The 57,671-nt window shown below is 41.3% G+C and carries 43 protein-coding genes and 1 riboswitch (1 of these 44 running past the window's edge); of the genes, 19 read left to right on the top strand and 24 right to left on the bottom strand.

Going from position 1 to position 57,671, the window contains the following annotated elements:
- Positions 1-275, bottom strand: the beginning of a protein-coding gene (locus IEY67_RS15485) for a FecR family protein (RefSeq protein ID WP_183668573.1). 670 nt of this gene lie to the left of the window's left edge; 275 of the gene's 945 nt are visible here — the first part of the coding sequence; it begins with the start codon at positions 273-275; its stop codon lies off the left edge, out of view.
- Between the two features lie 361 nt (positions 276-636).
- Here IEY67_RS15485 and IEY67_RS15480 point away from each other — a divergent pair, with 361 nt between their 5' ends.
- The 10 genes from IEY67_RS15480 (at position 637) to IEY67_RS15435 (ending at position 18,366) form a co-directional block, all read left to right on the top strand.
- A complete protein-coding gene (locus tag IEY67_RS15480; RefSeq protein WP_229801088.1) occupies positions 637-1,365 on the top strand; it encodes a FecR family protein in 729 nt (242 codons plus the stop codon).
- Between the two features lie 214 nt (positions 1,366-1,579).
- Complete coding sequence (locus IEY67_RS15475) at positions 1,580-4,963, top strand: TonB-dependent receptor (protein WP_183668571.1); 3,384 nt, start codon at positions 1,580-1,582, stop codon at positions 4,961-4,963.
- 37 nt (positions 4,964-5,000) lie between these two features.
- Positions 5,001-6,629 (top strand): RagB/SusD family nutrient uptake outer membrane protein, encoded by a 1,629-nt coding sequence (locus IEY67_RS15470; protein WP_183668569.1) that lies wholly within the window; start codon positions 5,001-5,003, stop codon positions 6,627-6,629.
- Between the two features lie 83 nt (positions 6,630-6,712).
- Positions 6,713-8,077: an alpha-L-fucosidase gene (locus IEY67_RS15465; protein WP_183668567.1), complete on the top strand. Its 1,365-nt coding sequence runs from the start codon at positions 6,713-6,715 to the stop codon at positions 8,075-8,077.
- Between the two features lie 222 nt (positions 8,078-8,299).
- Positions 8,300-8,884: an RNA polymerase sigma factor gene (locus IEY67_RS15460; protein WP_122356904.1), complete on the top strand. Its 585-nt coding sequence runs from the start codon at positions 8,300-8,302 to the stop codon at positions 8,882-8,884.
- 82 nt (positions 8,885-8,966) lie between these two features.
- Complete coding sequence (locus IEY67_RS15455) at positions 8,967-10,175, top strand: FecR family protein (protein WP_183668564.1); 1,209 nt, start codon at positions 8,967-8,969, stop codon at positions 10,173-10,175.
- A gap of 97 nt (positions 10,176-10,272) precedes the next feature.
- The gene (locus tag IEY67_RS15450) at positions 10,273-13,680 is read left to right on the top strand and encodes a TonB-dependent receptor (RefSeq protein ID WP_183668562.1); all 3,408 of its coding nucleotides are present in this window, start codon (positions 10,273-10,275) and stop codon (positions 13,678-13,680) included.
- A 14-nt stretch (positions 13,681-13,694) separates the two neighbouring features.
- On the top strand, positions 13,695-15,179 hold the full coding sequence (locus IEY67_RS15445) for a RagB/SusD family nutrient uptake outer membrane protein (RefSeq protein WP_183668560.1): 1,485 nt from the start codon (positions 13,695-13,697) through the stop codon (positions 15,177-15,179).
- 214 nt (positions 15,180-15,393) lie between these two features.
- Positions 15,394-17,643 (top strand): GH92 family glycosyl hydrolase, encoded by a 2,250-nt coding sequence (locus IEY67_RS15440; protein ID WP_183668558.1) that lies wholly within the window; start codon positions 15,394-15,396, stop codon positions 17,641-17,643.
- Positions 17,644-17,799: 156 nt separating this feature from the next.
- Positions 17,800-18,366, top strand: a complete 567-nt coding sequence (locus IEY67_RS15435; protein ID WP_183668556.1) for an RNA polymerase sigma-70 factor — start codon at positions 17,800-17,802, stop codon at positions 18,364-18,366.
- Positions 18,367-18,369: 3 nt separating this feature from the next.
- On the opposite strand, the gene IEY67_RS15430 is transcribed toward IEY67_RS15435, so the two are convergent.
- The 9 genes from IEY67_RS15430 to rimP all read right to left on the bottom strand — a co-directional run bounded on the left by IEY67_RS15430 (position 18,370) and on the right by rimP (position 28,283).
- Positions 18,370-18,822, bottom strand: coding sequence for a GNAT family N-acetyltransferase (locus IEY67_RS15430; protein WP_183668554.1), 453 nt, complete (start codon positions 18,820-18,822; stop codon positions 18,370-18,372).
- Between the two features lies 1 nt (position 18,823).
- Positions 18,824-19,204, bottom strand: coding sequence for a VOC family protein (locus tag IEY67_RS15425; RefSeq protein ID WP_183668552.1), 381 nt, complete (start codon positions 19,202-19,204; stop codon positions 18,824-18,826).
- Between the two features lie 94 nt (positions 19,205-19,298).
- Positions 19,299-20,651, bottom strand: coding sequence for a Fe-S cluster assembly protein SufD (sufD, locus tag IEY67_RS15420; protein WP_183668550.1), 1,353 nt, complete (start codon positions 20,649-20,651; stop codon positions 19,299-19,301).
- A complete protein-coding gene (gene sufC, locus IEY67_RS15415) occupies positions 20,644-21,399 on the bottom strand; it encodes a Fe-S cluster assembly ATPase SufC (protein ID WP_122373687.1) in 756 nt (251 codons plus the stop codon). Before sufC ends, sufD begins: the two co-directional genes overlap by 8 nt.
- Positions 21,400-21,423: 24 nt before the next feature.
- On the bottom strand, positions 21,424-22,869 hold the full coding sequence (gene sufB, locus IEY67_RS15410; RefSeq protein ID WP_122373688.1) for a Fe-S cluster assembly protein SufB: 1,446 nt from the start codon (positions 22,867-22,869) through the stop codon (positions 21,424-21,426).
- Between the two features lie 96 nt (positions 22,870-22,965).
- A complete protein-coding gene (locus IEY67_RS15405; RefSeq protein ID WP_122356874.1) occupies positions 22,966-23,457 on the bottom strand; it encodes a CvpA family protein in 492 nt (163 codons plus the stop codon).
- A gap of 2 nt (positions 23,458-23,459) precedes the next feature.
- Entirely contained in the window at positions 23,460-26,516 is a 3,057-nt protein-coding gene (infB, locus tag IEY67_RS15400) for a translation initiation factor IF-2 (protein WP_183668548.1), read from the bottom strand.
- Between the two features lie 24 nt (positions 26,517-26,540).
- A complete protein-coding gene (gene nusA, locus IEY67_RS15395; RefSeq protein WP_122356870.1) occupies positions 26,541-27,806 on the bottom strand; it encodes a transcription termination factor NusA in 1,266 nt (421 codons plus the stop codon).
- Positions 27,807-27,815: 9 nt separating this feature from the next.
- On the bottom strand, positions 27,816-28,283 hold the full coding sequence (gene rimP / locus IEY67_RS15390) for a ribosome assembly cofactor RimP (protein ID WP_183668546.1): 468 nt from the start codon (positions 28,281-28,283) through the stop codon (positions 27,816-27,818).
- A gap of 996 nt (positions 28,284-29,279) precedes the next feature.
- On the opposite strand from rimP, the gene IEY67_RS15385 reads away from it, so the two are divergent.
- The 6 genes from IEY67_RS15385 (at position 29,280) to IEY67_RS15360 (ending at position 39,213) form a co-directional block, all read left to right on the top strand.
- Positions 29,280-32,675 carry a SusC/RagA family TonB-linked outer membrane protein gene (locus tag IEY67_RS15385; RefSeq protein ID WP_122356867.1) on the top strand — a complete coding sequence of 1,132 codons (3,396 nt, stop codon included), beginning with the start codon at positions 29,280-29,282 and terminating at the stop codon, positions 32,673-32,675.
- Positions 32,676-32,714: 39 nt separating this feature from the next.
- A complete protein-coding gene (locus tag IEY67_RS15380; RefSeq protein WP_183668544.1) occupies positions 32,715-34,322 on the top strand; it encodes a SusD/RagB family nutrient-binding outer membrane lipoprotein in 1,608 nt (535 codons plus the stop codon).
- A gap of 131 nt (positions 34,323-34,453) precedes the next feature.
- Positions 34,454-34,570: riboswitch (TPP riboswitch) on the top strand.
- Positions 34,571-34,632: 62 nt separating this feature from the next.
- The gene (locus IEY67_RS15375) at positions 34,633-36,831 is read left to right on the top strand and encodes a TonB-dependent receptor (protein ID WP_183668543.1); all 2,199 of its coding nucleotides are present in this window, start codon (positions 34,633-34,635) and stop codon (positions 36,829-36,831) included.
- Between the two features lie 4 nt (positions 36,832-36,835).
- On the top strand, positions 36,836-37,429 hold the full coding sequence (gene pnuC, locus IEY67_RS15370) for a nicotinamide riboside transporter PnuC (RefSeq protein ID WP_183668541.1): 594 nt from the start codon (positions 36,836-36,838) through the stop codon (positions 37,427-37,429).
- A 61-nt stretch (positions 37,430-37,490) separates the two neighbouring features.
- A complete protein-coding gene (locus tag IEY67_RS15365) occupies positions 37,491-38,552 on the top strand; it encodes a PDDEXK nuclease domain-containing protein (protein ID WP_183668539.1) in 1,062 nt (353 codons plus the stop codon).
- Between the two features lie 25 nt (positions 38,553-38,577).
- Positions 38,578-39,213 carry a thiamine diphosphokinase gene (locus tag IEY67_RS15360; protein WP_183668534.1) on the top strand — a complete coding sequence of 212 codons (636 nt, stop codon included), beginning with the start codon at positions 38,578-38,580 and terminating at the stop codon, positions 39,211-39,213.
- Between the two features lie 111 nt (positions 39,214-39,324).
- Here the strand turns inward: IEY67_RS15360 and IEY67_RS15355 are convergent, their stop codons facing one another.
- The 3 genes from IEY67_RS15355 to IEY67_RS15345 are packed head-to-tail and all read right to left on the bottom strand — an operon-like array spanning position 39,325 to position 41,813.
- Positions 39,325-39,693, bottom strand: a complete 369-nt coding sequence (locus IEY67_RS15355) for a hypothetical protein (protein WP_229801087.1) — start codon at positions 39,691-39,693, stop codon at positions 39,325-39,327.
- A gap of 57 nt (positions 39,694-39,750) precedes the next feature.
- Complete coding sequence (locus tag IEY67_RS15350; protein WP_183668532.1) at positions 39,751-41,247, bottom strand: DUF3868 domain-containing protein; 1,497 nt, start codon at positions 41,245-41,247, stop codon at positions 39,751-39,753.
- Positions 41,248-41,255: 8 nt separating this feature from the next.
- The gene (locus IEY67_RS15345) at positions 41,256-41,813 is read right to left on the bottom strand and encodes a DUF3575 domain-containing protein (RefSeq protein ID WP_122356914.1); all 558 of its coding nucleotides are present in this window, start codon (positions 41,811-41,813) and stop codon (positions 41,256-41,258) included.
- A 364-nt stretch (positions 41,814-42,177) separates the two neighbouring features.
- Here IEY67_RS15345 and IEY67_RS15340 point away from each other — a divergent pair, with 364 nt between their 5' ends.
- Positions 42,178-43,131 carry an Rpn family recombination-promoting nuclease/putative transposase gene (locus IEY67_RS15340; RefSeq protein ID WP_183668530.1) on the top strand — a complete coding sequence of 318 codons (954 nt, stop codon included), beginning with the start codon at positions 42,178-42,180 and terminating at the stop codon, positions 43,129-43,131.
- Positions 43,132-43,209: 78 nt separating this feature from the next.
- Here the strand turns inward: IEY67_RS15340 and IEY67_RS15335 are convergent, their stop codons facing one another.
- The 10 genes from IEY67_RS15335 to IEY67_RS15295 form a co-directional block, all read right to left on the bottom strand.
- Positions 43,210-43,662 carry an HU family DNA-binding protein gene (locus IEY67_RS15335; protein WP_122373696.1) on the bottom strand — a complete coding sequence of 151 codons (453 nt, stop codon included), beginning with the start codon at positions 43,660-43,662 and terminating at the stop codon, positions 43,210-43,212.
- 248 nt (positions 43,663-43,910) lie between these two features.
- Entirely contained in the window at positions 43,911-44,375 is a 465-nt protein-coding gene (locus tag IEY67_RS15330) for an HU family DNA-binding protein (RefSeq protein WP_183668528.1), read from the bottom strand.
- 599 nt (positions 44,376-44,974) lie between these two features.
- Positions 44,975-47,767, bottom strand: a complete 2,793-nt coding sequence (locus tag IEY67_RS15325; protein ID WP_183668526.1) for a fimbrial protein — start codon at positions 47,765-47,767, stop codon at positions 44,975-44,977.
- A 39-nt stretch (positions 47,768-47,806) separates the two neighbouring features.
- Entirely contained in the window at positions 47,807-48,733 is a 927-nt protein-coding gene (locus IEY67_RS15320) for a hypothetical protein (RefSeq protein WP_183668523.1), read from the bottom strand.
- 306 nt (positions 48,734-49,039) lie between these two features.
- Positions 49,040-49,204 (bottom strand): DUF6261 family protein, encoded by a 165-nt coding sequence (locus IEY67_RS15315; RefSeq protein ID WP_183668521.1) that lies wholly within the window; start codon positions 49,202-49,204, stop codon positions 49,040-49,042.
- Complete coding sequence (locus IEY67_RS25335; RefSeq protein ID WP_258914640.1) at positions 49,201-49,329, bottom strand: hypothetical protein; 129 nt, start codon at positions 49,327-49,329, stop codon at positions 49,201-49,203. The genes IEY67_RS15315 and IEY67_RS25335 overlap by 4 nt, the downstream gene beginning before the upstream one ends.
- Positions 49,326-49,472, bottom strand: coding sequence for a hypothetical protein (locus IEY67_RS15310; RefSeq protein ID WP_183669130.1), 147 nt, complete (start codon positions 49,470-49,472; stop codon positions 49,326-49,328). Before IEY67_RS15310 ends, IEY67_RS25335 begins: the two co-directional genes overlap by 4 nt.
- A gap of 217 nt (positions 49,473-49,689) precedes the next feature.
- Positions 49,690-50,709, bottom strand: coding sequence for a hypothetical protein (locus IEY67_RS15305; RefSeq protein WP_183668520.1), 1,020 nt, complete (start codon positions 50,707-50,709; stop codon positions 49,690-49,692).
- Positions 50,710-50,925: 216 nt separating this feature from the next.
- Positions 50,926-52,035, bottom strand: a complete 1,110-nt coding sequence (locus IEY67_RS15300) for a fimbrial protein (protein WP_183668518.1) — start codon at positions 52,033-52,035, stop codon at positions 50,926-50,928.
- A 6-nt stretch (positions 52,036-52,041) separates the two neighbouring features.
- Positions 52,042-52,983 carry a FimB/Mfa2 family fimbrial subunit gene (locus IEY67_RS15295; protein ID WP_183668515.1) on the bottom strand — a complete coding sequence of 314 codons (942 nt, stop codon included), beginning with the start codon at positions 52,981-52,983 and terminating at the stop codon, positions 52,042-52,044.
- Positions 52,984-53,321: 338 nt separating this feature from the next.
- On the opposite strand from IEY67_RS15295, the gene IEY67_RS15290 reads away from it, so the two are divergent.
- Complete coding sequence (locus IEY67_RS15290) at positions 53,322-53,609, top strand: HU family DNA-binding protein (protein WP_183668513.1); 288 nt, start codon at positions 53,322-53,324, stop codon at positions 53,607-53,609.
- A gap of 678 nt (positions 53,610-54,287) precedes the next feature.
- Here IEY67_RS15290 and IEY67_RS15285 read toward each other — a convergent pair.
- Positions 54,288-56,354: a response regulator gene (locus IEY67_RS15285; RefSeq protein WP_183668511.1), complete on the bottom strand. Its 2,067-nt coding sequence runs from the start codon at positions 56,352-56,354 to the stop codon at positions 54,288-54,290.
- 549 nt (positions 56,355-56,903) lie between these two features.
- Between IEY67_RS15285 and IEY67_RS15280 the strand changes: the two genes are divergently transcribed.
- Positions 56,904-57,671 (top strand): FimB/Mfa2 family fimbrial subunit (locus tag IEY67_RS15280; RefSeq protein WP_189086827.1); only part of this gene is annotated, 768 nt, incomplete at its 3' end.

The following is a 57,671-nucleotide window of genomic DNA, read 5'->3' as shown; positions in this document are numbered from 1 at the left end:
TGATGGTAAAGATAGCTTCCCCCCAAAGTGATCGCTATAACGGCTGCGATTTTGATCAACTCAGTTCTAAGAGAACTAAGGTTTATTGAATATCTTTTCTTCCCGGCTTTTATAACTTTCTCGTTTCCTAAAAGCAACATTGCATCAAAGAGTTTTCGCTCTTTCAAAAAGCTCTGACGGTTCTCAATGGATTCTTCCATCCACTGTTTTACAGCCACTTCCTCTTCAAAAGATGCGTTGCCTTCAAAAAATTTATATAATGTTTCTTTGTTCATTTCTGTTGTTTAGGATTACCCTTCTATATTAATAGCAGTTCACAACTGAATATCCCTAGTAAAATAATGAAAAAAATAATATAAAATCAATTTCCTTTTTCAAACGCTCTATTCTTCTTTAGCAGAGTGACATAAAAAAAGCCCTTTTAACAAAATTCTGATACGTTAAAAAATATTACCCGCGATACTAATTCCATTTACACGGGGTAGAAATCCAATTTTCCCGGTACAGTAATAGCAAAAAGATATTTTACATTTTATGTCTTTTTTTATTCTATCGAGAGCTTTTTCAGTTTCTTCCGAATGAAAATTAAATTTCTTTCGGAAGAAACTGAATGACCTTAGTTCTCTTAGAACTGAGTTGATCAAAATCGCAGCCATCATTGCCCTTACGCTTGGCGGGAGTTTTATCTACCAGGAAATGCAAAGGGAAGAAACCCCTATAGCATTACAAACGATCACGGTCCCGGCAGGACAGCGGATCAATATCACTTTGGCGGACGGAACGAATGTTTGGCTGAATGCACGTACCACAATCCAATATCCCATTACCTTCAATTCAAAAGAACGCTTGGTCAAACTGGATGGAGAAGCCTACTTCGATGTAGCGAAAGACAAAACCAAACCTTTCATCGTGCAAACGAATAAATACAATGTAGAAGTACTGGGAACCCAATTCGATGTCGATTCTTATTCGGGTACCGAAATATTTGAAACAACATTGATGGAAGGTAGTGTCAGGATCTCATCCCTGACGGATGATACAGAAAGCCTGACACTCACCCCTCATAATAAAGCCTATCTGCATAATGGGAAATTACGGGTAAAGCCTGTCGACGATTATTCTTCTTACCGCTGGAGGGAGGGGCTGATCTGTTTCAAGAAAGAAACATTCGCTTCAATCATGAAAGATTTTGAAAAATACTATGGGATAAACATCTATATCACAAACATACAGGTACAGAAATACCTGTATACCGGCAAGTTCAGGCAAACAGACGGCGTCGATTATGCCCTGAGAGTGTTGCAGAAGGATATAAAGTTTACCTACGAACGCGATGACGACAATCACATGATTTATATCAAATAATTTAAACACTATGTTTCACCAAAAATTAAATGCTTATGGGATAAAAACTTGTTAACCGTAATGCCGGTGAAAGCTGGGGGGCAATAGCCGGCAGACATCAATTGACACAAACGAATTATTAATTTATTAATTTCAAATCAAAGAAAGTATGAAAAGAAACACTTTGTCGAGGTGCAAATATCGGGCACCGCGACCCTTAAAAATTTTCAGAATTATGAGAATCACGACGTTCCTGCTTTTGGTCTGCATACTCAACAGTTATGCGGATAATATCTTTTCACAAAATGCAAGAGTCAGTATCAACCAAAAAAATGTTCAACTGGAAAAGGTCCTGAACGAGATAGAACATCAGACAGATTATCTGTTCATCTATAACAATCAGGTAAATGTAAACAAAAAGGTATCTTTAAAAGCCAAAAATCAACCAGTTGCAAAAGTTCTGAAAGAGTTGTTAGCTGATTCGGGTATTACATATTCTGTAGAAGGGAACCATATCGTACTCGGTAAACAGAATATGGCCGCTGCTCCGCAACAAAACAGTACTATCAAAGGTAAAGTTATCGATACGAATGGAGATGCCGTTATCGGTGCCAACATCGTTGAGAAAGGAACAACCAATGGTACTACGACTGATGTGGACGGACTCTTCTCGATCAATGCCCGATCAGGCTCCACACTGGTTATCACTTTTATCGGTTATGTCAAACAGGAGGTAAAGGCGAACCCTAGCAAGAGAATGGAAATCATCCTTCAGGAAGATGCAGAAACACTGGAAGAAGTAGTTGTTGTAGGATACGGTACAATGAAAAAAGCCGACTTGACAGGTTCTGTCGCAACGGTCGGTTCGGAAGTTATCGAAGACCGTCCGCTGACCAACCTGGGAGCCGGATTGCAGGGGACCATTGCCAACCTGAACATTACCTCTTCCAATGGTGCGCCGGGAACAGGCTCCAAATTTAACATCCGTGGTACAACCAACCTATCCGGTGGTGAACCTCTTATTCTGGTAGACGGTATCGAAATGGACCCGAACCTGCTTAATCCACAGGATGTAAAAGATGTTACTGTTTTGAAAGATGCTGCATCGGCTTCTATTTACGGAGCACGTGCTGCGTTCGGTGTAATCTTAATCACGACTAAAACAGGTTTCGTCTCACAAAAGCCGGTTGTTTCTTTAAGCGCCAACTATTCTATCAATGTTCCAACCGTTCATGCTAATTATATGAACTCAATGGAATATACCCAGTGGATGAATGATGCCAATACGACAAGTAACGGTAGCAATTATTTTGACGACATCACAATGGAGCATGTCAAAAAATATTATAATGATCCGAATAACAATCTTCCGGTGTTTCATCATCCGGACGACGCAGCCAGCAAATACCGTTATTGCGGAAATACAGACTGGTATGAGGCATTGAATAAGAAAAGCTATCCGATGCAACAGTACAACATCAGTGTACAGGGAGGTAGCGAAACAGCTAAATACATGACCTCAGCCGGTATGTTCCAGCAGGACGGTATCTCCAAATGGACGGATGAAGATTACAAACGTTTCAACGTACTGCAACATGTAAACTACAAAGTAAACAACTGGTTACAGGTGGGATTGAGAGCTACTTTATCAATGGTAAAAATGAACACCGGTCCTCAGAATAAATATGGAAATAACTCTTTGGGAGCTACGATTCCGGGCGACAGCCGCCCGTTAATGCCGGTTTATCATCCGGACGGACATTTTGCCGGTTACTGCGGTGACGGTTATTTCACTAACCAGGCAGCCTGGCTGTCTCAGGGTGGTAATGCCGAAATGAGAAATAATAATATGTATGCTACGGCATTTGCCAAATTAACCCCACTGGAAGGTTTGGAAATCAATGTGGATTATACATATAATTATTATAACTATTCTTTCAAAAACCATGTTCGCGAATATATCGATTATGATGCGGATGGAAATCAGGGCTCGATCTTCCCGCATACTTCTCCGAATCAGGTATCATATACAAAAAATGAATCACAATATGATGTATTCAATGCGTATGCTACTTATAAGAAAAAATTCAATAAAGTACATGCTTTCGAAGGAATGGTCGGTTTTAACCAGGAAAACCAAACCTATAAAGGAGTCGGTCTGAGCAGAAACAACCTAATCGCAAATGATATTCCATTCTTGAATCTGGCAACCGGCGATCGTACAACAACCGACTACATGAACCAGTGGGCTATCCGTGGTGCATTTTTCCGCTTGTTCTATGCATACGACGACAAGTATCTGGTACAAGTAAACGGACGTTACGACGGTTCTTCACGCTTCCCGAAAGACGATCGTTTCGCATTTTTCCCGACATTCTCATTAGGTTGGAGACTTTCACAGGAGAAATTCTGGAAACCGATCTCTCATATCGTGAATGATTTCAAGATCAGAGGTTCTTACGGTGCTTTAGGAAACCAGGTATTAAGCCAGGGCGGTTATGCTTCTTATTATCCCTATATTTCTACCTATTCTACAGGTGAAGTAGGTTATTTGTTCAACGGAGAGAAACAAATGGGCGTATATGCTCCGGGGTTAGTTAGCGACCAGTTGACATGGGAAACTGTGAAACAGTGGGACTTAGGTTTTAATTTTTCTATGTTTGATAGTAAGTTGACCGGTGAATTCGACTACTATGTTCGTACAACAGAAGATATGCTGACCAAATCGAAAACATTGCCATCCATCCTCGGTACCAGTGAACCGCAAATGAACGCAGCCGATTTAAGAACGAGTGGCTGGGAAGTGGCTTTGACATGGAAATCGTCCTTACAAAACGGTCTGGCTTATAGTGCAACACTATCTTTATCCGACTACCAGGCCGAAATCACCAAATATGATAATCCGACAAAAAACTTATCTGACAATTATTATGAAGGTAAGAAACTGGGAGAAATCTGGGGATTTGTCACAGATGGTTTATTTCAGTCTGACGAAGAAGCATCTTCATGGAACCAGTCAAAAATAGTAGGTTACACGCAATATGCGGGTGATATTAAATTTGCTGACCTGAATGGCGATGGAGAGGTTACAAGAGGTGAAAACACAGCCAACAACTCAGGTGACCTGAAGATCATTGGTAATGAAACACCGCGTTATAACTTCGGTATCCGTGGTACAGCCGAATATAAGGGCTTCGATTTCACGTTATTCTTCCAGGGTACTATGAAACGTGATATTATGCCGTCGAAGACATTCTATCTGTCTCATTATACATCTGAATGGTCTGTTCCCCAAAAGATCAATTATGACTATTGGAGAGAAGACAACCGCGATGCATTCTTTCCACGTGCCCGCTTGAATGGTTCTGCCGTAAATGAAAACCAGACACGCTTCATGCTGAATGGTGCTTATATCCGTTGTAAACAGTTAGCGCTGGGTTATACTATTCCTAAATACATCACGGAAAAGGCTAAAATCTCCAAATTGAGAGTTTATTTCAATGCAGACAACTTGTTTGAATTCTCAGGAATGCCCGACACTTTCGATCCTGAATTGGCAACAGTAAATGCTTATCCATTTATCAGGTCATTCTCTTTTGGTGCAAACCTGACATTCTAAAATGGAACATTGTAGAATAATTAAATCAAAAAACAGAATGAAAAAAGTATATTATATAGCAAGCTTGTCTTTATTACTTGGATTTTCCGGATGTAATAATGACTTTATGGACTTGTACCCGGAAGATAAGATCAACGACGAGACCTATTGGAAGACAGAAAATGACTTGAAAAACTTTGCAAATCAGTTCTACACCACGCTGGATAATACCGGTGCTTATGGCAACGACAATGCTTCCGATAACCAGGCACATCAGACAAAAGATGCTTTTATCTGGAGTGATTATACGATCCCTACAGCCGGAGGAGGCTGGGCTAAAGGCGATTGGGCAAATATCCGGAGTTGTAATTATTTCCTGTCTCGTTATCATACAGTGGAAGGGAATGCAGAAAAGATCAATCAGTATGTCGGTGAAATTTACTTCTTTAAAGCCAAATTTTATTACGAAAAGGTTCTTCGATTCGGTGATGTACCTTGGTTAACAACTGATCTTACGACTTCTTCGGAAGAACTGTATAACCCACGAAATGACCGCGGAGCTGTTATCGATTCAATCTGTGCTTGCTTAGATAAAGCTGCAGCTTGGCTACCGGAAACAATGATCGACACACGGCTTAGCAAATACGCAGCCTTATTACTCAAATCCAGAGTTTGTCTATTTGAAGGTACATGGAGAAAGTACAGAAATCTTGATAATGCAGATAAGTATCTTCGTTCCAGCATAGAAGCTGCAGAAAAGATTATGAATAGCGGTAAATACGACATCTATTCAACAGGGAATATCGAAGACGACTACCATGCTCTATTTAATCAGCAGGATTATACGAATAATAAAGAAGCAATCTTTTTTGCAGCTTATGTGACAGACAAGCGTATGAACAATCGTCCCCGTACTGTACGTGAGGCAGGTACAGGTATGACTAAAGATTTCGTCGAATCATTCTTATGTGATGATGGCAAACCTATTGCATTAAGCGATCGTTACAAAGGAGATGCCAAATTCACTGATGAATTCGAAAATCGTGACCCACGTCTGAAACAATGTGTTTACACTCCTGAACGCCCTATCGCCATATTGGCTGACGGTTCGGAGGAATACGAAAATTCTCCGGTCTTCAACAGTCTGTCATTTACCGGTTACCGTTTGTATAAGATGTACTCTCCGTTAGCAGAAGATAACGAATATATCAAATGTACACTGGACGACCTGATCTATCGGTATGGTGAAGTTCTCCTGAACTATGCAGAAGCAAAAGCCGAACTGGGAGAATGCGACCAGACTGTTTTGGACAAAACGATCAATAAACTGCGTGACCGTGTAGGTATGAAGCATCTGACGGTAAATGTAGGATTCACTGATCCGAACTGGCCAAAATGGGAAGTAGCCATCTCTCCGCTGCTGAATGAAATACGTCGCGAACGCCGTGTAGAATTAGCATGTGAAGGTCTTCGCTGGAATGACTTATGCAGATGGAAAGCCGGTAAGTTACTGGAAAACCTGAAGACCTATTTAGGTCCGCGTGATCCGGCAACAGGCGAATACCGCGTTCTTTATCCAGGTATGACACGCACATGGTACGATCGTTTGTATCTGTATCCGATACCAACTGACGAGTTTACTTACAACCCGAACTTATTACCTCAAAATCCGGGTTGGGCAAATTAAAATGACCTCATTTGTAGGAGCGGGAAAAATTTCGCTCCTACATCTTTTTTTATTATACTTGCATCGTAAAATATAAGTTCATCATGAAAAAGACATTTGCAGGATTACTGGCAGCCTTGTCGGTACTTATATCCTGCTCTTCAAACGAAACAACAACTGTCGTTACCCCTAATGCCCGCCAGCTAGCCTGGGCAGATGCAGAAATGGGTGTATTGATCCATTTTGACATGCCGGTCTACCAACCGGACTATAATTTCAGGAATTGGGGCACACATCCGGATGCTTCCGTCTTCAATCCTACTGAATTAAATACCGACCAATGGCTGGAAACAGCTCATAAACTGGGAGCCAAATATGCTGTCCTCGTAGCGAAGCACTGTAGTGGATTCAGCCTGTGGCCTACAGAAGCGCATGACTACAGCATCAAACAATCTCCCTGGAAAAACGGTGAAGGAGATATCGTTGCCGATTTCATCGCTTCCTGTAAAAAATATAATATCAAACCGGGCATTTATGCCAGTACAACCGCAAACGGTTACCTGTATGTAGATAATCCGGGAGTTGTTCAGGAAGGAGGTCCGGTCAGTCAGGAAGAATACAATAAAATTGTAACGCAGCAATTGACCGAATTATGGAGTAACTACGGTGAACTGTTCGAAATATGGTTCGATGGCGGTGTACTGTCCAAAGAACAAGGGGGTGCGGATGTATTATCGCTTGTACAGAAACTGCAGCCGAATGCAATTGCTTTTCAAGGTCCGTACGGACATCCTAACTTGGTCAGATGGGTAGGGAATGAAGAAGGTGTCGCACCTTATCCCTGCTGGTCAACAGCCGACTCGACCACCAATGCCGACGGAACACGTGTGATAAATGGTTTGAACGGCGATCCTTTTGCCCCGTTCTGGTGCCCGGGAGAATCTGATTTCACTTTGCGTTGGAACCGCTCTTTCCAGGGCGGATGGTTCTGGACAGCCGGACAAGATAGCATGATGTTCAATATTCCTGAACTGCTTACCAAATACGAAACCAGTGTAGGAAGGAATACCAATATGTTGTTAGGCCTTGTTATCAACGATAAAGGACTTATACCTGATGCTGATGTCCGCCAGATAGAAACGTTAGGTAAAGAAATAGTTCGCCAATACGGAATTCCTCTTCAGCAAACATCCGGAACCGGCTCGGAGTATATCCTGTCGTTTGACAAACCGACCAGCATAAACCGTGTCATCCTACAGGAAGACATCGCCAAAGGAGAACGGGTCTTAAAATATTCCCTGAAAGGAAAAAAGAATAACGAATGGATCGACCTCGCTTCAGGATCATGCATCGGACATAAACATATAGACCGTTTCGAACCTCAAACACTCGATGCGATCAAATTAGTTGTAGACGAATCAAAGGCCGATCCCCAAATCATGAACTTTTCAGTTTTTGAAACCATCTAAATGATATATCCGGAAAACGTAAGACATTTAGATGATACCTAGAAATGTCTTTTCCTAAAGAGGTAGGTGTAAATCAATTTACATCTACCTCTAAATTTATTTATATCATACCCTCTCAGACATAAGTATTGAACGCTTTTTATAAAAGAACTACAGCAATCCATAACATCAGCGCTTTGATTTTACTTTATTTGTTTTATATTTGCGAATCAAATCACCTATATGCAAGAAGATGAAAGTAAAATAAAATGGGGTCAGTTTATCGCTGGTGATAAAGATGCTTACGGCTGGATATATAAAGTACATATACAAACACTTTTCCAGTATGGTAAACGTTTCACATCGGATACAGAACTAATAAAGGACTGTATCCAAGAAGTCTTTACCAAATTGTACAACAATAGAAAACGGCTTATTATTCCTGACAATATCAAATTATACTTGCTTATTGCATTAAAGAATTGTCTGATCAATGCACTCTATCAAGAGTCTCACTATGAACGTTATAATAGTGAAACTATCTCTTTTTCATTAGAGTTAACCGTTGAAGAGCAATACGTAAACAATGAACTCTACCAAAATCAAATAAAAAGGATACAAGAAATTCTAACTCTATTAACCCCACGTCAGAAGGAAATCATCTATTACCGATATATTCAGGAACTCAGTTTTGATGAAATCTGCGTTATTATGGACATGAACTATCAATCTGCCCAAAATCTTATCCAGCGTTCTCTGAAAAAGATCAGGGATACGTATGGTTCTGTTGAAATATTTATTCTTCTTTTATCTATTTCAGTCCAATAAAAACAATTCATATAAAAAAACTCTTTTATAGTGAGTATAAAAAAAGAGGCAGCTTGTCCTTTTCATAAAATATACTCATTAAATGGATAAAGATTATACCAAATATACAGCTGATCAACTACTGAATGATGATTTTTTTCTAAAGTCCGAATCATCTCCGACTGCAGAAAGCCTGTTGTTTTGGCAAAAGCAGATGGCAGAGAATAAATCATTGGCAGCAGAGATAGAGGTTGCTCGTCTTTTTTTGAACGCTATCCGGACCAATGTCAATAAAACGGCATTACCAAACAGCGAAAGCGAAGCTTTATGGCAGTGCATTGAACAAAAAAACAATTCGACTGATCGAAAAAGCAGACAAAGATATCTGCTTCTATCAGTTATAGGAATCGCTGCGTCCATCTGTATTTTACTGTCATTGGGAAAATACATAACGCTACAATCGGACAAACAGGAAACAAACTATCTATCAATAATAGAAGCTATCCCACAATCAGACAGTACCTCTTCAAAAGTACAACTCATCTTATCAAACAATGAAAAAATGACTATTGACGGAGAAGACAGCCAGCTTGAATATAAGCAGGAAGGATCAATCAATATAAACTCCCAAAAAATAGAACAGATAAAAAAAGAAAAGCAGAAAACAACATTCAACCAACTGATTGTACCGGTTGGCAAACGTTCTACAGTAACATTTTCTGATGGGACTAAAATATGGGTAAATTCTGATTCCAAAGTAATTTACCCTGTAGTCTTTTCTGAAAAGGAAAGAGAAATATTTGTAGAAGGTGAAATTTATCTGGAAGTCAGCAAAGATGAAAAAAAGCCATTCATTGTCAAAACCAGACAAATGGACATCAAAGTATTAGGAACTCAATTCAATGTAACGGCATATGATAATGAAAAGGATATGCAGGTCGTTCTTGTTAGTGGCAAAGTCGAAATAAAATCAGGAAATAAGCATAAAGATATTCTGTCACCGAACGAAATGTTCCGTTACGATAAAGAAATAAATCAAGGAACGGTTAGTCGTGTGGATATAGACGATTATGTTGCGTGGAAAGATGGATATTATCAATTCAAGCAACAATCATTAGAAGTGATATTAAAAAAACTATCCCGCTATTACGGAGTATTACTCTACTGCGGAGAAGACATAAACGAAGTCAGTTGCAGTGGCAAACTGGATTTGAAAGAAGACCTGGAAGACGTGTTAAGTTCTTTGAAAAAAGCGATACCTATTGAAATTGAGAAAAAAAATGAGAGCATAGAAATTAAAGTCAAACATTAAAATCATTGTATTATGGATCCTTAAATCATATAAAATCAAAAAAACTACAATTCTAAAAAAGTTCATCACTATTTACTAACTTAAATCATTACAGAAAATGAAAAAAAGCATCAGATTTAGTCAATGTCTGTTTTTCTTGTTCATGGGGATAAAAATATGCTTTGCTTCCGAAATCTATTCGCAACGAACATTCCTCACTATTGAGTCGAATAACCAGACAATCAAAGAAGTACTCAGCAAAATCGAAAAAGAAAGTGAATACATTTTCTTTTATATGGATAAGTCCATCGATTTGAACCGTAAAGTATCTGTAAAAGCAAAAGAAGAAAATGTGGAAAAGATACTTGAACAAATTTTTACAGGGACCAATATTCGTTATTATGTATCTGACCGACAGATCATTCTTTCAAAAGAAAAATTAGCCTCATTTCCGAAAAGTCCGCAACAAGAAAGACGGACAATCAGTGGCATAGTACAAGATGCTATGGGACCTATTGTGGGTGCAAATATAATTGTAAAGGGCACGACCAACGGTAATATAACAGACATGGACGGGAAGTTTACAATCGAAAATGTGTCCGCCAACGCAATCATTGTCGTCTCATATATTGGATACACACCCCAGGAAATAGCTGTTGGAAATCAAAGTATAATCAATATAACCTTAAAAGAAGACTCCGAATCATTGGATGAAGTTGTTGTAGTCGGATATGGAGTGATGAAAAAAAAGGATCTGACCGGTGCTGTATCACAGGTAGGAAGCAACTCCTTAAAAGACTTAAAGGTATCGCATCCCACGGAAGCCATGGCTGGAAAACTGGCTGGAGTACAGGTTCAGCAGGTTGGCGGTCAACCAGGACAAGCAGCCACTATCCGTGTACGTGGTTCAGGTTCTATTACAGCATCGAGTGCCCCGTTATATGTAGTAGACGGATATCCGTTAGGTGAACAAAACCTGAATGCTATCAATCCTAACGATATTGAATCGATCGAAGTTTTAAAAGATGCTTCTGCGGCGGCCATCTATGGTTCACGTGCAGCTAACGGTGTTGTATTGGTAACCACCAAATCAGGAAAAACAGGTAAAGTCAGCGTCAATTTGGACATCTATGCCGGCTTCCAGAATGTAACCAAAAAATTGGATTTAATGAATGCCCAGGAGTTTGTCGAGTTTAGCAGGGAAGCCTTTAATAATCACTATTTAGACAAAGTACCCGGGGCAACGATCAATGATCCGGTAAGTTCAAGACCTTCCGGAAACCGCTATCGTTATCCTGCATTCTATGACGATGCGGCCTATGTAGCATCTTTAGGAGAAGGGACAAACTGGCAGGATGAAATATTCCGGACTTCACCTGTGCAAAACTACCAACTGACCGTAACCGGTGGTGATGAACGGACAAAATATATGTTCTCTGCCGGCTATTTTAATCAACAGGGAGTTGTAGTCAACAGTGATTACGAGCGCTTCTCTGCCAGAGCTAAGATCGATAGCGAATTAAACCCCTGGTTAAAAATGGGAGTAAACCTGGCTCCTACTTACATGAATGCAAACAGAACAACTCAAGGACATTGGGCCAGTGACGGTGTAATCAATTCTGCTTTAGCCACAGCTCCGGTCACTCCCGTTTACAATGAGGATGGAACATGGGCATCACAGTCAATGTATGCTGTAGCCAGCGATGGTTTAACAGGTGTGCCAAATGCTTTAGCCTGTACATATATCCATAATTATGATACAGACTTACGTTTGTTCAGTAATGGTTATATCGAATTATCTCCATTAAAAAATCTGAAAATTAAATCAACGATCGGAGCAGATATCAGAGAATACAGAAATGAATATTTCCGTCCATCCACGATTCCGAACAATGGGAATGTAGCCCCTCTACCTTCTACAGAAAGAAAAGCGACAGAAAAGTCTGCAGAAACAGTTAACTGGCTGAATGAAAACACTGTCACTTATTTTAATTCATGGAATAAACATGAAATAGACGCTGTCGCCGGTTTCACAGCCCAAAAGAATATTTATCGTTATACGGAAGCCAGTGGCTCCGATTTTCCCAATGACAAAATCCAGACTCTAAATAATGCTACCGTAAAAAGTAGTAAATCCGAACGGAAATCATGGACTTTATTATCTTATCTGGCCCGTGTGAATTACCGTTACAACAATAAATATTACCTCACTGCATCTATTCGTGCTGACGGTTCCTCCCGCTTTGGAAAAAATAACCGATACGGCTATTTTCCCTCAGGATCTATTGCCTGGCGTTTATCACAGGAAGATTTCCTGAAAGATATCAAATGGTTATCAGACATGAAAGTACGTGCCAGCTATGGTATCACTGGTAATAATAATATTGGGGACTATGCAGCCATCGGTATTATGGAAAATGCCAACTACGTATTAGGCACAGGTACAGGTAATATCATTAACGGGGCCGCACAAAAAAGCTTCTCTAATGCAGACCTGACCTGGGAAAAAACACGTCAAACAGACTTGGGAATTGAGATCTCTGTCCTGGACAGCCGCCTGTCCTTATCATTAGATTTATATTATCGCAAGACTACAGATTTATTAATGAATGTAGATATACCGACAATTACCGGTTTCAGTAACGCGATGCAGAATATAGGTAAGATGCGCAATAAAGGACTTGAAATTACAGTTACCGGCATACCATTCAAAAAGAAAGATTTCTCATGGGAAGCAACAGGCAATATTTCAGTTAACCGCAACAAAGTCCTGGCATTAGGTCCTACAGGCGATCCTATTTTTAGTGATGGAGGTGCAGGTACTACTCATATTACAATGATTGGCGAACCTATCGGTTCTTTCTATGGATACAAAATGAAAGGTATTTTCAAGACAGAAGAAGAACTGAAGAACTACCCACATTTTGCTGATACGCAAGTCGGAGATGTTATGTTTGAAGATGTAAACGGTGATAAAGTAATAGACGCGGATGATCGTACGATCATTGGCAACAATATGCCGGATTTTACCTGGGGGATGACCCATACTTTCACTTTTAAGCATTTCGATGCCAGTTTTTCATTACAAGGTGTTGTTGGAAATGATGTCCTTCACTTAGGCAGACGTTTCTATACGCAAGGCGAAGGTAATCAGAATCAATTGCGGGAAATGCTCGGCCGCTGGCAGTCAGAAGAGAATCCGGGAACAGGATGGATTCCCAGGGCAAACTCACAACCAACAGGACAAAACAACGCCATATCTTCACGTTGGGTGGAAAGTGGATCTTTCTTGCGTGTCAATAATCTGACAGTCGGCTATACGTTGCCTGATACTTTTTCTAAAAAATGTGGTATGCAACGAGCACGTATCTATGTATCGACACAAAATCTCCTGACTATAAGTAGCTACAGTGGTTACAATCCGGAAACTAGCTTCAAAGAAGACAATGTAACAGCAGCCGGTACAGACTATGGGATGTACCCACTCTATCGTACTTGTACATTTGGCATTAACGTAACTTTTTAAACTGCAGATGAATTATGAAACTAAAATATAATATTATTACAATCGCACTGTTCGGTGTCAGTCTTTCTTCCTGCAACGATTTTCTCAATCAGAACCCTCAAACGGATTTGAGTGAAAATGATTTTTATAAAACTGTTGCAGATTTTACTTCAGCAGTAAACGGAGCCTATTCAGCATTACAGGAATCCAATATATATGGTAACTGGTATGTATTTGCAGAAATACCATCTGATAATACACGTAATCAATTATCCGGCTCGGTAACCAGTCAGGATGAATTCGATAAATTCTACATAGACACACAAAACAGTTATATCAAAGACTTCTGGACCGCCGCCTATCTGACTATAAACAGGACCAATACAGTCTTAGGACGTATTGATGGTATAGATATCGACGCAGAGTTGGCTACCCGTTACAAATTGGAATGTAAATTCATCCGTGCCCTGATGTATTTCAACCTGGTGCGGGTTTATGGTGATGTTCCGTTGGTATTGAAGGAAATAACAATCTCTGAAGCATATGATATCCTACGGGAACCCAAAGAGAATATATATAACCTGATCATATCCGACCTGAAAGAGGCAGCAGCCGAACTACCGGACAGTTACCCGACAACAGAAGACGGACGTGCAACGAAAGGAGCAGCTAAAGCGTTATTAGGAGAGATCTATATGACCCTACATAAATATGCCGAAGCCGAATCTATTTTGGGTGAAATTATAAATAGCAACCGCTATTCTCTGTTAGAAAATACACCGGGAACTCTCAATATAGAAGGGTATAAAGAGGTGTTCAGTCCCGTCAACCATAATAGTAAAGAGGGTATTTTTGAAATCCAGTTCCTTAAAGGAGGTTATGGTGAAGGTTCTAACTTTGCCAACAATTTTGCGCCTGAAAATTCAGGGACCAATGTTGTTACTGTCGGTGGTACCGGTGGAAACAATATCCCGGAAATGGATATCTACAATGCCTATGAAGAAGGTGATCTCCGACGGGATTTTTCCATGTCTCTGGGATATTACGACAATCGAAAAAACGGAGAATGGGTAGAATCACGCTATGTTTGCAAATTCATGGATGTTCCGTATCAAAGCAATGATGCCAGCAACAACTATCCTGTTATCCGTTATGCGGATGTAATCCTTATGTATGCCGAAGCTCTAAACCAGAACGGGAAAACCGCAGAAGCCTGCAAGTACCTGAATATGACACGCCGACGCGGCTTTGGTTATCAGACAACAGAAACAACACCTGTCGATCTTCATACCACGGATAAAGCAACATTTGCCCTAATGGTAGAACAGGAACGTAGGGTTGAGTTGGCATTCGAAAATCATCGATGGTTTGATCTGATTCGTACCGGCCGGGCAGTAGAAGTGTTGAAGAGTAAAGGTTTCTCTTTAAATGAAACAAATCTGATTTGTCCGATTCCTCAGAAGCAGATAGATGTGAATCCAGGTCTGACACAAAACCAATATGTCATCGAACCTAAATAAAAATGCTTAAAAGCGGATGTTTCAACAGTTCTCCTACCGTCTGGTTTACCGATTCTTTCGTATGCCTCTCCTTTGGGAAAACATCAGTCCGTCACTGATGTATGATCCCCCAGAAACGACATCGTACAGGGGTAACTGTTGAAACATCCTAACTTATCCAATGTGTAACCATTTATAATTAACTTTGCAATATCACTCAATAAAGTAATACCATATGAAAGCCTGGAATATATTATTAAGTTCGTTGTGCCTGTTATCTTGCAATCAACAGGAAAAGAGTTTTGAAAAATATGTGAATCCCTTGATAGGTACGGACATCCGTATTGTGCAAGGAAAGGATAAAAGCTCAACGGAAGAACGCGGACAGATCATGCCCGCAGTCGGCGTACCTCATGGTATGACTAATTGGGTAGCCCAAAGCCAGGCAACAGAACAGAAATGTCATCCTCCTTACTACTTTTTTCAGGATGCAATTCAAGGATTCCGCGCCAGTCACTGGATGAATGGTTCCTGTACTCAGGATTATGGCAGTGTAACGATCATGCCTTTGAGTAATAAACTGGAAGTAGACCCGCTAAAGCGAGCTTCGGCTTACGACCATACCGAAGAAATCTCCACCCCTTCCTATTACAGCGTATTATTGAAAGATTATGCCATCCAAGCAGAGATCACCGGCCTATCACGAGCCGGGATCATACGACTAGGTTTCCGGCAAGACGGCGATCATTATATTGTAATCGACCCAAACAGTGATGAAGGAGAAGCCATTATCCGAATTGATCCTGAGAAAAAAGAGATCACAGGATATAACCCCGTTCATCGTATCTATCAGGGATATGGAAAAAGTGCAGGTTTCAGCGGGCATTTTGTTATCCAGCTAAACGATGAATTTTCACACTTCGATATTGATAGTACGAGTTTGAACCATCCGGTTGCATGGCTCAAACTATCATCCGATAAACCGGGTGATAAGCTGATAAAGATAGGAACATCTTTTACCAGCATAGAGAATGCCCGCAAAAATTTACAGGCTGAAATTCCTTCCTGGAATTTTGAAGCTGTACGCAACCAATCCTCTTCTATCTGGAATGAGACACTCGGACAAATTGCAGTAAAAGGGGGAAATGAAGAAGACAAAGTCAAATTCTATTCAGCCTTGTACAATGCTCATTTCCTTCCACGTACATTCAGCGATATAGACGGGTCATACCCCAAATTTGACGGAGGTGAAAAAACAATGAAGATGGAACAAGGCACATATTACTGTGATTTTTCCCAATGGGATACCTACCGTGCCGTTCACCCTCTTTTTACAATTCTCAATCCGTCACGTAACGGTGATATGGCTCACTCGCTTGTATTAAAAGGATTACAAGGTGGTTGGTTACCCATTTTTCCATCCTGGAACAGTTATACAGCAGCTATGATTGGTGATCACTGTATTGCTATGATCGGTGATGCAATAATAAAAGATATACCCGGATTTGATTATGAGGAAGCATATGCACTAATGCGCAAAAATGCATTTGAAATAAACCCGGATTCCACCAGTTACCGGGATGGAAAAGGACGTCGGGCTATGAAATCTTATTTAAAATATAACTATATTCCTTTAGAAGATCCTGTCATGGATGCATTTCATCGCCAAGAGCAGGTATCTCGTACATTGGAATATGCATACGATGATTTTGTCCTTGCACAAGTTGCTAAAAAGCTGAATAAAACAGACGATTACAATATTTTGATCAAACGTGCCGGGAATTACCGGAATGTAATCGATCCCGAAACAGGATATGCCCGTGGAAGACATGAAGACGGCAGCTGGATAGAACCGTTTGACCCATATGCCTTCACTCCATCCATTTGCGAAGGAACTCCCTATCATTATACCTGGTATGTTCCTCAGGATGTTGCCGGACTGATAGAACAAATCGGAGGAAAAGAGAAGTTCATTTCACGTTTAGACACCTTTTTCGATGGTGATTATTATTGGCACGGCAACGAACCCGGTCATCATATAGCTTATTTGTATGCTTATGCCGGTGAACCCTGGAAAACACAAAAATGGGTACATAATATTATCGACCGGGAATATTTTACTTCTCCGGACGGACTTTCCGGAAATGACGATGCCGGACAAATGTCCGCATGGCTGGTATTCAGTATGATTGGTTTTTATCCTGTCTGCCCGGGAATGCCCTATTATGTAATCGGTAGTCCAAGTTTTGAAGAAAGTGTTATCACACTTGAAAATGGTAAAAAATTCCATATTGATGCTAAAGGTGTTTCAAAAGATAATATCTACATCCAGTCGGCTAGCCTTAATGGCAAACCATACGACAAAAATTATATTTTGCATACTGACATTATGAACGGAGGAAAACTATCCTTTGTAATGGGTAATACTCCTAATAAAAAATGGGCATCTTCCCCAACTTCACTTCCACCATCGTTAGGCATGTAGAGCTACCGAAACGACACAGTAGTTCTACTCTCCCGGAAACAATAGTGCTACCTATAGCGACACACTAATCCTATAATTTGTAGCACTATTGTGTTAAATAAATGATCGTATTGTATAAATATTATTATATTTACAACTTATTACGCTCAGGGAGAAATGGAGAATACAACAGACTTAAAAGCGTTCAATCAACTATTTACTGATTACCAAGGCAGATTTATCCGCTTTGCTAATACGTATGTAAGGGATATTGCTGTTGCTGAAGATTTTACCATTGAAGCCTTGATGTATTACTGGGAGAATCGCCATTCGCTGGAAGAAAATTCAAATATACCGGCCTATATCCTTACCACCATCAAAAATAAATGCCTAAACTATTTACAGCACTTGCAGGTAAGAGAAGATGTTAACGAACAATTACTGAATCATGCCGAATGGGAGTTGAATACCCGCATATCCACCCTGGAGGCTTGCGATCCAGGCGAACTATTCACAGCCGAAGCACAGGAAATTGTCAATAAAACCCTGGCCGGTTTACCTGAACAGACCAGGGTCGTATTTATCATGAGCCGTTACGAAAACAAATCGCATAAAGATATTGCAGAAACATTAGGAATAACCACCAAAGGCGTCGAGTACCATATTTCCAAAGCCTTGAAAAAGCTACATGCCAGCCTGAAAGATTATTATCCGGTCTTTCTGTATTTATTTTATATCAATTAGTTATTATAGTTCTTTTTCCAGTATCAACCGATGCCGGCATTGAACACCGTTTTCCCAGATCGGTTCCGGGTAATTCCGAACGAAATAATCGCGGTCCAACTCTTTCAGATCAAAACCTTCCTGTTGATATAACATCATAGGACCCGGAGCAGAAGTCCCGGTACAGACTGTCAGAAGAGTGATCCGGTTCGGTCGTGCCCATTCATCAAAGACAAAACGAAGTAAACGGCGCGCAATACCTCTCCGCTGAAAAGATTCATCTACAGCGACGTTTAATACTTCAGCCTGATTTACAGACTGCTTCTGAACAACAATCACTCCTACCATCCGATCCTTATAAAAAGCGACAAAACAATCGGATGTTTTCAGATAACTATCCACCAACTCACGATTGGGATCCGCCAACAAAAGCAGGTTATAAGGATAATCTGTCGCTTGTTCAATACGTATCTCCATATCAGACAATTATTTCTACAATATTTCCGTCCGGATCAGCAATGGATCCCTCATAAAAACCATCTCCCGTTGTCCGCGGTTCCCCAAGTATCGTATAGCCATTTTCACGGAACAGTTCTATCATACTATTCACCTTTTCCTTTGAACCGACAGAAAAAGCAAAATGAGCAAGACCGATAAAAAGACCATTCTTCTCTTCTGTTACATCTGTCCGTTGCATAATTTCCAGGGAAGCACCTCCTTCGAAAGTTACAAAATAAGAAGCGAATCCTTTCTTGGGATTTACGTACTTCTCATTACTTTTTCCATTAAAATACGTCGTATAAAATTCGCGGGAACGTTCTAATTCATTCGTCCAGATTGCGATATGAGTCAACTGCATATAATAATAAATGATTGGTGAAATACAAAGATAAACAAAAAGCCCGGACAGACATAACATCTATCCGGGCCTTTATAAAGATCAGAATAATATCTTATTTACAGATACGGCAATCGGCACAACGTGCCAGCTCTCCGTGGAAACGTTTTTCAACCAGCTTATGCAAGCGGTCTTTCAACGCATCCAGACGTACATGATCGATCACATCCGATGTAAAAGCAACACTCAACATCATACGTGCCTCACTCAATGGAATACCACGGCTACGCATATAGAACAAAGCATTTTCATCCAACTGCCCGGTTGTCATACCGTGCGAACATTTTACATCATCCGCATAGATCTCCAACTGCGGCTTACTGTACATACGAGCTTCACGCGTAGCACAGAGGTTACGGTTTGTCTGGTAAGCAGCCGTTTTCTGAGCATCCTCTTTCACCAGGATACGCCCGCTGAAAGCTCCGACAGCATGATCGTCCAGCACATTCTTGAATAACTCGTTACTTGTACAATTAGGAACGGCATGTGTAATATGGCTATACGTATCCACTTGTTGTTCACGGTCCATTACAGACATACCGCAAAGTGTCGTTTCTGCATACTCACCGTTCAACTCGATATAATAGTTATTACGTGTAAGACCGTTATTTAATGTAATACCGTTTACCAGAACATTACTGGAAGCCTCCTGTTTTACATGAACAGAGGCAAAACGGGATGTGGAAATACTGCTTTCCTCCAGATCGTAATAATCGAAATAAGCACCTTCAGCTGCAAATATCTCGACGACCTGAGTTGCCAGGAACTTCACATCGTCTATACTATGATCGCAGATCAGTAATTTAGCTTCCGAGCGCGGTTCCATAATAATCAGAATACGGCGGTTAGCCATCGCATCCACATCGCTACGGAATATATTGATCAACTGGATAGGACGTTCCACCGCTATACCTTCCGGTACATAAAGCACAAAACCATCCTGGGTCAGCATCGTATTCAGTGCGATTATACCGTCATGATTGCTTTTGGCTGCTTTTCCGTAATAGCGGGCAGCCACTTCCGGATATTTCTCCGCAAAGTTTTTCAAACCACCGGCATATACACCCTCCGGCAAATGAGCTTTCGGCATCATCTTGTCGTAAAAAGTATCATTCACAACAAAATACAGGGATGTACTCAGATTCGGGACATCGCAACGGAACACGTCATAAGGATTGACCGGAATAGCCAGGCGGTTTATATTCACCCCATAATCAGGAGCAAAAGCCTGCGCCACATCTGTATATTTATAATCTTCACTCTTTACCGAAGGAAACCCCAGGCGATCGAAATCGGCCAAAGCCTCGGCACGCGGAGCATTCATCACCGCAGCACTATGCCGACATACCAGGTCTTCATATTTGGTAAAAAGGTCGATATATTGTTGTTCGGCTCTCATCTCACTCATCTCCCATCTCTTTCTTGATCCAGTCGTAACCTTTTTCTTCCAGTTCAAGGGCTAGTTCCGGACCGGCTGTTTTTACAATACGTCCTTTGTACAACACATGTACCACATCCGGCTTGATATAATCCAACAGACGTTGGTAGTGAGTGATTACGATCGCTGCATTTTCCGGCGTACGCAATTGGTTCACACCGTTTGCTACGATACGGAGGGCATCGATATCCAGACCGCTGTCCGTTTCATCCAGAATAGCCAGTTTAGGTTCCAGCATAGCCATCTGGAATATCTCGTTACGTTTCTTTTCACCACCTGAGAACCCTTCGTTCACACTACGGCTGGCCAACTTATTATCCAGTTCCACAATAGCACGTTTCTCACGCATCAGTTTCAGAAAGTCGGTCGCAGAAACAGGATCCAATCCTTTATATTTACGGTGTTCATTCAGTGCGGCACGCATAAAGTTCACCATACTTACACCCGGAATTTCAACCGGATACTGGAAACTGAGAAAAATACCTTCACGGCTACGGTCTTCCGGTTCCAGTTCCAACAAGTTCTTCCCATTAAAAATAACTTCTCCCTGGGTTACCTCGAAAGCCGGATTACCAACGAGTACACTACTCAGGGTACTTTTACCCGAACCGTTCGGCCCCATGATGGCATGTACCTCACCAGCCTTTACAGAAAGGTCGATTCCTTTCAATATCTCTTTGCCATTTACATTGGCATGTAAGTTCTTTATATCTAACATAACTTTATTAATTGACAATTTGATTTATCCTACACTTCCTTCCAGTGAGATGGTCAGCAATTTCTGAGCCTCCACAGCGAACTCCATCGGAAGTTTATTCATTACCTCACGAGCATATCCGTTCACGATCAGACCGACAGCCTCCTCTACGGAAATACCACGTTGCTGGCAATAGAACAACTGTTCCTCACTGATCTTGCTTGTTGTAGCTTCATGCTCTACCACCGCTGTTTCATTCTGAATATCAGCATAAGGGAATGTATGTGCACCACAGGTCGAACTCAACAACAAGCTGTCACACTGGCTATGGTTACGGGCACCCTCGGCACGCGGAGATACTTTTACCAGACCACGATAACTATTCTGGCTATGACCGGCCGAAATACCTTTGGAGACAATCGTACTACGGGTATTCTTTCCTAAATGGATCATCTTCGTTCCGGTATCCGCCTGCTGATAATTATTGGTAACAGCGACCGAATAGAACTCGCCGACCGAATTATCACCTGCCAGAATACAACTCGGATATTTCCAGGTTATAGCAGAACCTGTCTCTACCTGGGTCCAGGATATCTTACTACCTTCCCCTTTACACAAACCACGCTTGGTCACGAAGTTATAGATACCGCCTTTTCCTTCTTTATCGCCCGGATACCAGTTTTGAACAGTCGAATATTTCACCTCGGCACGCTCTTTGGCAACGATCTCGACAATCGCTGCATGCAACTGGTTCTCGTCACGCATCGGCGCGGTACATCCTTCCAAATAACTGACATACGCCTCATCGTCAGCTACGATCAATGTACGTTCGAACTGTCCGGTATTTGCCGCATTGATACGGAAATAGGTGGAAAGTTCCATCGGGCAACGTACGCCTTTTGGTATATAAACGAACGAGCCGTCAGAGAAAACCGCCGAGTTCAGAGCTGCAAAGAAATTGTCCCGGTAGCCTACTACACTTCCCAGATACTGTTGTACCAAATCCGGATGATGTAGCACTGCTTCACTGAATGAACAGAAGATAATCCCTTTTTCTGCCAACGTCTCCTTAAAGGTCGTCTTTACTGAAACACTGTCCATTACGGCATCGACCGCCATACCAGCCAATTGGGCACGCTCATGTAAAGGAATCCCCAGTTTGTCGAATGTCTTCAGCAACTCCGGATCCACTTCATCGAGGCTTTTGGGCCCTTCTTTCTTTTTGGGAGCAGCGTAATAGATTATATCCTGATAATCAATCGGTGGAATGTTTAGGTGAGGCCATGTGGGCATCTCCAATGTCTGCCAGTGGCGGAAAGCCTTCAACCGGAACTGCAACAACCAGTCCGGCTCATTCTTCTTAGCAGAAATGATACGGACAGTCTCTTCATCGAGACCACGGTGAATCAATTCCGTATCGATATCGGTAACGAAGCCGTACTTATAGTCACCACTTGTTACCTCATTTAGTATGTCGTTTGACTCCTGCATATCTAATTAATTGAAAGTTAAGAATTGAGAATTGAAAATTAAAGACATCCACCCCGGCAATTCCCAATTTTCAATTCTCAATTCTCAATTATTATACTATTCCTTCCATGAGAACAAATTTCCGGGGTAAATGGTTGGAACTATTTCTTTAACAGAATTATAGAAACGGGATTCAATCTTCGCTTCGCGGGGAATCAATACCGATCCCCGATCGACTGCCTCCAGTATGTTCAACAATAAACTGACGAACAGGATCATCAGGCACAAACCGAACAGGCCACCAGCCAGATGATTCAAAATACTGAGCGGCGTAACCCCGATCACCCTGTGCACAACCTCTCCGGCCAGCATGACCACACCCAGAATCAGGATAAATCCGGCTATATAACTAAGGATGGTCACTCCCTCTTCCGGGAACCAGCCCGATGCCAGTATATATCCTCTCAGCCAGGCTGCAGCTTTGGCACAGAAAAATATCGCAGCCATCAGGGCTATAAGCGAAACAACCTGTTTGATGACTCCATCAAACAGGCCCTTCGCAAATCCAATTCCTGCCAGACATACTAATACAATGTCTAACCAGTTCATGTTTATAAAGTTTTCTTTATTTCAGTTTCTTCGTACGATTCAATTACGTCACCTACCTGAATGTCATTGAAGTTTGTGATATTCAAACCGCAATCCAGTCCGGCCACAACCTCTTTCACATCATCCTTGAAACGCTTCAGAGATCCCAGTTCGCCGGCATAGATCACAATACCGTCACGGATCAGGCGGATCTTGTTCGTACGTTTGATCTTACCTTCCTTAACCATACAACCGGCAACCGTACCCACTTTCGTGATCTTGAATACCTGCTGTACATCCACATAGGCAGTAATTTCTTCCTTGATCTCCGGTGAAAGCATACCTTCCATGGCACTCTTCACTTCTTCGATCGCATCGTAAATGATAGAGTACAGACGGATTTCAACGCCATCTTTCTCCGCATTACGGCGAGCCTGTACAGACGGACGTACCTGGAATCCGATAATGATCGCATTCGAAGCAGCAGCCAATACTACATCCGATTCGGAAATCTGACCGACAGCCTTGTGGATTACATTCACCTGGATCTCTTCAGTTGACAAACGGATCAGAGAGTCGGACAATGCCTCTACGGAACCGTCCACGTCACCCTTCACGATCACATTCAATTCCTGGAAGTTACCCACAGCAATACGGCGACCGATATCATCGAGCGTAAGCATCTTCTGCGTACGGATACCCAATTCACGCTGTAACTGTTCACGACGTGTTGCAATTTCACGAGCTTCCTGTTCTGTTTCCAATACATTAAATGTATCGCCAGCCTGCGGAGCACCGTTCAAGCCGAGGATCAGTACCGGTTCGGAAGGACCAGCTTTTTCCACACGTTGGTTACGTTCGTTGAACATTGCTTTGATACGACCGTGATGCGTACCAGCCAATACGATATCTCCCATCTGTAATGTACCGTTCTCTACCAATACGGTAGAAACATATCCACGTCCCTTATCCAGAGAAGATTCGATGATAGAACCGACTGCACGTTTCTTCGGGTTAGCCTTCAGATCCAGCAAGTCAGCTTCAAGCAATACTTTTTCGAGTAACTCTTCAACACCGACACCTTTCTTGGCAGAGATATCCTGGCTCTGATACTTTCCACCCCAGTCTTCCACCAAATAGTTCATATTAGCCAGCTCTTCCTTGATCTTCTCAGGATTAGCATGCGGCTTATCTACCTTATTAATAGCAAATACGATAGGAACCCCGGCTGCAGAAGCATGGTTGATCGCCTCGATAGTCTGCGGCATGACAGCATCGTCAGCAGCAACAATGATAATAGCAATATCCGTCACTTTGGCACCACGGGCACGCATCGCGGTAAATGCCTCATGACCCGGTGTATCCAGGAAAGTAATACGGCGTCCGCTCGCCAGTTTCACATTATAAGCACCGATATGCTGAGTGATACCACCCGCTTCACCGGCAATTACGTTTGCTTTACGGATATTATCCAGCAAAGAAGTTTTACCGTGGTCGACGTGTCCCATTACAGTTACGATAGGCGGACGTGCTACCCAGTCTTCTTCATTATCATCTTCTTCATCTGCATTGATAGCTTCCACCACCTCTGCACTTACATATTCAGTTTTGAAACCAAACTCGTCGGCAACGATATTGATTGTCTCCGCATCCAAACGCTGGTTGATAGAAACCATGATACCGATACTCATGCAAGTAGCGATAACCTTTGTCACAGGTACATCCATCATGTTGGCAAGGTCGTTTGCCGTAACGAACTCGGTCAGCTTCAATACCTTGCTTTCCTGTTCCTCCAGTTCCATCAATTCATGCTCACGTTTGACGGCGGCATCACGTTTATCACGACGGTACTTGGCACCTTTGTTATTCTTGTTACCTTTATTGGTCAGGCGAGCCAGTGTTTCCTTGATCTGCTTCTGTACATCCTCCTCGCTTACTTCTGCCTTAACCGGCTTTTTCAGGCGCGGTTTACCCCGGTCGTCACGCTGATTAGCCGGACGGCTGTAATTCGTACCCGGAGTATTGTTCACATCCACGCGATCCTTCTTGATACGGTTGCGTTTCTTTTTCGCATCTGCACCGACTTCACCCGGCTTAACAGGAGCACCTGGTTTCACAGGAGCGCCCGGCTTTACCGGTGCACCCGGCTTAGCATTCGGATCTTTCGGTCCCTTATGGAATCCCGGTTGTCCCGGTCTGTTGTTGTTATTGAACTTTTCGCGTTTGTCATCGCGTTCTTTTCGTCTCTCTTCCTTTGTTTTCTTTTTAGGTCGTGTAGACTGGTTCAAGGCATTCAGGTCAATTTTGCCGGTTACCTTGATATTCGACTCGAACTTCGGAGTGTTCAACCGGAACAAGTTATCATCTTCCGATTCTACAGAAGACTGACCTTCAGCAGCCGTTTTGTCCACTTCTTCAGAAGAGCTTCTTGTCGCTTCCGGCTTCACTGTTACTTCCGGTTTTTTCTCTTCGATTCTTTCTTTTTCCACAACTATCTCTTTTACTTCTTTTTTCTCCACAGGCTTTTCTACAGGTGCAGTCTCCTGTTTTTCCTGTTTAGCAGGGGCTTCTACCTTTTTTTCTTCAGGAGCAGGGGCAGGAGCAGAGACTACAACCGGTTGCGGCTCGGCAACAGGCTGAGGTTTAACTACTGGTTGCGGTTCTGCAACAGGCTGAGGCTTCACAACCGGTTGCGGCTTGGCTACCGGTTCTTCTTTCACATCAGGAACCTCCTGCGATTTTTTATGCTGTCCGTCCAGGTCGATACGGCCTTTCGTTACGATCTTAGGCCTGAACTCTTCCGGGATCACTGTCTTAATTTCCGAAGCCTTCTCTTCTTTCACAGAAGCGACTTCTCTCTCTTTCTCTCTGTGAGGACGTTCTACCCGCGGACGTTCAAAACCACCCTCAGGCAGATCCTTTCCAAACTCTTTTACGAGCAAAGCATACTGTTCATCACTGATCCTCGTGTTGGGATTCGCATTCTCCTCAACAGGATGACCTTTTTTATGTAGAAATTCAACAACCGTGTTGATCCCTACGTTCAATTTTCTTTGTACTTGTATTAATTTTATAGGCATATCTAACTTTGTCGTACTACTTTTTTATTCCTGACTTTCATCTTCAAATTCGGCAGATAAGATAGCAAGCACCTCGTCGACTGTTGTTTCTTCAAGGTCGGCACGTTCAATAATTTCATCACGGCTCAAAGCAAGCACGCTCTTAGCCGTATAGCAACCGATATTCTTCATTGCGTCAATTACCCAGCCGTCTATTTCATCTGTAAATTCATCCAGATAAATATCTTCCTCATCAGCTCCTTCCACATCACGGAATACATCGATTGTGTATTCGGTCAACATACAAGCCAGTTTGATGTTCAAACCACCTTTACCAATAGCCAATGAAACTTCTTCGGGACGAAGATAAACCTCTGCCTTATGTTCTTCTTCGTTCACTCGTATAGAGGAAATTTTAGCCGGGCTTAATGCACGCTGGATAAACAGCGATACATTGGATGTATAATTAATTACATCGATGTTCTCGTTTCTCAACTCACGGACAATACCGTGGATACGGGAACCTTTCATTCCTACGCAGGCACCAACCGGATCGATACGATCATCGTATGACTCAACAGCCACTTTTGCTCTTTCTCCCGGGATACGTGCGATAGCTTTGATCGTGATCAGGCCATCATTGATTTCGGGAACTTCCAGTTCGAACAAACGCTGCAGGAAAATTTTATCTGTACGCGACAGAATAATCTTCGGATTATTATTATAATTATCCACTTTCTGTACAACTGCACGGACAGTTTCACCTTTCCGGTAAAAATCGGAAGGGATCTGTTCTGATTTCGGGAGCAGCAACTCATTACCCTCGTCATCCAGCAGCAAAATCTCTTTCTTCCACACCTGATAGACATCAGCTGCGACAATTGTACCTATTTTATCTTTATATTTAGCATACAAACTATCCTTCTGCAATTCAAGAATCTTCGAAGCCAGTGTCTGACGAAGGTTCAGAATGGCACGACGTCCGAAATCGGCGAAATGAACTTCATCGGTCACTTCTTCACCCACTTCGCAGTCAGCATCGATTTTACGAGCCTCGGTCAACGTAAGTTGCAGATTCGGGTCTTCCAGTTCGTCGTCAGCCACAACCGTACGGTTTCTCCAGATTTCGAAGTCACCTTTTTCAGGGTTGATAATTACGTCATAGTTCTCATCCGTACCGAACATTTTAGCGATTACGTTACGGAAGGAATCTTCCAGCACGCTGATCATCGTATCCTTATCTATATTCTTCAACTCCTTGAACTCCGCAAGTGTGTCAATCATACTGATTGTTTCCTCTTTCTTGGCCATAATCTTTCTTTACTTGAATCTTATTAGGTATTTTGTATATTTTATTTCATCGAATGTATAGGATTGATCTTCCTGGACAGTAACTTTTCGTTTGGAACCTTCGGGTTTCACTTGCTTTTCAACTGTTACTACCACTCCGTTCTCATCTGCCGATTTCAATACTCCGGTCAGTTTCACCCCACTTTTCAGCAGCATTTCCACTTCGTTCCCTATATTTTTCACGTATTGACGAAGTACTTTAAAAGGAGAAGTGACACCTGCCGAGCCGACTTCCAGTTCGAAGTCTTCCACCTCACGGTCCAGATGTTCTTCCACATACCGGCTCAACTCCGCACAATCATCAATACAAACACCCTCATCATTATCTATCTCAATAATGATAAGGTTTCCAGGTTTAACGACTACGTCAACCAAATAATTGTCGGAAGAAGCCAATTTTTCTTCAACCAACTGAGTTATTACTCCCTTTTCAATCATAAACATACTGTTAAGAACAAAAGAAGGGGACTACCCGCCCCCTCCTCATCTTCGCTTAATCGCCCGCAAATATACAAATAATCAGTGAGTTTTCAAACAAATGCAATCTTTTTATCAGAAAAGTTCTTTTACATATAAGGCAACAGGTTCTTTTTTTAATTCTGCAAGGGAGATATCAAAACTATTTTGCCATATAAAAGCAGATACAAAATGAAAAGATGAAAAACAAAAGGGGGAAATGAAGAAAAGATAAGAGAAATGACTTAGTTCTAAAAGAACTCTATACTATTGTCACGGTGCAAATATATAGAATAATTGTTTTATTATATTGCATTTATTTAAAAAAAGATGACCGGTAGACTCTTTTTTAACATTCAATTGGCTGTAAGGTTCATGACTAATCGTAAATAATCCTTTCCTACATTCCAAAGTAAAAAAAACGCGAAGATTTATTTATCATAACATAAAATAAACAATAAGGAGACACATACTGTTAAAAAAGAAGATACGAGCTCATACCTCATCATCAGGTAGTATAAATATCTTTGATAATCATCTGTATACATACATTATAACCTTATAACAACAGCTCATTAATTAAGATTTAAGAGCTGTAGAAAAACCAGGCAACAGAATACGACAAATTGCCTGTTCTCCTCTTCTTAATAAACAATTCACTATCAAAAACCGGTATTTTTTCAAAAAAAACAGATCAATATATATAAATTGACCGGATTGGAAATATCTACTAGGATCCTACATCCGGTATATCAAATATACAATACATTTAAACAACAACATAACTAACTGAATATATAGACATTAGTCTTCAATGGTTAATAAAACAAGAATACATTAGTTCTTTTAGAACTATGAACACGCCAGATTTAAACGTCAGAATCTAAAGCATTCTATACACATTTTAAACAAAATAGAGTAAAAAGCCAAAAGAAGGGGACCAAGAGAGAGCCTCATTTATTAATAAAATCAATTATTATGTTGAAAAACTTCAAACCTGTCAGTTTGATTCTTGTCGCAGGAGCGATGACACTTCCCGTAAGTGCATATGCTGACTTAGCGCCAGAGAAACATGAAACCGCAGTTTCCCAGCAGAGTGGGAAAGTCATCGGTACTGTAGAAGATGATTTCGGCCCGATTGCCGGAGCATCTGTAGTTGTGAAAGGAACCACAAATGGAACTATTACCGACAATGATGGTAATTTTACATTGAACGGTGTAAAGAATGGAGATATCATCCAGATATCTTTCATCGGGTATGCCACAAGAGAGATGCCATATACCGGCCAATCTTCTCTTTCTATCAAACTTTCTGAAGATACTCAGAAGCTGGACGAAGTAGTCGTTACCGCCATGGGTATCAGGAAAGATGCCAAAAAGCTGGGGTATGCAGTCAGTACAATCGATGCCGGAGAGTTGATCAAAACCGGAACTCCCGACTTCGCCACATCATTGTATGGTAAGGCTTCCGGTGTGCGCATACAGGCTGCTCCGGGTGGTGGAACCTCTTCTGTATCCATCTCAGTGCGCGGTCTGTCGTCTATCACCGGTACAACACAGCCATTGATCGTGATGGACGGTGTGCCCATTCACAACGGCGACGCCAACAAAGACGGATACTGGACCAACCAGCGTGTAGAATCGAACGGTATGGTCGATATCAACCCCGAAGATATCGAAAGTATCTCCATCCTGAAAGGGGCTGCCGCCTCAGCCCTGTACGGTTCGGAAGCTGCTAACGGTGTTGTAATGATCACCTCCAAAAGTGGTAAAGGACAAAGTGGTCTGGGTGTAGACTTCAGTGCAAACTTAAGCTTTGATAAAGTAGCCTACATGCCCAATATCCAGAAAGAATTCGGGCCGGGCTATGATAATGCGCTATTGTCCACCGCCAGTGATTTTGAGAAACAGACCGGATTCCAGAACACCCGTACCGACCGGAACGGTAACCAGGTGATCAGTCCGCGTAACACGTATTATTCATGGGGACGTCCGTACGACTACACGACACAGTTATACAACTGGAACGGAGTAACCCGTACCCATGCACCTATCGACCACAACCAGTGGAACGATGTTTTCCAGACAGGTATCAACCAGACTTATAACCTGGCTATTACCAACGGTACGGAAAAAGGAAATCTGCGTTTCTCCTACACTTATGTAGACAATACTCCTACGCAGTTGAACTCACATAACAACAAGCACAACTTTGCATTATCTGGTAGCGCCAATATCCTGAAAAACTTAAAAGTAGATTATTCGGCCAACTATATGCGCCAGCATGTAAAGAACCGTGCTTACCGTATCAGCCGATTGCTGACAAACTATCAGGGTATGTTCACCGGTTACGATGATATCGCAGCTTTAAAGAACAGCACAGTGACCAGTCTCGGCTACATGAACACAAACTACAACAGCAACACATTGACCCCAGATGAAGCATGGGATTGGAATCCGGCAGGCTATCAGATGGCAACCGAATATTTCTGGAATATCTTCGGCAAAGAACAGTTGGAAGACAACAACCGTTTCATCGCCAGTGTGACGCCATCATGGGAAATAATTCCGGGTCTGACCGCACGCGGACGTTTGTCAACCGACTTGACATACAACGTAATCGAAAGCAAAAACTCGACAGAAACCCCGAACGTATTCAGACAGCCGGGCAATTACACCGGATACTATGGGTTGAAAAACTCCAAGTATGAAATCTACTACGGCGACCTTATGTTGATGTTTGACCGTACATTTGCCGAAAAATACAATGTCAGCGCAAATGCCGGTTGGTCTGCCCGCCAGGAAAATCAGTACGACACATCCGTGGGTACCCGCGGCGGTCTGAGCGTTGAAAACTGGTTTCACCTGAACTCTTCAGGTTTAACACCGGCAAACCCCGGCATGAAAAAAGCATCCCTGTTAAAACAAGCCTTCTTCGCCACAGCATCATTCGGTTATGACAGCTGGGCCTATGTGGAAGGTACTGTTCGCCAGGAAAAATCATCCACGCTGGCCCCTGGCTCCAACACATTCGTTTATCCTTCAGTCAACGGTAGCATCATTTATTCATCCTTGCTGAAAGACCTCAACCCCAGCTGGCTGGATTATGGTAAAATACGTCTCAGTTACGGTGTGGTAGGTAACGCACCTGAACTTTACAGAGCCGCCACCGGTTACAACCAGAGTGCAGTCGGAAGCTATATTTACAACCAGGTTCCACAATCTCTTGGAAACAACGAGATACAGCCGGAACAAAAGTATGAATTCGAATTAGGTTGGGAAAACAAGTTCCTCGGCAACCGCTTAGGTTTCGAACTTTCTTTCTACAGTAATGTGGTGAAAGATCAAATCCTTCAGACTACGACGTCTGCTTCCTCGGGAGGTACTTCCATCCTGATGAACGTCGGCGAGTTGAAAAACCGCGGTGTTGAAATGTCTCTGTACGGTACTCCTATTCAAACCAAAGACTGGACATGGGATGTCCGTGCAAACTGGGCATGGAATAAGAACGAAGTAACCAAACTGATCGACGGCGTCAGCTCTATCGACCATTCTACAGTGGATAACGGGGCAGCAGTGCTTCAATCATCCGTAGGCCGCCCGATGGGTGACTGGTATGTATATGGAACGGTAAAAGATGAAAACGGTAATAAAATCGTTGACGACAACGGTTTGTATATCGTAGACTATACAGAGCGCCAGAAAGCAGGAAATGCCATGCCAAAAGTAGTCGGAGGATTCAGTACATCATTGAACTACAAAGACTTCTATCTGGATGCAACAATCGACTTCCGTATTGGCGGTGATGTAATGAACTTGCCTTACCAGTACATGACAGAACTGGGTATCCTGGATTGTACGCTGGACAACCGTGACGCATCCCGTGGCGGTCTTACCTGGTATGCAGACGGCAACGACTTGTCAGACCCCTCCAAACGTCACCTGACCGACCAGGCTGCCGGAACAACAGTGAACGGCAATATGGTTTACGATAATGGTGTTATCCAGCCGGGTGTTAAACAGGACGGCAGTCAAAACAATACGATCATTACAGCCGGTGAAGTCTATTACAACCAATATGGATGGGGATATTCCGGTAATATCACTTACGAAAATGCGATACAGAAAAACTCTTATGTAAAAATGCGCGAATTGAGCCTTGGTTACAGATTACCTAAAAACATCACCAGCAAATTCGGCTGCAAAAACCTGATGGTTTCCGTATACGGTCGTAACCTCTTCTACTTCTATAAGAGCCTGAAAGAATTCGATGCGGAATGTACTGACGGAACGACCTGGATCAGCCAGGCACAGATTGGCGGTTCTACAGCCACAACACGTTCATTCGGCTTCTCAGTACGTGCAAGCTTCTAATCGACGAAATAAATATAGAATAATAAAATTGAAAGATTTATGAAAAAAATATATGCACTCGCACTCGGATGCGCAGCCTTACTGGCAACGTTTTCCTGCAGTGACGACAAATTTACGGACCAATACCAGGATCCGTCGAAAACGCAAAAGGTGACATGTCCGGCTTTAATGGTCGGTGTCTGGCAAGCCTCCAATACATGGATGAATCCGGTTTATTACAGATACTATGTATCTTCCACCACTTCCGGCCTGTTCTCCGGTGTTATCGGCCATACAAACAGCAAGGACCGCTTTGCCGGTGCCGGACAGGGTTATTTCAACGAACGTTGGAGAAACTTCTACAATACACTGACTCAGTTCAGAGTATTGGAAAGCGAATTCAATAATCTCCCGGAAGAAGAAAAAGAAGATTACCGTATCTTCTTCCTGCTGGGACGTACTGTGATGGAAGAACAATTGTATGAAGTGTGTTCTGCCTGGGGAGGAGTTCCATTCTCAGAAGCCGGTACATTATGGGCAACCGGGAATGTTGCGACCTCCAAACCCAAATACAATTCGGACATCGATTTGTACCGGATGATCCTGACCGACCTGGACGAAGTCAATACATATCTTAACGGCCGTTCGCTTCCATCTAATGCCAGTACTTTCCTGAGCGCAGAAGATTACGTAAACAACGGAGATGTTTCCTTATGGCGGAAATATGTAAACTCACTGCGTTTACGTGTTGCTACCCATCTTGCCTCCAACGGCGATCTGGTCAACGAAGCCCGTACAGCGATCAAGACGATGTTGGAAAACCCGGGAACTTATCCTATGGTAGATGTCAATTCAGATAATATCACTGTACCACAGACCGACGACGATCAGTTCGACTTCGACCGTGACCTGCAGAACGCAATCGAAAACACCCGCTACAACCGCATGTCAGGTGCTATGCAACGTGCCTTAAATGCAAACACAAACAATGAAGACCCTCGTCTGGAAGTGTTATACGACAGTAACTGGAACAACGAGTATATCGGCCTCGACCCGAAAGAAACCATTACGGACCAGGAAACGAACCTGAGTATCTCGACACACGGTACTGCTAAATATTACGCCGCACTGGATACATCGACCTTCACCCGTAACCCGGGATTCCCTGGTCTCTGGATGACAGCTGCCGAAGTTTCTTTTATGAAGGCGGAAGCTTATGCCAACAACTGGGCCAGCGGCAATGCCAAAAGTGAATTCATAAATGCAATGAAACTCTCTACCGAGTTTTATTTCGACCTGAATTCTACAGGAACTTTCCGCGATGCACTGACAGCTCCGTCCGCTTCTGTCGTAGAAGCGTATGCCGAAACACAGTGGGATGCCAGCAATCCTCAGAAGAGTATTCTGACACAACGCTGGATACATCATGGCGCAATCCAGGAATATGAAGCCTGGAACGTCGTTCGCCGTACCGGTTATCCGGAAATTTATTTCAAACGTGATAACCAGTCCGTAGCCACTCCCCTGCCTCTCGACCGCATCCAGTATCCGTCTGACGAAAAAGACTATAACTCGGATAATCTGAATGCCCACCTGGGAGGTAAGGAAGATTCCTGGTACACTCCGCTGAACTGGATGAAGAGTACATGGTATACAACGATTGAATAGCATACAGAAAATATCCACAGTAAATAATTACAACATAATTGATGGTAGATTGTGGAACAGAAACCGCCCCGAAGTGATTCGCGGCGGTTTTACCATTTGTACAATCCCCTAACTTTCCTTACCTTTGCCATCCGAATACAAAGGGGTGCTTGCAGCGTACCGAATATCGTACGTACCGCAGGCTGAGATTATACCCATATTACCTGATACGGATAATGCCGCCGAAGGGAATTGTAAAACATGGTATACTTCTTCACACAACACTCCTCTCCTATTCATTTATCAGTTTTTAAACAATAAGGTAAAAAGGATGAAAAGTGTATTATTATTTATTGCCGGTTCGCTGGTCACATGGGCCACAGCGGAAAATCAACCGGACCCTGTCGATTCTTTAAAAATTTCACGCGATCTGTCGCTGGACGAAGTAGTCGTCACAGCCACCCGGGTAGCCAAAGGGACTCCGGTAGCCTACAGCGAAGTATCCAGAAACGAACTCACCCGCAAAAACGACGGCCAGGGTATTCCCTATCTGATCTCTCAATCTCCGTCTGTCATCATGACTTCAGATGCAGGGACAGGGATCGGTTATTCCGGTTTCCGTATCCGCGGAACAGACGCCAACCGTATCAACATCACAGTAAATGGCGTGCCGGTCAACGACTCCGAATCACATACGGTCTTTTGGGCGAACATGTCCGACTTTGCCTCATCTGTCGACAACATACAGATACAACGCGGAGCCGGAACATCCACTAACGGAGCCGCAGCCTTCGGGGCTACCGTTGCCATGCAGACACAGAAGCCGGACCTGAAACCTTATGCCGAATATTCCCTTTCGGCAGGTTCGTTCGGAACCGTTAAAAACTCAGTGAAGCTGGGAACCGGATTACTTCATGACCATTTCGTGTTCGATGCCCGTTATTCCAATGTACAAAGTGACGGATATATCGACCGGGCAAAAGCCAATATGCATTCTTACTTCGGTTCCGGTACTTATTACGGAGATAACACACTGGTCCGTTTCCAGACTTTCGGAAATATAGAGAAGACGTATCAGGCATGGAACGGCGTTCCCTCCTCTCTTCTGGACAGCGACCGAACTTACAATCCATGCGGAGAATACGAAGAAAACGGAGTCAAAAAGTTTTACAACAACCAGACTGACAATTACTGGCAACAGAACTATCATCTGATGGCCAGCCAACGCCTGGGTGACCTATGGAACATGAACCTGACTCTCCATTATACACATGGGGAAGGATATTACGAAGATTATAAAGCAGATTCAGATTTCGAAAAATACCAATTACCCGAATACATAAACGGAAAAGGCGATACCATCCGCAAATCAGACCTCGTCCGCCGTAAATGGCTGGATAATGATTTCTACGGCGTTGTCTATAGTGCAAACTACCGTTCCGAACGTCTTCAGATGAGTATCGGTTCGGCTGTAAACAAATATGTAGGCGACCATTTCGGTCGTGTCATGTGGGTAAAGAGCGGAGAAGCACTTCCACAGCCAGACTACGAATATTACCGTAACAGAGGAAACAAATTGGACTATAACTTTTATGTAAAAGGCAACTACCGGTTTCACCCGTATCTGAACGGATATCTCGACCTGCAATACCGCGGTATTCATTATACCATTAAAGGAAGTGACGACAAAGCCCGCGGTGACGTCGATGTAGACAAGCACTGGAATTTTTTCAACCCGAAAGCGGGCATCAATTTCCAGAAAGACGGTCATAATGCTTTCATCTCCTTCTCCGTTGCCAACCGGGAACCCAACCGCGACAATTTCACGGAAGCCAAACCCCATGAACGTCCCGCACACGAAACCCTGTACGATTATGAAGCCGGTTATAGCTTCGGTAACGAGCGTTTCCGGGTCGGTGCCAACCTCTATTTTATGGATTATAACAATCAGTTGATCCTTAGTGGCAAAATCAGCGAAATCGGTGAGGATCTGACCAGCAATATCAAAGACAGCTACCGTATGGGTATCGAACTGACCGGAGGTGTAAGTATCACCCACTGGCTGGAATGGAATGGAAACGTTACCCTGAGCCGTAACAAAATAAAAGACTATACTCATTTTATGGACGATTATGATAACGGCGGCCAGGCTAGCGAATACCTGGGAACAACAGATATAGCCTTCTCCCCCGGTATCATTGCCAACAGTATGTTCGACTTCAATCTGAAAGGATTCTCCGCGAGTTTCAACTCACAGTTCGTAGGCCGTCAGTACATCGACAACACTTCCACCAAAGACCGTTCGATCGATCCTTACTTTGTGAACAGCCTGCGTGTTGGATATGTCTTCAAACCGAAATTCATCAAAGAGCTTGGAGTAGATGTTACGATCAACAACCTCTTTAACGAACAATATGAAACAAATGCCTGGGTTTCCACCTACATCAGCGGAGGTAAAGTCCACAAATATGACGGCTATTTCACCCAGGCAGGTACAAATGTCATGGCAAGAGTAACATTCAAATTCTGAAAAAATGGAGCAACTACTGGAATATTTCGGTGTCATAACAGGTTTTCTTTACCTGTTACTGGAGATCAGACAGCATAAAGCAATGTGGATTGTCGGTTTTATGACCTCACTGGTCTACGTTTTTGTTTTCTTCTTCTCAAAAATATATGCCGATATGGGACTGAATATCTACTATGTTGCCATCAGCATTTACGGTTTCAGAAAATGGACCTGCGCAGGAAAAAATATTTCCGAAGAAAAAGTCCCGGATGACACAATTTTCTACCGTCATATCACCTGGTCATTATTCGCGGGGATAGCATCAGCTATCCTCGCCATATACGCTCTGCTTTATTACATACTCCACAATTTCACAGACTCTCCGATCCCTATGGGCGATGCATTCACCACCTCCGTCGGAATCGTTGCCACCTGGATGTTGGCGCGCCGTATTATCGAACACTGGATATTCTGGGTTATCGTCAATTTCGTATCCGTCTATCTTTATTATCTGCGTGGCTTATATCCTACTATGTTTTTGTACATTTGCTACGGCATTTTAGCTATTGTCGGATATTATACGTGGAAAAAGAAAGGAATAAATACGAAACAAATATGAAATACTAAAAAATAAACTCTACTTTTGTAAAGTATTATAAACTCATAAAAAACAAAACCTTATGAATACAATTCCTAAATCTGATGTCCAATACAAGCAATGGCTTACTGACCTCAAATCCCGTATTCGAAACAGCCAAATAAAAGCTGCATTGAAAGTTAATTCCGAATTAATCAATTTATATTGGGATTTAGGAAAGGAAATTGTTTCCAAACAAGAACAATCACAGTGGGGGGATGGCTTAATAAAACAATTAAGCAATGATCTGCAACAGGAATTTCCTGATATGAAAGGTTTCTCTATCAGTAATATCAAATACATAAAACAGTGGTATCTGTTTTATTATAACGGCATTACAATTGGCCAACAACTTGTTGGCCAATTAGAAAATACATTTAATATTCAAGAATTAGTATGCCAAATTCCCTGGGGCCATAATCTTCGTATTATTGCTCAATGCAAATTCCTAGAAGAAGCCATATTCTATATCCATAAAACAATTGAAAATGGCTGGAGCCGTAGCATTCTGGATCTACATATCAAGCAACAAGAATTTCAGCGAACAAGACATTCCATTTCTAATTTTTCCCGTTTATTGCCAATGATCCAAAGTGACCTGGCTCAACAATTACTAAAAGATCCCTACAATTTCGATTTCCTCACACTCACGGACAATTATAAAGAACGTGAGCTTGAAAATGCTTTAACAGATAATATTACAAAATTTCTGATTGAATTAGGGGCAGGTTTTGCTTATGTTGGCCGCCAAGTTCCTTTAAAGGTGGGAGATAAAGAGTTTTATCTGGATTTGCTATTTTATCATCTGAAATTACGATGTTATATTGTTATAGAATTGAAAGCAACTGATTTTATACCAGAATATACAGGCAAATTAAGTTTCTATCTAACTGCCGTAAATGATTTATTAAAACACCAAACCGATAATCCAACAATCGGGTTATTAATATGTAAAAACAAAGATAGTTTTATTGCCGAATATTCATTAAAAGGCATCAGCCAACCTATCGGAGTTTCAGAATATGAGCTAACACGCTTATGTCCGGAAGATTTTAAGGGAAGCCTACCTTCCATTGAAGAAATTGAAGCCGAGTTAAAAGAATAAAGTTTAAAGAAAGGAATAAATACAAATGACAACATCTTATGATTGTATAGTGGTTGCTAACGGTAGTTTTCCGCAAACAGCCGGGCCGTTGGAACTTTTAAAATCCGCACCGGCCATCATTGCATGCGACGGGGCAGTGCAGAACCTGCATGAACGGGGACTGATCCCTACAGCTATCGTCGGCGACCTCGACAGCATCCCCCCCGCAATGTTGCAACTATATGACGACCGCATCCATACGGTGGAAGACCAGGAAATAAACGACCTCACTAAAGCCGTACGTTTCGCCCACTCTTCAGGCTTCCGGAACCTACTGATCCTGGGAGCTACCGGACTGCGCGAAGACCATACACTGGGAAATATATCCCTTCTGACTGATTACAAACCTTTATTCGATCAGGTAGAAATGATTTCGGATTACGGCCGTTTTGTTCCCGTGCTACAAACAGCAACACTGCCATGCACACCCGGCCAACAAATCTCTATCTTTTCCATGTATCCCTGCGGAGAAATAACAACCGAAGGTCTCCGCTGGCCCATCACCCGCCGTCGTTTGACATCCTGGTGGCAAGGCAGCCTCAACGAAGCGACCGGAACGGAATTTACCCTCACCCTTTCTCCGGATGCCCGGCTGATCGTTTATTTCCAAACCCCTCTATAACTTTCAATTAAAAAAAATGCCCCGGAAGGATAACCACTCACTTCCGGGGACTTAATACACCCTCAATTTTACAACTTAGTATACTTAACCAAAGCCTCACGGCTTCACCTTTTATGCTGGTAATTTATTCAGTTGACAAGCTTTCCATTCCGGGAAACCGTCTATCTGATCGTTCAGCTGAAATAATAGTTTATCATCAGCCACTTGTTTCAAAATAGTTTTCGGAGCAAGAGGCAAACGCATGTCGTCCACTTCAAAAAAAGCTTTCAACAAAATCACGTCATATCCGTCACGAACTACTTCCTTCTTTATTACAACCGGCACTTTCAGCTGAGCCAGATAATAAGCGGAACGTTCATAGGCGCACCATTTGTTTCCTTCCAGATAGAGATGTACTCCGTTCCGGTTGTTGATCTCGTTCACTAAAACGTTCTCGACTTGTGCAGCATGTTCCATATTATTACTTTTATGCTTTTTCATAAATCATTCCAATGCAAAAATAGACTCTATTTATAACAATCTCACACGGTGTATGTATCAATTATGTGCGTTGAAACTATCAAACAGAGCATTGTCATCTCTTTTCTTCTGCAATTCTCTCAAATTATTAGCTGCTCCTATCACACCGGCATCATTTGCCTTTTTCAACAACACTTCAGCTCCATCGAGATCACCTTCAATTAATTTCAAAACACCACGGGCATGGATCGCTTCCGCTGAATCACCGGCTTTCGACAGATAATTTTTTGCAGCGGCATAATCGCCTTTTCCTATAGAGATATTAGCAGCATTCAGATTCGCCACCGGATCAGAGCTATACATACGTACAGCTATTTCAAATACATTATTATACTCTTTGCTTCCTGTTTCATAGCTATTGGCTACGGCAAACATTTCGCTCAGGCTCAACTGCTGCGGACGTGTCTTGATAATCTCACGGCCTTCTTCCACTGTGAACTCACGGACCGTATAGTCGATACGGTATTCCGAACGGCGCAATGACGGGAAAATATTTTTCAATACATAACTGAAAGCCGATCCACCTTTCAATGCACGTAATTTGGCCTCTTTCTGGTCAGGCTGCAAATCACTATCTATAATGCCGAGTACCTCATCACGTGCAGGTACCTCCGAATCAGCTACAACCTGTGCCTTGAAACCAGCCCAGTCTTCCGGCTCATTTTCTAATGTAAAGAAACTCTGAGGGAAATCATTCTTTGAACGAATATAATCCCGCAACGCTTTCACACGGTTATCAGACAAGCGGTCGTTCGAAGCATAGGAGCCTTCCGGAGAAGCATATCCTTTCAGCATAATACCTTTCGGAGTAATATTTTTGTCCGACGTCACCGAACGGATCGTACTATTGATCTTATCCAATTCTGCAGCATTATTCCGGAAATCGGGAAGAATCTGTGACTTGCCCACCTGGAAGTCCAGATAAGCCGTACCCACTTCTGCGCGGTGTTTTTCCGTTTCTGCTACCGGTGTTATATACGCCAGCGTAGGTTGTACCTCATAGCGTGCATCCGGACGGCGGCGGATATGATCCGTTACCAACAATTTATTAGCATCTTCCTGTCCGCAACCGCAAAGATCGGCTGCCAGCGAAATCTTCGCATCCTTCATCCAGTCTTCCCAACCGATAGCGGCCTGGTAACGAATCACCTCTTCCGTTTGGTCTTTGTTCACCTTTGCCACACTATAATGCGGTATTTCCACCAGGTTATTCAATTTGATCTCGCGGGAATATACTTTATGACGGATACGGCCGTTACGCAATACGGAGAGAAAACCTTCTTTCTTGTCACCGACTTCCACCACCGGCGTCAATTCGAGCGACTTACATGTTTTAACGGAACTGTTATTCAAAGTGATGACCGCATCCAGGTAAAGCGAATCTCCCCGTTGCACCGCATCATTACAAACTACTTTCACCGCATTCGATAGTACACCGTTCTGTGCCATTGCAGCCGGAGAAAGCACTACCAGTGCTGCTGCCAGTATATATATATTTTTCATTTTCTTATTCATCGTCCTGCTTATTTAAAGAAATAGATAAAAGAAAGAGCAGCTTTCGTCACACCGAAGTAGTCTCTGGTTCCACTTTTTTCGATCGTACCACATACTGCACATGGATATTTATCATTATCCAGATGAGCCCAACCCACACCGATCACAGCTTCCATACTCCACCGGCTACTCAACAGCCACTGGTAACCATAAGATAAACCGGCCCCGTAGAGATTTCCCTGATAACGATGATTCTCCATATTACTACCCAGAATTTTCATACCGCCTACATTATAATCAGCATAATGTGCGTGCAGTCCGAAGAAATGTCCGTTAAACTTTTCGCATAGCCAGTAGCGCACTTCCGGCTGAACCAACCAATGTTTAAAACGGGCTTCGTCACCGAGCATCCAACCGTTATAATTACCCGACAGGTCTAACGACCATTTCTGAGCCAACCCTACTTCCACTCCCAGGTTTATGGTAGCAGTCGCATCATAAAGTAAATTTGACTTCACCGCAAACTTCTGTCCATAGACATTCGTCATACCTGCCAAAAGCAAAAAGAGGAAAAGTACTTTTTTCATATACATTATTATTATTATTTTTTCTACCCTGCAAATCTACATAAAAAGAAAGATTTTCAACGTTTACAAAAGTAGTTATTCCGATTATCTTTAATAATAGGCAAGTCTTTCAAGTTAATAGGGTAAATCTACCATATTTACCGTTTTTGATAGAAATACCGCCTGCGGATAGAAATACCGACTTCCATTCGTCACAAATCTGATAAAAGATATGCTTTTACAGATCACACTCTAAGAATGTCGTACTGTTATAAATATAAATCACACATGGTATAGCATCCGTTTCACGAATAATTCATACATTTGTTGCATCGCCATGCTATCAAGGCGATAGCTGGCAAAAACCAATTTAAATTTCTTAGCTATGAATGAAGAGTTTTTCCCTCCGAAGGAGAAGTTTATCAATCCCTTTACCGATGAGGGCTTTAAAAGAATTTTCGGGAATGAAATCAACAAAGACATGATCATCAGGTTCCTGAACAGTTTGCTGAACGAAACAATTACCGACATCACTTTCCGAAATGTAGAAGCCCTGGGAATATGCCGGAACGATCGTAAAGCCGTTTTCGACATTTTCTGCGAAACAGACAAACATGAACTGATCATCGTGGAAATGCAGAAAAGTTCCCAGAAATACTTCTCCGACAGAGTTTTGTATTATGCTTCTTTTGCCATCCAGCAACAGGCGACGTACGCCAAAGAGCAGTTGGAACAGGAATTGAAGTTGTTGAAAGAAGAGCAGGAAGGAAACAGCAGTAAGCCGAAGCGACTTCGCTGGAACTATGCGGTGAACCGTGTATATGTCGTTTGTTTTTTAAACTACATCATGGACCGTAAACATCCGGCGAAATACCGATGGGACATCATTCGGATGGACCGGGAACTGAAAGAGCCTTTCAGCGATACACTGATGGAAATTTATCTGGAGATGCCTAAGTTTAACCTGAGACTCTCCGAATGTGATACATTATATAAGAAGTTTTTATTTGCACTAAATAACATTGAGATCATGGAACGATTACCCAAGGAACTGAACGAGCAGATTTTCCAGAAGCTGAAAAGCATTGTGGAAATCGAACGCATGACCCCCGACGAACGACTGGCTTACGAACTCAGCTTATCAACTGAAAGGGATTTATATGCCTGCATGGAGACCAAATATGAAGAAGGATTGGAAAAAGGAATTGAGAAAGGGAAAGCCGAAGGACTTGCCGAAGGCATCAAAAGCGTAGCCGCCCGTCTCAAACACCTGGGAATGGACCTACCATCCATCACCCACGCAACAGGTCTGACCGAAGCCGAGATACAAGCATTGTAAATACTTCACATAAAAAAGAATGTGTCAAAAACCCATTCTCAGGTTTTGACACATTCTTGTTACTTACTCCAACGGAACCTATTCGATTTCCGGGCGATCGGAACCGCCACCACCTTCTGAACCGCTGCCGGTTTCATCAGTTTTGGGAATTTCGAACTTCTGAATACTTACTTCGCTGAGCATATCCTTGAAATAAGCCCCCGGGGTAAAGATGATCTTGCGGTGGCGCAAAGCTTCCGCATTCACGGCTTCCTCACTATCCTGGCTCTTGCTACCGAAAGCAGGACGGAATGTCCCGAAATCACCCAGCTTCACCGACAAATGATTTTCCAGATTCCACATGATCGCATCAATCAGGCCATCGGTCACCATTTTCACTACGCCACGCGGCGCCATTCCTACTTTAGTTACCTGATCGCAAAGAGCAGAATAACCAACTGTTCCAGCCAACAATGGACGGGCTACATACTTCACTGTCTTGGTTTTATCAAACCCGAAGACTGTTTTCTTTACTACATACTTTAATGCCATACTTGTAATTATTAAATGATTATAAAAAAAGGATATAATGAATTCTTTATTTTTCAATGAGTAATCGATTACACTGCAAAGGTATACTATGCTCAAAGGAGTAAAAAGCAGTGAGAGTAAGATATCTAAATATGATAAAAACCTAATAAACAGCTTGTTAATCTCAAAACAACTCATAAAAGGAGCTTTTTTCCTACGTCTCACTGCTTTTCAAAAACGGCAATATTTCAGATACTTTAACAAATCGTCTACTCTAATGAAATCCCTTCGTTTCCCGGATGGCTTCCTGAGCTACCACTCCCCAAACCGGTTTCGTTGTTTTTAGAGATTTCAAATTTCCGGATACTTACATCACGAAACATATTCTTGAAAGAAGCACCCGGGGTAAAGATTATCTTGCGGTGGCGCAATGTCTCCGCATTCACAGCTTCTTCGCTATCCTGGCTCTTACAACTGAACCTCAGACGTAACGTACCAAAATCACCTAGCTTCACCGACATATGATTGGCCAGATTATACTCCAACACTTCGACCAAACTGTCGATAACCATCCTTACCACACTACGAGGGACTACTATACCAAGTTTGGTTACTTGATCACAAAGAGCGGAATAATTCACTGTGCCTGCCGGTAGAGGACGGGCTACATACTTTGTCGTTTTGGTTTTATCAAACCCGAAAACTGTTTTCTTTACTACATACTTGAGTGCCATACTGATTTTGTTTTAAATGATTATGAAACAAAGGTACAGCGGGTAAAACCTGCAGAATCGGAATAGATAGGTTTAGCAGGGAATAAGAGGGTTTAAATAGGAATAAGTAGGTTTAAGACCCCATATTCTTCTATTTGTAACTGTTTTTATCCGAACCCTATCAAATCTTTGTTTCTTGAATATGTTGCAAAGGTAGGATACAGGTCAGGGGGCGAGGAACCCTATGGAAGGATACGGGACTATTCGGGAACTTTCGGGAACTTTTTGCTGCAAAAGACATAACAAATCCGAATACAGTTTTCTTTATTACATACTTAAATGCCGTACTACGTTTTTTAAATCATTATGAAACAAAGGTACGACAAGCAACTGCAATCTCGAAAACTTATGTATCTTTACATGAAAAAAAGGTACTTTTACTCTTAATTGCATTTTTCAAAAAAGAAATCAGATTATATTTTAAATATAACTCATGGTTTTATATTTAATTTTATCATTATTCTTTGGAGATATTTTTCATAATTAAGTTATAAAAATAAACTCATAAGATCTTCTCGGGAAAAATATCTCGCAACAAATCTTATGAGTTTACTATAAAGTTAGTTATCCTTTACACAACGGAAAGTTGTTTTTGTATTCTTAGCTTTCAAAGTCACACCGCTACTAATCTGAAATGTATGGGATTCACCTTTTTTATACCATCTACCAGAGTTTCCATCTTTCCAGTCCCATGGCACTCCACTATAATAAGTTCTACACAACCCAGAACCTCCGGTTCCAGCAACATACATTACACCTAATTCACGTTGGTTAGGCAAACGCCAACCGGAACCTAAATCTTTGGAATTTACGCAATAAGAATTAGTTGGATTATTATTGGCATTTTTTGTAACTTCATTCCAATCTTCTGAAACATCGACCCATCCCCATCTATATTCCTTACAAACCTCACTCGCTACAGTTAATCCTCCTGAATAAGGCTTATTTATGTCTTCCCGCTCATGATGAACTTTCAATTCTCCAACAGCCTTCTGCGTCCTTAAAGAAACAGAACTTAAATTGTCTAATGTTATCGAATTTCCAGATTTCTTATAAATAGGCGACAAAGTATAATTCGACGCCTCCAACTGCTCCTTAGTTATACCTAAATCACGTACACAACGATATTGACGTCTACCTCCATCATTATTCAAAACATACTTATTATCACCTCCAACGCCACCTAAAGAATACCCTTCTTCTGCCCAATAAACTAGCGCACCATTTGTACTTGTATAAAAATGTCGATCAGGAGAAATTTTCCCATCACCACCTTCAGCTCCATAAATATTAGCCTCTGATGATATAGCCTCATTTCCGATCCACAAAGAAATATATTGCTTACTGGAAGGCAAATACCATTTTATTTCGTCCGGATCAATTTGTCCATTACCATTTTCATCTCTATTACGTTGAAGACATGCATAATATGCTTTTTCATAATTTTGTTTCATATAGTTCACAGTTCCATCATCATTTGGTCTTTTATTAAAATTAAGAAAATCATCCCAATCCCCATTAAAAGCCATATTTTTCCGTCCATGATCTGCATTACTTCCACCGCCACCACTAATTAATCGACCAGTCTCATTCACTGTTTCAATTCCCCATGCAACTATTGAACCTGCTACTGATTGTGCCTTTTTATAAATGGTTTCAATCGGACGTTGAGTAATTACATATTGAGCATTTTTGGTAACAGAACTACTTCCTAATCCTGCCTGTTGAGAAGATGTCTCACACAAAATTTGTAATGTACGATCTTCGCCTGTATTGACATATTTATACCATTCTTTAGGTTTATCATTATAATAAAACTCATTTACAAAGCATGTAAAATTAACTTCTTCTCCCCACTCTTCATGATCAGTTCCCTCTTTCCATTTCTTCAACTCCTTAACCAATTTTTCAACAGTCCACAAATTTGCATCACTACTCTGCTTTGCCGAAGTATAAGAGTAACAATAAGATTCATTATTCGGATTCTTATAAAAAGTGACCCAATATAAATCATCACCCTCCATTATAGGATAAATGCCATCACTATTAATATCATAAACTTTATCAGTATAAGGAGTTTTTACTGCAAAAGAATAGTCTTTCAACTTATCCTTCGTAAAATGTAAAAGGCGTTGTTCAAAGTGAGCATCACAACGCAATATAACATCATTATCACCCCCAAAAATAACATCACCTTCTTCACGAGGCTTATTATCTTTATCAGGATCGTTCGTTAATACTTCTACTACAATATTGTCAACACCATTTACAGTCAAATTATATATATAATCAGTGTTACGATATGTGTCAAAATCATTTGCATCATAACTTTCATTTGCAACAGTACCAGCTCCTTTGCCCAGATGAATGATATATAATACACGAGGAGCAACTACACTTCCACTTTTACCATCAGTTGGGTCATCAGCTTTGCCAACAAATGAACCTTTAATAATTACATAAGTGGCATTGGGATCCGCATTTATAAACGTACGAGAAAGTTTATCTTCATTTTCAGTTTCTCTATAAAGTTCACGGTCATTATGATCAGAACACTCTTTCAAAGGTTGTTTTAAATTCTCTGACATATAAAAAGTAAAAGAACCACCTTCTTTAATAGGCATAAAATCTTTTACATCAAAATAATTAGAAATAGAAGCTGTTCCATTTTCAAACAACTTAGCACCATAAGGAACTCTCAATACCTGATATTCTTTTGCCGTAAATGTACCTTTAGCTGTTTCTATTGGACCTGTTTTAATATTAAAAGTTACTTTGGCAGCAACACGTTTAATCTTTATAGTACCAGACAAAGTACCATTACCTGCAGGTACCAGACATTTTGTTTCAGAGCCATTAGACCATTGTCCACTCATAAGCATTATATCATCGTTATTCTCTACATTATCTGAAGAAAGTTCTGCAGCTATTTTTAGAAATTCACTTTCCTTCAATTCATTTGCAATAACCTCGTTAAGTTTCGACTGTATACTTGGATACATACCAGATAAAGTGTTAGCAACAGCATAAATGTTACGATATCCAGATGTCGTATTTATAGAAATACTACCAGTCGAAGAATTACTTCCTTCTATTAGTACATTTTCTCCAGAAACAAATTCACCTGAATAACTATCAAATGTAAACACATACAAATCAGAAAGAAGTTTCACATCACTCTTCCCTGCTCTTGTCATAATTATATCCATTTCTGGTGCCGTATAAGGAATCTTCAACGACACAGGTACACCTTCTACCACATCTTTCTTATTGACTATACTTTCATCGGAACAAGACCCGAACAAAAAAAGTCCGAATAGCATGTACACCAGATAAATACTATATTTCTTCATAATGCTAATTTTTTATATTCGAAATTTTACACCTATATATTAATCAAAACTAGGAACATTAATTGCGACTTTTTCCATTGGAATTACTTCGTAAGTAAACGTAGGGTTAGCGGGTTGCGTAACATCTACTTTTACAATGAATTTTACCAGATGAACATTGTCAGCGATTAAAGAGTTAGGGAATGTATAAGATAAAGAAACCTGCTTTTCTGTAAAACCATTCATTGTTCCACTGATAGAACCTGTAAGATTGATAAGCGGATTTGTCCCTGGATATGTATAAGCACGATTAAAAACATTTGTGTATGTCATTCCATTTATAATTGTCGTAAAAAGACCGTCAATTCCATCTGTTTGTGTATTCCCGGATTTAAACTTCATATTCGTCCACGACAAATTGCTTTTTGAAAAAGATAATCCGTGTTCTGTGATTTCATTTTCATCCTGAATAACTTTTATATCAACCATTGCTTCAACACGTGCTGTCAACTGCTTTACTGTAATTGCAATATTTCCATTTGCTGTTGGAGTAAAGTTCATTTTTTCTCCGTATTTAGGCAAAGCAGATGCATCTTGGGTTAATGCTTTTTTAATTGTATAGTTTCTAAATTCTGTTTCATCGCTGATTGTTTCCAATGCAGCAATATCTTCATTTGAAACATTCACAAAAGCATAAGCATTAGATTCAACCAATGGAAGACGCGTTGTACCGCTGTTTGAAGCATTTAATACTATCGGAGCAATTGTCGGAATTCCTTTGTTATCAAATATAGCAATAACAGCATTTTGGATAGTACCCTCATCCGTATCTAAACCGACAGAAGCTTTTGTCTGCATAGAACCTAAACTTATTGTTACCGGAACTAAATCGCCATTTACAAGGGTATCAGGCAATTCGCTCTCAGAAGTACAAGCAGCAAAACCAATCAATGTAACGATTAATGCGAAGATATTCTGTAATTTCATGACCCTATATTTTATTTCTTTATTTACTATTTCATTCGATTTACAATGCAAATGTAAGAGATGCCGAAATAAGTGAGGATAGGTCAGAATATCATGTTTAAGGGGTAAAAGTGGCAATGTGGAAAAGTGATGAAAATTGATAGTTACACCCCTAACGGGAGATAGATTTACAAAGGTCGAGGTGCCAAAACAAAGAAGGAGGAGAATGTTTTTTTAACGCATTCTCCTCCTTCTTTTTCTTTTACCGGCGTGAATCAGCTGGCCTATTCAATCTCCGGGCGGTCGCTGCTGCCGTTTTTCTTGGTATTAACAGTCTTGCGGGTCTTGATTACTGTTTTCTGGCGGTCGAAACACATTCACATGGTCGATAAAAGTGGCATAGGCTGCATCGCCGTTTATCAGGACAAGGGCGTTTACCAGTTCCACCATCAAACGATAGTCGGCTTCGGCCTGCAGGCGCACTTGTTTCACGCGATCTTCGTACGGTTTTCCTGCGGCAAGGCTTTGAGATCCTGAAGCAGGTTATGCAACACACCGCTTTCTTCCGTCTGAGAAAGTTCGGTAGGATTACCATATTTATTAATAAGTGCTTTCACCTGGGTGGCAACATTTCGATTTCAGGACGGTCGCCTCCGCCTCCGGGATTCAACAAAGGGGTTTCCGCACTGACCAATTTGAGGTAGCCGAAACTTTCTTCGACATGGAGAATGTTTAAATTTAGTGTCGCAATTTTTTTCATGTGCATTAAATTAGGATGAATACTTTATTTTTTTTCAGAGAGCAATAAAGGTAAGCGATTGACAGAGGATATCCTAATTTATTCGAAGGGAAAATCGGATTGTCAAGGCTTCTTGGGGAAAAGAAGGCGAAAAAATCGGATTGACGGAGCTTCTTGAAGAAAAAAAGCCCTGTCAATCTTCTTGACAGGACTTTTTTATTGTAGGAAGTATATTCTATTAATTTTCCTGATTAGGTACATCATGAATCTGACCATTAGACCAATTGGCTACGCTCAAAGTTGCTTTTGCAGACTCAAATTTATCAGGATCACCACCAGCATCAGAACCGGCACCAGACAATGTAACCTTCAAACCATATAAATAATTGCCAAGTAAACCTCCGTCAAGATTACTCAATGTAGTAATGTTATATGCTCTATTATAATCCGTTCCTTTATAATTATAAGTAACATTCAATACAACATACTTTATCGTACCCGGGCAGCAGTATGCACGAAGAGCGTTGTTATCTCCAACAGTTACACCTGTCTCGTTCTTAGTGAACGTAAGGTTCAATGTTGCACCAACACCTTCTATTTTATCAGATTTAGCAGCAATCACACCTCCATCTAATCGTGATGTCGGGTTTGTCTCAAGCAACTGCATCGATTTAACAACAGCTGTACCTTCTCTTGCAAACAAAGGGACATTTTCACCAAAATCAGTTTTAATAGAAACCAATTGCACACCAGACAAAACTCGTTTTACTTCGATGGATACATTATTAGAATTCTGACCTCCCTCTGGTACTTCTTTCACTTCCAAATTGACTTTGTTTTCACCATACATAACAAAATTACCGGCATCTTTTCCACTTAATGCTATCACTTCTGCTTTCAAACCGTCTTTCGTTGTTGCCGTAGTAGCGGTGTTATTAACAACTGCCGCAAAACTATATGTATTACCGACAGTTAGATTAGGAATTGAAACTTCATTTCCGGTTATAACTACTTTCGTTATAAGAACATCGTTTTCGAAAACATACAATGAACCTGAAGAGATCTTTTTTTCAGCTGTCAAACTTTGAAGCGCTAATGTTTCGAAATCTTCAGCCTTTGTCGTGGCTTTTGTCTCAGGAGCCACACTAGACAGATTCACTACCACATTAGATGTTTTAGGAGTCACATCTTCATCGTTGGAACATGCCACCAATGAAAGAGCGGCCAATGACATAATAAACAAATTCTTGATTTTCATAATACAAAATGTTTAAATTGTTGATATATTTTATTATTAGTTTACCCTACACTAAAAAGAATGTTTGAACTTCTCTGTTTTGTTTGACATTGCAAATGTAGAGGAGGTTTCATTATTATTAGATTGGCAAAAGTCTCAAAAAATACGGGTAATTCTATATCATAGTAAATAGATAGTTTTACAAATATCATTTGAGAGATTTACCTGAATATTTAATTAGTTATCAATAGCAGGTATATCGATAATTTCCCTATCCCATTCGGCAACTATGATATTGATGTCAACCGATGCATATAATTCATCTTCTTCAAAACTATCATCGTTGAACGATATGATTATCTTATATACGTAATTACGTTTCACAAAATTATGTCCGTAAGCCGACAGTCCTTTTTCGTTGATAACGGCCCTGAATTCGCGTGTCCGGGCCTGATAAGGATCTTTGGCGCTTATGGTTGCCTTGATGAGCAATTCGGTCGGCTGCTCGCTTCCGTCGTTTTCCATCACGTACGTACGGTAAGCTATTTCACTGAGCGATGTATTGTTGTCGACTACCAGATCCATAGGGGTGGACGGACTCGTTCCTAAATTGCCGGCAGCAACAACGGCTCCCCAATAATCGTGACTGAAAAAACGTGAAGCCGTCTTCCGGTTGTCAACCGTAATAGATTCTATTGTTACGGTACGCCCCAGCAATTCGGGACGGGTGAAATTTGTCTTTATTCCGACAACGTCCAGACGGGCCGCCAGGCGAGTCAGTTCCAAAGGTGTGGATATTCCGTTGATATTTTTTTCACCCATCGATTCGTATCCGATATAATTTTCATCACCGGCTACCAGTGACTCTTTCGTTTCGATCACCTGGCTACTCATAGTCAGATTATCCTGCGCCTGTGAGGATAGTTGACAAAGAGCTGCCTCAAGACTTGCATACGAAGTGATATTGCTCAAAGTTCCATCCGCATTCCCGACCAGTACGATCCGGGCCTTGGTTGCACGCGCCGGAATATTCGGAATAGTCAACTCTCCATTGGCCGGAGTTGTTTCCTGATAATAGGGAGCAGTAGAAAGCAACTGCGAACCGTCTTCGCTGAACACGAATGCTGTTATATTATTAATGTAAGCTTCGCCGGGCAATTCGTTGGCATCCGTACTGGCTTTTGTAGCAGCTTTCAGAGAATTCCTTTTGTTCGCTCCGCTGGCTTTCACCTGCAAAGATATCTTTGCCTCCGGCAGCGAAGAGATATTCGGATCATTGTCATTTGAACAGGATGCACATAACAATAAGGCCAGTCCCACATATACTATTTTATTCATCTTCATCATGATCGATTAATTTTTAGGTTTCAAATCTGGAGTATCTTCCACAACGCCCCACGGAGTGACTATTACTTTTGCACCGATGAAAGCTCCCTGGTCGTTCCATCGGAATTTAATCAGGATATTTTCGTATACTTTTACGTCTATCGGACCTACTGTTCCGTCTTCATACTCATATTCATTAACCGTCTGTATGACTCCATTTTCATCCATGAAAGAACTTGACAGATTGTTACCGTAACAAACATTTGTTGTCTGAGGCGTTATCCATTCGGTTGCCGTTTCATCCCAATTACCTTCAGGTTTATAATAGACACTGTCGCCGATCTGCTCACCTTTATAATTATAACCACTCAACGTGCGGTTCAACTGGAACTCGTAAGCAGAAGCATCACCGGAGGCTTTAGCAGAACGGAATGCCGGATTCTTTTTAATAGCATATTGCAATCCTTCGGTTTTCATAGAAACTTGTCCCACTATCGGAGCTATTACAATTTCCTGATTACCTACAGCTTGGATAGCAAGCTTTTTTAAACCATAAAATAAACTATCAGGAGACTGGGCTTCTCCGTTATTCGCATTTAACATGACATTCAAATCTTCTGCACTTTTCACATCTGGTACGATCTGATTTTCTTTAGTTAAATTTCCCCAAGCAACTAAATGTAGCTTAGTATCCAACGGATAATTCAGTTGAATACTTTGACGGTTCTTAATAAAAGTCTCATCCAGGTTGCGTGTTTCCAGTAATTTCAAATTCTCATCGAACACATAAAGTGTCGTAGAGGATACAACACCCAGCGGAGTGACGTCTTCATTATCCTGATTCACAACTTTGAGCGTCAAACCAGGACACCCATCCAAATCGTCTTTTATGCAACTCGTAGCAAATAAAGCGACAAGTGCTAACGCCAGAAAAATGGTTTGTTTTGTAATTAATTTATTATGTTTCATAATCTAATAATTTCGGATTGACTTTACCCTATCCTTATATTTATATTTTACCTTATTTTCATGTAGCAAAAGTAATCGTTATGAAAAAGATGGGGTATAGGTGGTTCTCTCTATCTTAATAGATAAAACTATCAACTTCAAAAAGAATATCAGCGGTAAAACTCTAAATGTTTTTCAAGGAGTCTTTCAATACGTTTTCAATAAATGTAATACTCTCAAAAAAGGGGTAAAAATATCTTTTGCAGGCGTTCATCGATATTTTGCATGCCAAACATTTTAATTATACGGCTTGTTTTCATTAGCTTTGCAGAATTATTAATCATTAAAACAAAATACCTATGAACAGAGCAGAACTCATTGTAGCATTAGCGGAAAAATCCGGATTGAACAAGCAAAAAACGAAGAAAGTGCTGGAATCCTACATGGAGATCGTTACAGAGAAAATGTGCCAGAAGGAAGAAATCGTTATTGTGGGCTTCGGGACATTGACGCCCAGAGCACAATCAACAAGAATGGCTCGTAACCCCAAAACCGGTGATCCGGTTGAGATCCAGGCTAGGACCACCGTTAAATTCAAACCCGGAAAATATTTGCTGGAAGCCATCAATGGTAAAAAACAAAAATAACAGGGATATCTGAATGTCATTTACATAAGCTACCGGTTACCGTCGTGCTCCGGTAAACGGCAGCTCATATCGATTGGTTCATCAGGCAACCAAGTAATTTACCAATTATCAAAATGCTATTTGAAGCACCTCGTAAGACAACTATTCGAGAACCGGGACGAGACGGACACATTTCAGGACATTCTCCAGAGCTTCAATAGTATCAAATTGACAGGCATAAAAGAAAATACATAACAAAGGAATAAGAACGACATCCTTATTACAACTAATTCTTCTATAAAATTCACATCCGGGATATTTATAACACTTTATATTCTTCACTCATCTCTGACATTCCAGAAAAGATTCCTGCTCGAAAACATATAAATCCAGTCAAAAAACATCTCCGAAAAACTTCAAATCAACACTATTTAACACAATTCTTATCTTAAATAAACAGCCATTTCATTTAAAATGAAAAAAATTTCGTTTAAAACGAAGTGACAATTTCTTTTAAACAAGCTATTTGAAATGTATTACCGCCCTATTCTGTTAATTATTGTAATAAAAAATCTTCCAGAACAAAAGCTCTGGAAGATTCAATGGTCACCGAAATATCATTATTTCCGACTTTTTATCACTAATATCAAATAAAACAGATCATTTTAACTAATACAGTATTATATATGATCTATAAAATTATGGTTGCCCATACTGCGAAGGCGTTGTTCCATATTGCTCCGTGAAACGTTTACGAAATGTAGCGGTATCGTTGAAGCCAACCATTTCAGCCACCTCCTGTACCGAATACTGCTGCGTTTGGATCAATTCGGCAGCCTTTTTCAAACGAATCGTACGGGTCAGTTCCAGGATACTACAATCGGAAAACTGCTTGATTTTACGATACAACGTCGGCAAACTCATATTCAGCGAGTCTGCAAGCACTTTCGCCTCAAAAGTAGAATCGTCCAAATGCATTTCGATATTCTTCACTACCAGATCCATGAACGGATTGCTCGGTATGCTCGATTCATTTTCATCTGTTTCCTGCGAAACTGTTCCGGCAAGCGTCTTGGTAAAGTATTGCTTCAATTGCTCACGACGCTTTACCAGGTTGTTCAATTTGCTACGCAAAATTTCAATATCGAATGGCTTGGTGATATAATCGTCCGCACCCGCTTCGAGACCGACAATAATATCTTCGCTCTCCACCTTTGCTGTCAGCATAACAACTGGAGTCTGGGATGTTCGCGGATCGGCCTTCAATTCCTTACAGGTCTCGAAACCGTCTTTAACCGGCATCATCACATCGCAAAGGATCAGGTCAGGATTGGTTGCAAAAGCGACATTCAGACCTTCATTTCCATTACGGGCTTCCAGTATCTCATACTCCTTCGCAAAAACATGCTTCAGGAACCAACGGATCTGGTCGCTATCGTCGATGACTAGGATTTTCTTGCCGGTTGTCCTTTTTTGCGGAACGATCTGGATAAATTCTGCAATTTCTTCCTTCTGACGATCATTCAGCTTGACAAGGTCGGCTTCCGGTTCTACAAATTCCACACGACGCTCCAACAAGTGCTGTTTGCCTAGCGGTATTAATAATGTATAGGTAGTACCCGATGTTGTCGTTTCATTACTATAGAATCCGCCAATATCGTCCGTCATATCATGTACCTGCCGCAAACCACGACGGGTACTTTCGTTTTCATTCAACCCTTCATCCTGTACCGATATGGCGCAATAGGCTTTGCCGTCTTTCCTGACTACCGAAATATCCAACGTAACCTTGCCGTAAACAAATGTATTTTTGAATGCATTAGACAATAATGTACGTAATGCATATTCCATTTTGCGACGATCCAGCCAGATCCATAACATAGAGGTCTGGGTATTCACCTGGAAATCGACATTGTTCATGGCCACCCAGTCGACGAACAGGTCGCAAATCTGACGGGATATCTCTATCAGGTCATAACGGGCTATACGCAAATAGTTGGCGACATCGTTGGCGCGGCGTGTCCCGATCAGCTGGTCGGCAAGGTCCTGCAAAGCTAATGTGTTACGATAGGCCGAAAGTAACTGGGTAGACATGTCACGGCTATCGTCTTTATTCTGTACGACTAATGACAGCGAACCTAATACAAGGGAAAGAGGCGTACGCATCTCATGGATTGTCTCGATAAAGAAATTATCATGGATCAATTCGGCATCTTTCAATCGGGATTCGGCTTCCGAAAGTTTATCGGCAACCTCGCGCTGCAAGGCATCACTTTCTTTTATCTTGGTAACGAGCAATTGCTCCAGATCCTTTTTATTACTGTTCAGAGTGGAAATAGCCGTTTCCTGGGTAGCACATTTCTTAGCTAATTCTTCATTGGCCGCCGCCAGTGCATCATATTGGGATTCTAACTCATTCTTTTGGGATTCGAGCTCGATGGCTTTTGACTCTACAGCTTCTTTTTGCTCTTCCAATTCTCTCTTCGCGGCTTCCAACTCATTATATTTCCGGTCCGCCTCATTTTGTTTGAGTGCCAGCAACTCATTTTCCTTTACGATTTTCTGAGACTGACCTGTAAATCCGGTATACATCTTTCTTAAATAGAAAGCAGCAGGAACGAATAGTAGAACAAGAATAAGGACAACAATAAGAACGGTTATTTCCAAAGGATTGACAGAATCCCCTGCAGCAAAAGCCTGTCGACCGCAAAAAACAAAGCAAACAAGAAAGACGAACCATTTCCTGAACAGAGCTCTAGTACACATAATGATATATATTTTAGTTCTTAAGATAATTTTTCTCCCGAATATACTGTCAATCAACAATCAAGTGTTCTCCCATAATTGCACATAATCATCTATGCAAAGATGCTAATAAATTTTCGTTTAGAGAACATTGAAAACAGTTTATTTACGAAATAAGACATGATTATCATATTTTTTTCGCATCTTTTACGCAAATCGCCACTACACCTGAACCTCCATACATAAAATTTCACACAGGCGTATTCATATCACAAAAACTATGTATTTCTATCAAATAAGAACATAAAGAGATTTCATCCCTGTTGTTTCCACAGGTATAAAATGAGAGACATACACACGTTTTGAGAGAATCACATCGTATTATTTGATATTTTCAGCAACTATTTTGATCGTTTTAACTTTTATTATCGCTTTATTTGATACTCACATTGTTTTTGTATCTATATTTGCAATATCAGCAAGAGACAATAGGTTTTGATGAGGGTCTTAACCGGATAAATGTTCTCTACTGAGTATAGGGTAATTTTAAGCATATAAAAAATTAAGGTCATGAAAAAGGGTAGAATTTTTACAAATTGTATTGTTGCTGTTTGCACACTGATCGCTATGGTCGCTTTCGCTAGTTGTTCTGCAGACAGTGATTCTTCGTATGGCATTGACGACAGCGTTATCAAAGACGCTACTTCTAAAACAGAAGTTCCTTTCTCAGTGGTTCTTAAAGCATACTCGGACAATAAAGATATCACGGTGAAAGGTGATGTAGACCAGACGACACTGTTCATTTTTGACCAGAGCGGAGATTTCTACAAACAAATGACTGTGGACAGAACTTATTTGCTTCAGGCTAAACCGATAGAGATCGCATGTCCCGGATCTGATCAGATCACAGTGGTGGCATGGGCCGGACTCTCAGGAGATAACGAAAATATCAGTGCTTTGAACCAAGCCAATATTATTTCAGACCTACAGGTAAGCCTCAAACAAAACAATGGTGTTGCAGCAAGCTTACCGGGAGATTTATTCTACGGACAGGTTACTTTGAAAAGTACTTCTACAAAAGCTAGTGCTGAAACATTAAAGATAGCACGTAAAGTTTCTTCAGTTTCTTTGATCACTAAAGGTGTTATCAAAGTGTTGGATTCAAGAGACGGTAATTTTTATTACAAAATAAAGAAAACAAAAAGCTCTTTTAATCATAACGGAGAATTGACCGGAGAAGATATCGAATATATTATTCCGGCTACAATGAACGATAAAGGAAATGTTGTTGCAGACAACACTACCATTTTACCGGCCTCCGATATCACTATAGAGCTT

The sequence above is a fragment of the Parabacteroides faecis genome (genome assembly GCF_014647375.1).
Lineage (GTDB): Bacteria > Bacteroidota > Bacteroidia > Bacteroidales > Tannerellaceae > Parabacteroides > Parabacteroides faecis.
Note: the sequence above shows the minus strand (reverse complement) of the source record. Positions and strands in the feature narration are given on the sequence as shown.

Excerpts from the sequence above, each read along its gene's own strand:
- IEY67_RS15475 (WP_183668571.1), top strand. The coding sequence starts at position 1,580 with ATGAGAATCACGACGTTCCTGCTTTTGGTCTGCATACTCAACAGTTAT.
- IEY67_RS15470 (WP_183668569.1), top strand. The coding sequence starts at position 5,001 with ATGAAAAAAGTATATTATATAGCAAGCTTGTCTTTATTACTTGGATTT.
- IEY67_RS15465 (WP_183668567.1), top strand. The coding sequence starts at position 6,713 with ATGAAAAAGACATTTGCAGGATTACTGGCAGCCTTGTCGGTACTTATA.
- IEY67_RS15460 (WP_122356904.1), top strand. The coding sequence starts at position 8,300 with ATGCAAGAAGATGAAAGTAAAATAAAATGGGGTCAGTTTATCGCTGGT.
- IEY67_RS15455 (WP_183668564.1), top strand. The coding sequence starts at position 8,967 with ATGGATAAAGATTATACCAAATATACAGCTGATCAACTACTGAATGAT.
- IEY67_RS15450 (WP_183668562.1), top strand. The coding sequence starts at position 10,273 with ATGAAAAAAAGCATCAGATTTAGTCAATGTCTGTTTTTCTTGTTCATG.
- IEY67_RS15445 (WP_183668560.1), top strand. The coding sequence starts at position 13,695 with ATGAAACTAAAATATAATATTATTACAATCGCACTGTTCGGTGTCAGT.
- IEY67_RS15440 (WP_183668558.1), top strand. The coding sequence starts at position 15,394 with ATGAAAGCCTGGAATATATTATTAAGTTCGTTGTGCCTGTTATCTTGC.
- IEY67_RS15435 (WP_183668556.1), top strand. The coding sequence starts at position 17,800 with ATGGAGAATACAACAGACTTAAAAGCGTTCAATCAACTATTTACTGAT.
- IEY67_RS15430 (WP_183668554.1), bottom strand. The coding sequence starts at position 18,822 with ATGGAGATACGTATTGAACAAGCGACAGATTATCCTTATAACCTGCTT.
- IEY67_RS15425 (WP_183668552.1), bottom strand. The coding sequence starts at position 19,204 with ATGCAGTTGACTCATATCGCAATCTGGACGAATGAATTAGAACGTTCC.
- sufD (WP_183668550.1), bottom strand. The coding sequence starts at position 20,651 with ATGAGTGAGATGAGAGCCGAACAACAATATATCGACCTTTTTACCAAA.
- sufC (WP_122373687.1), bottom strand. The coding sequence starts at position 21,399 with ATGTTAGATATAAAGAACTTACATGCCAATGTAAATGGCAAAGAGATA.
- sufB (WP_122373688.1), bottom strand. The coding sequence starts at position 22,869 with ATGCAGGAGTCAAACGACATACTAAATGAGGTAACAAGTGGTGACTAT.
- IEY67_RS15405 (WP_122356874.1), bottom strand. The coding sequence starts at position 23,457 with ATGAACTGGTTAGACATTGTATTAGTATGTCTGGCAGGAATTGGATTT.
- infB (WP_183668548.1), bottom strand. The coding sequence starts at position 26,516 with ATGCCTATAAAATTAATACAAGTACAAAGAAAATTGAACGTAGGGATC.
- nusA (WP_122356870.1), bottom strand. The coding sequence starts at position 27,806 with ATGGCCAAGAAAGAGGAAACAATCAGTATGATTGACACACTTGCGGAG.
- rimP (WP_183668546.1), bottom strand. The coding sequence starts at position 28,283 with ATGATTGAAAAGGGAGTAATAACTCAGTTGGTTGAAGAAAAATTGGCT.
- IEY67_RS15385 (WP_122356867.1), top strand. The coding sequence starts at position 29,280 with ATGTTGAAAAACTTCAAACCTGTCAGTTTGATTCTTGTCGCAGGAGCG.
- IEY67_RS15380 (WP_183668544.1), top strand. The coding sequence starts at position 32,715 with ATGAAAAAAATATATGCACTCGCACTCGGATGCGCAGCCTTACTGGCA.
- IEY67_RS15375 (WP_183668543.1), top strand. The coding sequence starts at position 34,633 with ATGAAAAGTGTATTATTATTTATTGCCGGTTCGCTGGTCACATGGGCC.
- pnuC (WP_183668541.1), top strand. The coding sequence starts at position 36,836 with ATGGAGCAACTACTGGAATATTTCGGTGTCATAACAGGTTTTCTTTAC.
- IEY67_RS15365 (WP_183668539.1), top strand. The coding sequence starts at position 37,491 with ATGAATACAATTCCTAAATCTGATGTCCAATACAAGCAATGGCTTACT.
- IEY67_RS15360 (WP_183668534.1), top strand. The coding sequence starts at position 38,578 with ATGACAACATCTTATGATTGTATAGTGGTTGCTAACGGTAGTTTTCCG.
- IEY67_RS15355 (WP_229801087.1), bottom strand. The coding sequence starts at position 39,693 with ATGAAAAAGCATAAAAGTAATAATATGGAACATGCTGCACAAGTCGAG.
- IEY67_RS15350 (WP_183668532.1), bottom strand. The coding sequence starts at position 41,247 with ATGAATAAGAAAATGAAAAATATATATATACTGGCAGCAGCACTGGTA.
- IEY67_RS15345 (WP_122356914.1), bottom strand. The coding sequence starts at position 41,813 with ATGAAAAAAGTACTTTTCCTCTTTTTGCTTTTGGCAGGTATGACGAAT.
- IEY67_RS15340 (WP_183668530.1), top strand. The coding sequence starts at position 42,178 with ATGAATGAAGAGTTTTTCCCTCCGAAGGAGAAGTTTATCAATCCCTTT.
- IEY67_RS15335 (WP_122373696.1), bottom strand. The coding sequence starts at position 43,662 with ATGGCATTAAAGTATGTAGTAAAGAAAACAGTCTTCGGGTTTGATAAA.
- IEY67_RS15330 (WP_183668528.1), bottom strand. The coding sequence starts at position 44,375 with ATGGCACTCAAGTATGTAGTAAAGAAAACAGTTTTCGGGTTTGATAAA.
- IEY67_RS15325 (WP_183668526.1), bottom strand. The coding sequence starts at position 47,767 with ATGAAGAAATATAGTATTTATCTGGTGTACATGCTATTCGGACTTTTT.
- IEY67_RS15320 (WP_183668523.1), bottom strand. The coding sequence starts at position 48,733 with ATGAAATTACAGAATATCTTCGCATTAATCGTTACATTGATTGGTTTT.
- IEY67_RS15310 (WP_183669130.1), bottom strand. The coding sequence starts at position 49,472 with ATGAAAAAAATTGCGACACTAAATTTAAACATTCTCCATGTCGAAGAA.
- IEY67_RS15305 (WP_183668520.1), bottom strand. The coding sequence starts at position 50,709 with ATGAAAATCAAGAATTTGTTTATTATGTCATTGGCCGCTCTTTCATTG.
- IEY67_RS15300 (WP_183668518.1), bottom strand. The coding sequence starts at position 52,035 with ATGATGAAGATGAATAAAATAGTATATGTGGGACTGGCCTTATTGTTA.
- IEY67_RS15295 (WP_183668515.1), bottom strand. The coding sequence starts at position 52,983 with ATGAAACATAATAAATTAATTACAAAACAAACCATTTTTCTGGCGTTA.
- IEY67_RS15290 (WP_183668513.1), top strand. The coding sequence starts at position 53,322 with ATGAACAGAGCAGAACTCATTGTAGCATTAGCGGAAAAATCCGGATTG.
- IEY67_RS15285 (WP_183668511.1), bottom strand. The coding sequence starts at position 56,354 with ATGTGTACTAGAGCTCTGTTCAGGAAATGGTTCGTCTTTCTTGTTTGC.